Annotated in this window: 48 protein-coding genes, 2 tRNA genes, 3 rRNA genes, 1 pseudogene and 1 riboswitch (2 of these 55 only partly in view); of the genes and pseudogenes, 32 read left to right on the top strand and 22 right to left on the bottom strand. The window is 61.1% G+C overall.

The genetic code is table 11. From position 1 onward, the window contains the following. The 9 genes from D3870_RS01700 to D3870_RS01740 all read left to right on the top strand — a co-directional run. Positions 1 to 59 carry the final stretch of a PulJ/GspJ family protein gene (locus D3870_RS01700; protein WP_119736152.1) on the top strand. It extends 610 nt beyond the left edge of the window, so only the last 59 of its 669 coding nucleotides appear in the window; its start codon lies beyond the left edge, outside the window; it ends in the stop codon at positions 57 to 59. Beyond that, positions 56 to 1015, top strand: coding sequence for a type II secretion system minor pseudopilin GspK (gene gspK / locus D3870_RS01705; RefSeq protein WP_119736154.1), 960 nt, complete (start codon positions 56 to 58; stop codon positions 1013 to 1015). The genes D3870_RS01700 and gspK overlap by 4 nt, the downstream gene beginning before the upstream one ends. 17 nt (positions 1016 to 1032) lie before the next feature. Further along, positions 1033 to 2292, top strand: a complete 1260-nt coding sequence (gene gspL / locus D3870_RS01710; protein ID WP_119736156.1) for a type II secretion system protein GspL — start codon at positions 1033 to 1035, stop codon at positions 2290 to 2292. Beyond that, a complete protein-coding gene (gene gspM / locus D3870_RS01715; protein ID WP_119736157.1) occupies positions 2289 to 2810 on the top strand; it encodes a type II secretion system protein GspM in 522 nt (173 codons plus the stop codon). Before gspL ends, gspM begins: the two co-directional genes overlap by 4 nt. A gap of 56 nt (positions 2811 to 2866) precedes the next feature. Next, the gene (locus tag D3870_RS01720; protein WP_119736159.1) at positions 2867 to 3640 is read left to right on the top strand and encodes a type II secretion system protein N; all 774 of its coding nucleotides are present in this window, start codon (positions 2867 to 2869) and stop codon (positions 3638 to 3640) included. Positions 3641 to 3718: 78 nt separating this feature from the next. Further along, the gene (gspD, locus tag D3870_RS01725) at positions 3719 to 5851 is read left to right on the top strand and encodes a type II secretion system secretin GspD (protein ID WP_242489820.1); all 2133 of its coding nucleotides are present in this window, start codon (positions 3719 to 3721) and stop codon (positions 5849 to 5851) included. Continuing rightward, positions 5848 to 7290 carry a type II secretion system ATPase GspE gene (gene gspE, locus D3870_RS01730; RefSeq protein ID WP_199710483.1) on the top strand — a complete coding sequence of 481 codons (1443 nt, stop codon included), beginning with the start codon at positions 5848 to 5850 and terminating at the stop codon, positions 7288 to 7290. Before gspD ends, gspE begins: the two co-directional genes overlap by 4 nt. A 9-nt stretch (positions 7291 to 7299) precedes the next feature. Further along, positions 7300 to 8520, top strand: coding sequence for a type II secretion system inner membrane protein GspF (gspF, locus tag D3870_RS01735; protein WP_119736164.1), 1221 nt, complete (start codon positions 7300 to 7302; stop codon positions 8518 to 8520). 177 nt (positions 8521 to 8697) lie between these two features. Beyond that, the gene (locus D3870_RS01740; RefSeq protein ID WP_119736166.1) at positions 8698 to 9480 is read left to right on the top strand and encodes a type II secretion system protein N; all 783 of its coding nucleotides are present in this window, start codon (positions 8698 to 8700) and stop codon (positions 9478 to 9480) included. A gap of 156 nt (positions 9481 to 9636) precedes the next feature. Here the strand turns inward: D3870_RS01740 and D3870_RS01745 are convergent, their stop codons facing one another. From D3870_RS01745 to D3870_RS01820, 16 genes are all read right to left on the bottom strand, one after another. Beyond that, positions 9637 to 9837: a hypothetical protein gene (locus tag D3870_RS01745; protein WP_119736168.1), complete on the bottom strand. Its 201-nt coding sequence runs from the start codon at positions 9835 to 9837 to the stop codon at positions 9637 to 9639. Between the two features lie 53 nt (positions 9838 to 9890). Further along, positions 9891 to 11240 (bottom strand): ATP-dependent protease ATPase subunit HslU, encoded by a 1350-nt coding sequence (gene hslU, locus D3870_RS01750; protein ID WP_119736170.1) that lies wholly within the window; start codon positions 11238 to 11240, stop codon positions 9891 to 9893. 27 nt (positions 11241 to 11267) lie between these two features. Next, complete coding sequence (gene hslV / locus D3870_RS01755; protein ID WP_119736171.1) at positions 11268 to 11804, bottom strand: ATP-dependent protease subunit HslV; 537 nt, start codon at positions 11802 to 11804, stop codon at positions 11268 to 11270. Positions 11805 to 11963: 159 nt separating this feature from the next. Beyond that, positions 11964 to 13361, bottom strand: a complete 1398-nt coding sequence (locus D3870_RS01760) for an STAS domain-containing protein (RefSeq protein WP_119741527.1) — start codon at positions 13359 to 13361, stop codon at positions 11964 to 11966. Between the two features lie 157 nt (positions 13362 to 13518). Then, the gene (locus tag D3870_RS23145) at positions 13519 to 14070 is read right to left on the bottom strand and encodes a TonB-dependent receptor (protein WP_340638425.1); all 552 of its coding nucleotides are present in this window, start codon (positions 14068 to 14070) and stop codon (positions 13519 to 13521) included. Between the two features lie 35 nt (positions 14071 to 14105). After that, positions 14106 to 14315 (bottom strand): hypothetical protein, encoded by a 210-nt coding sequence (locus D3870_RS23150; protein WP_147375683.1) that lies wholly within the window; start codon positions 14313 to 14315, stop codon positions 14106 to 14108. Then, a complete protein-coding gene (locus D3870_RS23155) occupies positions 14291 to 14785 on the bottom strand; it encodes an ATP-binding cassette domain-containing protein (RefSeq protein WP_147375684.1) in 495 nt (164 codons plus the stop codon). Before D3870_RS23155 ends, D3870_RS23150 begins: the two co-directional genes overlap by 25 nt. Before the next feature lie 138 nt (positions 14786 to 14923). After that, positions 14924 to 15775 carry an RNA polymerase-binding protein DksA gene (dksA, locus tag D3870_RS22625; RefSeq protein ID WP_242489821.1) on the bottom strand — a complete coding sequence of 284 codons (852 nt, stop codon included), beginning with the start codon at positions 15773 to 15775 and terminating at the stop codon, positions 14924 to 14926. A 180-nt stretch (positions 15776 to 15955) separates the two neighbouring features. Next, entirely contained in the window at positions 15956 to 16984 is a 1029-nt protein-coding gene (locus D3870_RS01785) for a CobW family GTP-binding protein (RefSeq protein ID WP_119736177.1), read from the bottom strand. A 37-nt stretch (positions 16985 to 17021) separates the two neighbouring features. Then, positions 17022 to 17534: a Fur family transcriptional regulator gene (locus D3870_RS01790; protein WP_119736179.1), complete on the bottom strand. Its 513-nt coding sequence runs from the start codon at positions 17532 to 17534 to the stop codon at positions 17022 to 17024. 84 nt (positions 17535 to 17618) lie between these two features. Next, complete coding sequence (locus D3870_RS01795; protein ID WP_119736181.1) at positions 17619 to 18821, bottom strand: class I SAM-dependent rRNA methyltransferase; 1203 nt, start codon at positions 18819 to 18821, stop codon at positions 17619 to 17621. 110 nt (positions 18822 to 18931) lie between these two features. Beyond that, positions 18932 to 19888 carry a tyrosine recombinase XerC gene (gene xerC / locus D3870_RS01800; protein WP_119736183.1) on the bottom strand — a complete coding sequence of 319 codons (957 nt, stop codon included), beginning with the start codon at positions 19886 to 19888 and terminating at the stop codon, positions 18932 to 18934. Positions 19889 to 19896: 8 nt separating this feature from the next. Further along, positions 19897 to 20565: a DUF484 family protein gene (locus tag D3870_RS01805; protein ID WP_119736185.1), complete on the bottom strand. Its 669-nt coding sequence runs from the start codon at positions 20563 to 20565 to the stop codon at positions 19897 to 19899. Between the two features lie 156 nt (positions 20566 to 20721). After that, positions 20722 to 21573 carry a diaminopimelate epimerase gene (gene dapF, locus D3870_RS01810; protein ID WP_119736187.1) on the bottom strand — a complete coding sequence of 284 codons (852 nt, stop codon included), beginning with the start codon at positions 21571 to 21573 and terminating at the stop codon, positions 20722 to 20724. Between the two features lie 7 nt (positions 21574 to 21580). Then, positions 21581 to 22492, bottom strand: a complete 912-nt coding sequence (locus D3870_RS01815; RefSeq protein WP_119736189.1) for an LpxL/LpxP family acyltransferase — start codon at positions 22490 to 22492, stop codon at positions 21581 to 21583. Beyond that, positions 22489 to 23346, bottom strand: coding sequence for a lysophospholipid acyltransferase family protein (locus tag D3870_RS01820; RefSeq protein WP_119736191.1), 858 nt, complete (start codon positions 23344 to 23346; stop codon positions 22489 to 22491). Before D3870_RS01820 ends, D3870_RS01815 begins: the two co-directional genes overlap by 4 nt. 175 nt (positions 23347 to 23521) lie before the next feature. Here D3870_RS01820 and metK point away from each other — a divergent pair, with 175 nt between their 5' ends. The 5 genes from metK (at position 23522) to metF (ending at position 28524) form a co-directional block, all read left to right on the top strand. Next, positions 23522 to 24685 (top strand): methionine adenosyltransferase, encoded by a 1164-nt coding sequence (metK, locus tag D3870_RS01825; RefSeq protein WP_119736193.1) that lies wholly within the window; start codon positions 23522 to 23524, stop codon positions 24683 to 24685. Positions 24686 to 24746: 61 nt separating this feature from the next. After that, the gene (locus D3870_RS01830; RefSeq protein ID WP_242489822.1) at positions 24747 to 25649 is read left to right on the top strand and encodes a M14 family zinc carboxypeptidase; all 903 of its coding nucleotides are present in this window, start codon (positions 24747 to 24749) and stop codon (positions 25647 to 25649) included. A 44-nt stretch (positions 25650 to 25693) separates the two neighbouring features. Next, a riboswitch (S-adenosyl-L-homocysteine riboswitch) is annotated at positions 25694 to 25780 on the top strand. Between the two features lie 33 nt (positions 25781 to 25813). Next, the gene (gene ahcY / locus D3870_RS01835) at positions 25814 to 27241 is read left to right on the top strand and encodes an adenosylhomocysteinase (protein ID WP_119736194.1); all 1428 of its coding nucleotides are present in this window, start codon (positions 25814 to 25816) and stop codon (positions 27239 to 27241) included. A gap of 88 nt (positions 27242 to 27329) precedes the next feature. Further along, the gene (locus D3870_RS01840) at positions 27330 to 27671 is read left to right on the top strand and encodes a phage holin family protein (protein WP_119736196.1); all 342 of its coding nucleotides are present in this window, start codon (positions 27330 to 27332) and stop codon (positions 27669 to 27671) included. Position 27672: 1 nt separating this feature from the next. Then, complete coding sequence (gene metF, locus D3870_RS01845; protein ID WP_119736198.1) at positions 27673 to 28524, top strand: methylenetetrahydrofolate reductase [NAD(P)H]; 852 nt, start codon at positions 27673 to 27675, stop codon at positions 28522 to 28524. 9 nt (positions 28525 to 28533) lie between these two features. Here metF and D3870_RS01850 read toward each other — a convergent pair whose 3' ends face one another. Continuing rightward, entirely contained in the window at positions 28534 to 29103 is a 570-nt protein-coding gene (locus D3870_RS01850; protein WP_242489823.1) for a 5-formyltetrahydrofolate cyclo-ligase, read from the bottom strand. Positions 29104 to 29192: 89 nt separating this feature from the next. On the opposite strand from D3870_RS01850, the gene D3870_RS01855 reads away from it, so the two are divergent. The 10 genes from D3870_RS01855 (at position 29193) to D3870_RS01900 (ending at position 45974) form a co-directional block, all read left to right on the top strand. Beyond that, on the top strand, positions 29193 to 31133 hold the full coding sequence (locus tag D3870_RS01855; RefSeq protein WP_119736199.1) for a lytic transglycosylase domain-containing protein: 1941 nt from the start codon (positions 29193 to 29195) through the stop codon (positions 31131 to 31133). 142 nt (positions 31134 to 31275) lie between these two features. Further along, positions 31276 to 32250, top strand: coding sequence for a complex I NDUFA9 subunit family protein (locus tag D3870_RS01860; protein WP_119736201.1), 975 nt, complete (start codon positions 31276 to 31278; stop codon positions 32248 to 32250). Between the two features lie 203 nt (positions 32251 to 32453). Further along, entirely contained in the window at positions 32454 to 33167 is a 714-nt protein-coding gene (locus tag D3870_RS01865) for a glutathione S-transferase family protein (protein WP_119736203.1), read from the top strand. Between the two features lie 43 nt (positions 33168 to 33210). Continuing rightward, positions 33211 to 34443 carry a multifunctional CCA addition/repair protein gene (locus D3870_RS01870; protein WP_119736205.1) on the top strand — a complete coding sequence of 411 codons (1233 nt, stop codon included), beginning with the start codon at positions 33211 to 33213 and terminating at the stop codon, positions 34441 to 34443. 269 nt (positions 34444 to 34712) lie between these two features. After that, positions 34713 to 36560, top strand: coding sequence for a thiamine pyrophosphate-binding protein (locus D3870_RS01875; protein WP_242489824.1), 1848 nt, complete (start codon positions 34713 to 34715; stop codon positions 36558 to 36560). A gap of 63 nt (positions 36561 to 36623) precedes the next feature. Further along, positions 36624 to 37430, top strand: a complete 807-nt coding sequence (locus tag D3870_RS01880; RefSeq protein WP_119736207.1) for a citrate synthase family protein — start codon at positions 36624 to 36626, stop codon at positions 37428 to 37430. Next, complete coding sequence (locus tag D3870_RS01885; protein WP_119736209.1) at positions 37427 to 38260, top strand: citrate synthase family protein; 834 nt, start codon at positions 37427 to 37429, stop codon at positions 38258 to 38260. The genes D3870_RS01880 and D3870_RS01885 overlap by 4 nt, the downstream gene beginning before the upstream one ends. 61 nt (positions 38261 to 38321) lie before the next feature. After that, positions 38322 to 40439, top strand: coding sequence for a TonB-dependent receptor plug domain-containing protein (locus D3870_RS01890; RefSeq protein WP_119736211.1), 2118 nt, complete (start codon positions 38322 to 38324; stop codon positions 40437 to 40439). Positions 40440 to 40468: 29 nt separating this feature from the next. Further along, positions 40469 to 41455: an ABC transporter substrate-binding protein gene (locus D3870_RS01895; protein WP_119736212.1), complete on the top strand. Its 987-nt coding sequence runs from the start codon at positions 40469 to 40471 to the stop codon at positions 41453 to 41455. A gap of 70 nt (positions 41456 to 41525) precedes the next feature. Then, complete coding sequence (locus tag D3870_RS01900) at positions 41526 to 45974, top strand: EAL domain-containing protein (protein ID WP_119741535.1); 4449 nt, start codon at positions 41526 to 41528, stop codon at positions 45972 to 45974. A gap of 43 nt (positions 45975 to 46017) precedes the next feature. Here D3870_RS01900 and D3870_RS01905 read toward each other — a convergent pair whose 3' ends face one another. The 3 genes and pseudogenes from D3870_RS01905 to D3870_RS01915 all read right to left on the bottom strand — a co-directional run bounded on the left by D3870_RS01905 (position 46018) and on the right by D3870_RS01915 (position 48146). Beyond that, a complete protein-coding gene (locus tag D3870_RS01905) occupies positions 46018 to 47151 on the bottom strand; it encodes an ABC transporter substrate-binding protein (RefSeq protein WP_119741537.1) in 1134 nt (377 codons plus the stop codon). A gap of 42 nt (positions 47152 to 47193) precedes the next feature. Continuing rightward, a pseudogene (locus D3870_RS01910) lies at positions 47194 to 47721 on the bottom strand (IS630 family transposase); the annotation flags it as partial. Positions 47722 to 47759: 38 nt separating this feature from the next. Further along, positions 47760 to 48146, bottom strand: a complete 387-nt coding sequence (locus tag D3870_RS01915) for a winged helix-turn-helix domain-containing protein (protein ID WP_119736216.1) — start codon at positions 48144 to 48146, stop codon at positions 47760 to 47762. Positions 48147 to 48429: 283 nt separating this feature from the next. Here D3870_RS01915 and D3870_RS01920 point away from each other — a divergent pair, with 283 nt between their 5' ends. The 6 genes from D3870_RS01920 to rrf all read left to right on the top strand — a co-directional run bounded on the left by D3870_RS01920 (position 48430) and on the right by rrf (position 54714). Continuing rightward, positions 48430 to 49083 carry a GNAT family N-acetyltransferase gene (locus D3870_RS01920; RefSeq protein WP_242489825.1) on the top strand — a complete coding sequence of 218 codons (654 nt, stop codon included), beginning with the start codon at positions 48430 to 48432 and terminating at the stop codon, positions 49081 to 49083. Positions 49084 to 49466: 383 nt separating this feature from the next. Further along, positions 49467 to 50997 (top strand): 16S ribosomal RNA (locus tag D3870_RS01925). 118 nt (positions 50998 to 51115) lie between these two features. Next, a tRNA-Ile gene (locus D3870_RS01930) sits at positions 51116 to 51192 on the top strand. Positions 51193 to 51202: 10 nt separating this feature from the next. Beyond that, positions 51203 to 51278, top strand: a tRNA-Ala gene (locus D3870_RS01935). Positions 51279 to 51571: 293 nt separating this feature from the next. After that, a 23S ribosomal RNA gene (locus D3870_RS01940) occupies positions 51572 to 54445 on the top strand. Positions 54446 to 54601: 156 nt separating this feature from the next. Next, positions 54602 to 54714: ribosomal RNA gene (gene rrf / locus D3870_RS01945) — 5S ribosomal RNA — on the top strand. The 16S, 23S and 5S rRNA genes sit together here with 2 tRNA genes alongside, the layout of an rRNA operon. 80 nt (positions 54715 to 54794) lie before the next feature. Here the strand turns inward: rrf and D3870_RS01950 are convergent. Beyond that, the gene (locus D3870_RS01950) at positions 54795 to 55286 is read right to left on the bottom strand and encodes an Lrp/AsnC family transcriptional regulator (protein WP_119736218.1); all 492 of its coding nucleotides are present in this window, start codon (positions 55284 to 55286) and stop codon (positions 54795 to 54797) included. Positions 55287 to 55422: 136 nt separating this feature from the next. On the opposite strand from D3870_RS01950, the gene hppD reads away from it, so the two are divergent. Both hppD and phhA read left to right on the top strand, forming a co-directional pair. Next, positions 55423 to 56535, top strand: a complete 1113-nt coding sequence (gene hppD / locus D3870_RS01955) for a 4-hydroxyphenylpyruvate dioxygenase (protein WP_119736220.1) — start codon at positions 55423 to 55425, stop codon at positions 56533 to 56535. Between the two features lie 28 nt (positions 56536 to 56563). After that, positions 56564 to 57445, top strand: coding sequence for a phenylalanine 4-monooxygenase (gene phhA, locus D3870_RS01960; protein ID WP_119741541.1), 882 nt, complete (start codon positions 56564 to 56566; stop codon positions 57443 to 57445). A 34-nt stretch (positions 57446 to 57479) separates the two neighbouring features. On the opposite strand, the gene D3870_RS01965 is transcribed toward phhA, so the two are convergent. Continuing rightward, positions 57480 to 57671, bottom strand: partial view of an EF-hand domain-containing protein gene (locus D3870_RS01965; RefSeq protein WP_158590359.1) — the 3' portion only. It continues 105 nt past the right edge of the window; only the last 192 of its 297 coding nucleotides appear in the window; the start codon falls outside the window, past its right edge — the gene reads right to left on this strand; the stop codon is at positions 57480 to 57482.

Raw genomic sequence — 57671 nt, forward strand, 5'->3', positions numbered from 1 at the left:
TGACGCTGCGCGACCGTCCCGGCACGATGGTCAAGATCTTCCTGCTGGGGGCGGTGTGAAGGCCCGGCCGCTCCTCGGACTTCGACGCCAGCGCGGCGTTGCGGTCGTCACCGCGCTGCTGCTGACGACGCTGGCGATCACGATCGTCGCCAGTCTGTTCTGGCAGCAGCAGGTGCAGGTGCGCTCGATCGAGAATCAGCGCCTGCAGTTGCAGAAGCAATGGATTCTGCGCGGCGCGCTCGATTGGAGCCGCCTGATCCTGCGCGAAGATGCGCGCCACTCCAAGGTGGATCATCTCGGCGAGCCATGGGCGGTGACGCTGGCCGAAACCCGGCTCGACCAGTATGTCGAGAATGCCGGCTCCAGCGGCGATGTGCCGGATGCGGCGCTGTCGGGTAGCATCACCGACGCGCAGGCGCGCCTGAACCTGACCAATCTGTGCCAGGGCGGGAAGATCAATCCGACCGAGGTCGAGGCCTTCGCGCGGCTCCTGACGACGCTTAAGCAGAACCCCGCACTGGCGCAGGCGACCGCAAATCTGATGGCGTCCGCGCAAGCCAGGACCGCCACCGGCGACAGCACGGCGACCGCGCCCAGCGCTGTCGGCCAGTCCTCGCCGCAGCCGTTGAATATCCTGCAGGTGGATGATCTGCTGGCAGTGCCGGGCTTCACGCCGGAGGCGCTGGCGCGGATCAGGGATTTCATCGTGGTGCTGCCGAAGGCGACGCCGGTCAATGTGAATACCGCGCCGGCGGAAGTATTGGCCGCGAGAATTGATACACTGTCATTATCCGAGGCGACGGCGCTGGTGGCCGCCAGGAACAAGGCCTGGTTCACCGATCCGAGCGATTTCGCGCAACGCTCGGGCAAAAGCGGGGCCGGCCAGATCGCCGTCACGACCGGCTATTTTCTGGTCAACGGCAATGTGCGCCTGAATCGCGCGGCGATGGACATGCAGTCATTGATTGAACGCAGTGGCACCAGCACCAAGGTCATCTGGATTCGAGAAAACTAGAAAGAGAACGGACTACCGTGAGCACACTCTATATCCGCCTGCCATCCAGGGCTGCCGCCGACAGCATGCAGAACGAGGGCGCGCCCCTGACGTGCCGGTTTGCCTCGGTGTCGAACAGCGGTGCGCTCGAACGCGACGGCGTTGCTGCCTTGTCCGAGTTGGCCGAACCGGTGCGGCGCGCGCAGCGCGTCGTGCTGCTGCTGGCGGCCAGCGACGTCACGCTGCTGCGCGTCAAGGTGCCGCCGATGTCGGCGGCGCGATTGAAAATGGCATTGCCCAATCTCATCGAGGACCAGCTGATGAGCGACCCGGCGGAAAGCGTGGTGGTCGCGGGCGACATGGCCGACGGACTGCGCACCGTCGCGGTGGTCAGCCGCGGCTGGCTGGAACTGCTCAACAAAACCCTGATCGCGCTCGGCGCGCGCAGCCTCGCCGCAGTGCCTGCGCAGCTGTGCCTGCCGCACGAGGACGGCAGGGTGACCGCCGCGATCAGCGAGTACGGCGGCGCGGATGTCGAGGTTGCCGTGCGGCTGTCGGCGCAGGAAGGCATCGGCCTGCCGGTGTATGCCGAGCTGCCGGAGTCCGCGCCGGTCGAGGCGATCCAGGCCTTGTCCGCCATCGTGCCGCAAGCACCGGTCGCGCTCGCGGTGCCGCAGCCGCGCGTGGCAAGCTACCAGGATGCGCTGCGCCTCACGCCCGCGCTGGAAGAACGCATCACCCTGTCCGCCGATTCATGGACGCGCTGGATCGCGGGCGCCGGTCGGGCGTCGATCGACCTGATGCAGGGCCTCGGCGCGGCGGCAGGACCGGCGATCAACTGGCGTCCGTGGCGCTGGTCGCTGGCGCTGGCGGCAGCGCTGCTGGCGGTCAACGCGTTCGGTTTGAACATCGACTGGCTGCGCATGAAGCGCGAAGCCGACGGCTTGAAAGCCAACATGATCCAGACCTACAAGGCCGCCTATCCGAAAGACCCCGTGATCATCGACCCGCTGACCCAAATGCAGCGCAAGGTCGCCGAAGCGCAGCGCGATTCGGGGCAGATCGCGCCCGACGACTTCATCGCGCTGGCAGCCGGCTTCGGTGAGGCGTGGGCCGCCAGCGGTCAGGGGCCGAAGGCGATTGCCGGCCTCGAATACCATGACCGCAGCCTGTCGGTCAAACTCAAGCCCGATGCCAGCGTGCCGCTGGATCAGATCAAGACGGCGCTGGCCACGCACAACCTGACGCTGTCGCAGCCCGGCGGCGCCGGCGTGTGGCAGATACGGAGCGGCAAATGAACGCACGCGCAAAAGCGAACAGCCTGAGCGGCATCAAGCAATCCCTCTCGCAATTCTGGGCCGGGCGCAACCGGCGCGAACGCATCATGCTCATTGCCGCCGGCGTGGCGGTTGCGGTCGGCCTGGTCTACGGCCTGCTGATCGACCCGGCACTGAGCGGCCGCAGCGATCTGGAGAAGCGCCTGCCGGCATTGCGCCAGCAGGCGGCGGAATTGCAGGCCATGGCGAAGGATGCGTCGGCATTGTCCGGCAAGGCATCGACAGCGGTGACGAAGATGACGAAGGAAGGAATCGAGACTTCGCTGGCGAAAAATGGGTTGAAGCCGCAGAACGTCGCCTTCACGGGCGACCTCGCCAAGGTGCAGCTCGCCGGTGTGTCGTTTGCCGGCCTGATCGAATGGCTCGACGAGATGCAGCGCACTGCGCGCATCTCGGTGGTCGATGCCTCGGTCGAGGCGCAGACGCAGCTCGACACGGTGAACGCGACCTTCACCCTGCGTCAGCAGCGCAGCGAGTGAGCGCGGCGGACCGGGCGTTTCAATCTTAATAAAAACACCAGTAAAACGGAGATCAAGTGCGCCGCGTCGTGTTATGGTTGCTTGCAGGAATCATCAGTGTCGGCGTGACCGTCATCGCATTCTGCCCGGCGTCGTGGATGGCGACAGCGGTCGAGGCGCAGACCGGCGGCCGGCTGACACTGGGCGATGCGCAAGGCACCCTGTGGCGCGGTTCGGCCTTCATCGGCGGCGCGCCAGGCGGGACCGATCCGGTGACGCCACTCTTGCCGGGACGTTTTTCCTGGCGCCTGTCGCCGCTGGTGATGCTGGGCCAGGTGGACGCGGAGTTGGAGAATCCCGCGGCCCTGTCGCAGCCGGTCAAGGTGACGGGCAGCTGGTATCAGTGGCAGGTCAGTCCGGCCGAGGTCGTGCTGCCGGCGGAACGGCTGGCGGGATTGGGCGCGCCGCTGAACACGATACAGCCCTCGGGCCGCATGCGCCTGTCGTGGAACCCGCTGCAGGTCGCGCGGGAGGGACGGCAGATTGCGATCACCGGCACGGCGACGCTGCAGATGGATGATATTGCCTCGCGTCTGTCTCCGATCAAGCCGCTCGGCGCTTATCGGTTGATAATGGATTGGCGGGGCCAGCAGGCTCAACTGGCCCTGACGACCGTCAGGGGGCCGATGCTCCTGAGCGGATCCGGCGTGCTGAAGAACGGACGATTGCAGTTTTCGGGGAAAGCGGAGGCGGAGGAAGGGCAGGAAGAAAAGCTGGCAAATCTGTTGAATTTGCTCGGGCAACGCCGCAGGGAAGGCGGCAAGAATGTTATCGCGCTAGAGTTCAAATAAATGAAAAACAAACCATCGGCAGAAACATGCAAAGGGGGGGCGACGGCGTTGCGTCGCTGGAGTGCAACCGCAGCCTTCATGTGCGCCGTCGCCGGCGCGCAACCGGCGTTCGCGCAGGACCCTGCGACCAATCAAGCGACGCTGAATTTCGTCGGCGCCGACATCGAATCGGTCGTCAAGGCGATCGGCCACTACACCAGGACGACCTTCATCATCGATCCGCGCGTCAAGGGCACCATCAACCTGGTGTCGGAAAAGCCGGTCAACAAGGAACAGGCCTTCCAGATGCTGACGTCGGCCTTGCGCCTGCAAGGCTTCGCGGTGGTGCGCTCCGACGGCTACACGAAAGTCGTGCCGGAAGCCGACGCCAAACTGCAGGCCGGTCCGCCGTCCGCCACCGACGTGCGCGGCGACCAGATCGCCACTCAGATCTTCCGCCTGAATTACGAGAACGCGGCCAACCTGGTGCCAGTGCTGCGTCCGCTGATCTCGCCCAACAACACGATCAACGCCAACCCCGGCAACAACAGCATCGTCATCACCGATTACGCCGACAATCTGAAGCGCATGGCGCGCATCATCGCCTCGCTCGATTCGCCGGCCTCGGCCGAACTCGACGTCGTGCCGATCCGCTATGCGGTCGCAAGCGACATCGCCGCCATGGTCAATCGCATGATGGAGTCCGGACCTGCCGCCGCTGGTGCCGCCGCCGATGCCGGCCGCATCAGTCTGCTGGCCGACTCGAGGACCAATTCCGTGCTGGTGCGCGCACCATCGCTGGCGCGCGCGAATCTGGCGAAGTCGCTGGTTGCCAAGCTCGATCAGCCGACCGCGCAGCCCGGCAACGTGCACGTGGTGTATCTGCGCAATGCCGACGCCGTGCGGCTTGCGCAAACGCTGCGCGCCGTGGTCGCGGCGGAGAGCACGTCGACGCAACAGGGCACGACGCCCCAGCCGACGCAGCCGCAATCGGCCCTGCAGCAGAACCAGGGCCAGCAGGGCTCGACACTGGGCGGCGGCACCATGTCGCAGACCTCGACGCAAACCCCGGCCGCACTCCCGGCCGGCGGCGCAGGCGGCTTCATCCAGGCCGACCCGGCCACCAATACCCTGATCATTACCGCCAGCGAAGCGGTCTACCGCAACCTGCGCGCCGTTATCGATCAGCTCGATTCGCGCCGTGCACAGGTGTATGTCGAGTCGCTGATCGTGGAAGTCGCGGCAGCCAAGGCGGCCGAATTCGGCATCCAGTGGCTCGGCCTGTCCGGCAACGATTCCAGTGCGTATCGGGTCGGTGGCGGCCAGGTGTTTTCAACAGGCGGCAACAATCTGATCGCCCAGCTCATTTCCAGAAGATCCAGTACACCTACACTGCTGCCGCCCGGCAACGGCTTGACGCTCGGCATATTCCGCCAGATCAACGGCGATCTGACGCTGGGGGCCTTGGCGCGTGCGCTGGAAACCGATGCCGGCGCCAACATCCTGTCGGTGCCGAACCTGATCACGCTCGATAACGAAGAAGCAAGAATCATTGTCGGCCAGAACGTTCCATTCATTACCGGCCAGTACACCACGGCGGCATCCGCCGGCGCGGCCGGCGTCAATCCATTCCAGACCATCGAACGGCGCGATGTCGGCCTTGCCCTGCGCGTGCGCCCGCAGATTTCCGAAGGCGGCACGATCAAACTCCAGATTTACCAGGAAACTTCGAACGTGACAGACACGTCTAATCCTGCGGGGATCATCACCAGCAAGCGCTCGATCGAATCCAATGTATTGGTCGATGACGGCAATGTGATCGTGCTCGGCGGACTGATTGAAGACCGGCTGACCGATAACGAGGAGAAAGTCCCTGGCCTGGGTGACCTCCCGGTTCTCGGTGGTCTGTTCAAGTATCAGACGCGCAAGCGCGAGAAGACGAACCTGCTGGTGTTCCTGCGACCGACCGTCATCCGTACCGCAGAGCAAAGCGCTGGCGTGGTCGCCGATCGTTACGATTACATTCGCGGCGTCCAGATCAACCAGCAACCGGCGCGCAACGTGATGCTGCCCGACCCGGACGTGCCGGTCATCCCGCCGCTGCTGGATGGCCGCCCGACGGGCGGTCCGATGTTGAACTTGCCCCCGCGCAACCCGGGCGGCGTGCAACCGATACCGCCGGCAACCGTGCCGGCACCAATGCAGATACCTGAACAGAACAGACAGCAATGAGTACCGTAATGACCGATGCCCGGCTTTTGCCTTACGCCTTCGCGCGCGATTTCGCCGTGCTGGCGCGGCGCAGCGAGGCCGTGAACAATGCGGTCGAAGTCTGGGTGTCGGAGGCGACTGCGCCATCGGCCATCGCCGAAGTCAGCCGCCGTTTCGGTCGCGTCAAGCTGCGCTCGCTGCCGCGCGAGGAACTGGACGAAGCGATCGCGAAAGCCTATGCAGGCTCCGGCGGCGACGCCGCGCAGGTGGTCGATGAAGTCGAATCCGACCTCGATCTGCAGAAACTGATGCTCGACATGCCGGCAATCGAGGATTTGCTGGAGTCGGCCGACGACGCGCCAGTGATCCGCATGATCAACGCCTTGCTCACGCAGGCCTTGCGAGAAGAAGCCTCCGATATCCACATCGAACCGTTCGAGCAGATATCGGTCGTGCGTTTTCGCATCGACGGCAACCTGCGCGACATCGTGCGGCCGAAGAAGGCGATTCACGCCTCGCTGATTTCGCGCATCAAGATCATGGCGCAGCTCGACATCGCCGAGAAGCGCCTGCCGCAGGACGGCCGCATTACCTTGCGGGTCGGCGGCAAGCCGGTCGATGTGCGGGTATCGACCTTGCCCACCGGCCACGGCGAGCGCGCGGTGCTGCGTCTCCTGGACAAGGAGGCAGGGCGGCTCGATCTGCAGCATCTGGGCATGAGCCGCGACGTGCTGAAGCAGTTCGACCATCTGATCAATCAGCCGCACGGCATCGTGCTCGTCACCGGTCCGACCGGCTCGGGCAAGACCACCACGCTGTATGCCGCATTGTCGCGGCTCAATGCGCCCACCAGCAACATCCTGACGGTGGAAGATCCGATCGAGTACGAACTGGCCGGTGTGGGACAGACGCAAGTCAATGCGCGCATCGACATGACTTTCGCGAAAGCCCTGCGCGCGATCCTGCGGCAAGACCCCGACATCATCATGATCGGCGAAATCCGCGACCTCGAAACGGCGCAGATCGCGGTGCAGGCATCGCTGACCGGCCACCTCGTGCTTGCCACCCTGCACACCAACGATTCCGCGGCGGCGGTCACGCGCCTGCTCGACATGGGCATCGAGCCGTTCCTGCTGTCGTCCTCCCTGCTCGGCGTGGTGGCGCAGCGCCTCGTCCGCAAGCTGTGCCCGGAGTGCAAGAAATTCGACGGCCACGAATGGCATGCGGTCGGCTGCGAAAAATGCGGTCAGACCGGCTATCACGGCCGGGTCGGCGTGTATGAATTGCTGGAAGTCACCGACGACATCCGTTCGCAAATCCACGATCAGGCATCGGAAGCCGATATCCGTGGCACCGCGCAACGCCATGGCATGAGGACGATGCGCGAAGACGGCGAGCGCTGGCTGGCCGACGGCACCACGACGCAAGCCGAATTGTTGCGTGTCGCCAAGGATCAATAAGGGCAGGACGTGCCAGCATTTCGATACGAAGCCGTCGATGCAGTCGGCAATACCAAAAAGGGCGTGGTCAATGCCGACAGCGCCCGCGCTGCGCGTTCCGACCTGCGCTCGCAGGGCATGGTGCCGATCGTTGTCGATGCGATCACCGCGCAAATCGACGAATTTGGGCAAACCAGACGCCGCGCATTCGGTGACAAGCTTTCCACACAGGAACTTGCGTTGTTCACGCGGCAGCTCGCCAGTCTGCTGGAGGCCAGCCTGCCGCTGGAACAGGCATTTTCCGCGTTGCTGGAACAGGCCGAGCGGCCTTATGTGCGTGACCTCGTCGCCTCGATCCGCGCCGAGGTGATGGCCGGCGCCTCACTGTCGGATGCCTTGTCGCAGCATCCGCGCGACTTCGCCGACATCTATCGCGCGCTGGTGGCGTCGGGCGAGCAGATTGGCCAGTTGTCGCGCGTGCTGTCGCGCCTGGCCGACTACATCGAGCGGCGCAATGCACTGGTGCAGAAGGTCCGGCTCGCCTTCACCTATCCCGCAATCGTGACGGTAGTCGCATTCGCCATCGTGATTTTCCTGCTGGCCTACGTGGTGCCGCAGATCGTGTCGGTATTTGCCAACACCAAGCAGAAGCTGCCGTTGCTGACCGTGATCATGCTGGGCATTTCGGACTTCGTGCGCGCCTATGGCTGGATCGTGGCGGTCATCGCGATCGGCGGATTTTTCGCATGGCGCACCGCGCTCAAGAATCCGGACATCAAATACCGCTGGCACAGCTGGCTGCTGACCGCGCCCCTGTACGGCAAGTTCGAGCGCAGCCTCAACACCTCGCGCTTCGCCAGTACGCTGGCCATCACCACCGGCTCCGGCGTGCCTATCCTGCGCGCATTGCAGACCAGTCGCGATACGCTGTCGAATGTTGCCATGCGCGATCAGGTCGAGGAAGCGACCAACAGCGTGCGCGAAGGCGTGAGCCTGGCGCGCGCATTGTCGGCGCACAAGCATTTCCCGCCCATGCTGATCCACATGATCCGCGCCGGCGAAGTGACCGGCGAATTGCCCGCGATGCTGGAGCGCGCCTCCAACGCGCAGGAGCAGGATCTGGAGCGGCGTGCGATGACGATTGCCGGCTTGCTGGAACCGGCCCTGATTCTCGTGATGGGCGTGGTGGTGCTGCTGATCGTGCTGGCAGTGCTGATGCCGATCATCGAAATCAACCAGTTGGTGCGCTAGTGTCCTGAATTTGAAATTCGCTGCATAAAAGATGATGAGAATCGCACCGATACCGCGTCAAAAATGCTCGCAAGGCCTCGGCCTTGCTGCGCTTTTTTCCTCGTCTCGTCGCGATTTCATCACTTTTATTTGCAACCAATTTTCAACTCAGGACACTAGAAAAATATAAGGACACGAATGAGACGCTGGCCCCTTGTTGTGACTTTCCTGCTGTTCATTGCCTTGTGCGCATCCGCCGCGTACTGGGCGATGCAATTGTTCAAGCCGCCGCTGCGCCCGGTTGCTGCACCGCCGCGTGTCGCGCAGGCCGAGGTCAGGACCGATGCCGCCGCCGGCCTGTTCGGCGGACGCGGCGGCAAGGCGGCCGTTGCCAGCAATTATCAATTGAAAGGCGTGATTTTCTCCGGCCGTCCGCAGGACAGCGTCGCCATCCTCAGCGCAGACGGCAAGCCGCCGCAGGCAATAAGGGTGGATATGGAAGTGTTGCCCGGTGTCACCGTGAAGGAGGTGCATCGCGATTACGTGCTGTTGTCGGACAATGGCGTGACCAAACGCGTCGACTTACCGGAAGATGCCAAGGCGGCGAATGTCGCCACCGCTTCGCCGCTGGGCGTGGTGCCTGCGCCGACTCGGCCGACAAGCATGCCGCCAGCGCCGCAGCCGCAGTCGTCAGCAGCACCCCAATCCACGCCACCGCAACCGGCTCCTCCGGTGGCACAACAGCCTGCGCCGCCGCAACCCGCTCCACCGCAACCGGCCCCGCCGCCCGCGGCGCAAGCCCCGGCCCCGGCTACTCCGGTGCAAACGGCGCCGCCCACGACCGTCGTCAACACTCCCCAGCCGGCGCAACCGGCCGCGCCGGCAGCGGGCGCGCCCGCCAGCCCGTCCGGCAGCGCCGTATTCGGAACGCAATCTCCGCCGCTCTACAGTCCGGGGCGCGCCGGTGGCGCACCGCAATAGCGTGCGTTAAGAAACTTGCCGCAGGTGAGGGACTTCCGCATGGTGGAAGTCGGGTATTCGCCGTGAGGTGTAGTTGGTGGGTGACAAGGCGAAGCCGGTGAAGCCGAATTGCAACGCGAGTGAGAGCCGTGACAACCGCCGGCAACAAACAGCACCTCAGTCTTTGTCATCACCGTCCAGCGCCTTCTTCAGCAGCCGATTCTGTAACTGGCGTTTTGCCGACTCCGTTTTCTCATGCGAGCCCGCGACGCGCTGCCTGACCGGTAGCGCAATCGGATTGCGCGGCTTCAGCGCCCGTTGCGATGGCTCGACGCGGATCACCAGCTTCTGTCGATTGCCGATTGTCTTGTTGGCCATAATGAAGGAGAAAAACGCATCCGCGGACCGGGCGGCCCGCAGACTGCGGTTGGTCACAGCACGTAGCGCGACAGGTCGTCGTTGACCGCGAGTGCCCCCAGTTTTTCATCCACATACTTTGCATCGATCGCGATCGTCCGGCCGGAGGCGTCGCTGGCGGAAAAGGAAATTTCCTCCAGCAGTTTTTCCATCACCGTGTACAAACGGCGCGCGCCGATGTTTTCGGTCTTCTCGTTGACCGAATACGCGATTTCCGCCATGCGCTGGATGCCGTCGGGGGTGAATTCCATCTTCACGTCTTCGGTCGCCAGCAGCGCCTCGTACTGCCTGGTCAGGCATGCGTCGGTGCTGGTCAGGATGCGCTCGAAGTCGGCGATCGACAGCGACTCGAGTTCCACGCGGATCGGGAAGCGGCCCTGCAGTTCCGGGATCAGGTCCGACGGCTTGGCCAGGTGGAATGCGCCAGACGCGATGAACAGGATGTGATCGGTCTTGATCATGCCGTACTTGGTGTTGACGGTGGTGCCTTCCACCAGCGGCAGCAGATCGCGCTGCACGCCGGCGCGCGAGACGTCCGCACCACCGACTTCGGAACGCGACGCGATCTTGTCGATCTCGTCGAGGAACACGATGCCGTTCTGCTCGACATTGGCGATCGCCTTCTGCTTCAGTTCGTCATCGTTGATGAGCTTGGCCGCCTCATCCTCGACCAGCAGCTTCATTGCTTCCCTGATTTTCAGCTTGCGCTTCTTCTTGCGGCTGCCGCCAATACCGGAAAACATCGACTTGATCTGCTCCGTCATTTCCTCCATGCCGGGCGGCGCCATGATCTCCATGTGCGGTCCGCTCTCCGCGATCTCGATCTCGATCTCGCGGTCGTCGAGCGCGCCTTCGCGCAGGCGTTTGCGGAAAGTCTGGCGCGTCGTGTTGCCGCTCTGCGCGTCGCCTTCGACCGGCGTGTTCGGCGTCGCGCTGAAGCCGAAATCGCGCGCCGGCGGCACGAGGATGTCGAGCACGCGGTCTTCCGCCGCATCTTCGGCGCGCGTCCTCACCTTGCGCATTTCGCTTTCGCGCGTCTGCTTGATGCCGATGTCGATCAGGTCGCGCACGATGGTGTCGACGTCGCGGCCCACATAGCCGACTTCGGTGAACTTGGTGGCCTCGATCTTGATGAACGGCGCATCCGCCAGCTTGGCGAGGCGGCGCGCGATCTCGGTCTTGCCGACGCCGGTCGGGCCGATCATCAGGATATTCTTCGGCGTGATTTCATGGCGCAACGGTTCGTCCACCTGCTGGCGGCGCCAACGGTTGCGCAATGCGATGGCGACCGCACGCTTGGCGCGCGCCTGGCCGACGACGTGCTTGTCGAGTTCGGAGACGATTTCTTGGGGTGTCATGTTCATGATGTTTTTCGCGAAGCCTATGCTGCGTTATTCCAGGGTTTCGATGGTGTGCGACAGGTTGGTGTAGATGCACAATTCGCCGGCGATCGTGAGCGCCTTCTTCACGATTTCGGCCGCCGGAAGATCGGTGTTTTCCTGCAAGGCCTTGGCGGCCGATTGCGCATACGCGCCTCCCGAACCGATTGCGCCGACGCCGTCTTCCGGCTCCAGCACATCGCCGTTGCCGGTGATGATCAGCGTCGATTCGCGGTCAGCCACCAGCAGCATCGCTTCCAGCCGCCGCAGGATGCGGTCGGTGCGCCAATCCTTGGCGAGTTCCACCGAGGCGCGCATCAAATGGCCCTGATGCTTTTCCAGCTTGCCCTCGAAGCGTTCGAGCAAGGTGAATGCATCGGCCGTGCCACCGGCGAAGCCGGCCAGTACCTTGCCTTGATACAGCTTGCGCACCTTGCGCGCGGTGCCCTTCATCACGATATTGCCGAGCGTTACCTGACCATCGCCGCCGAGCGCGACAAGATTGCCGCGTCGCACCGACAAAATAGTTGTGCCGTGAAATTGTTCCATGCTTTTCCCACAAAAAAGATGCTGCCGTTTATCCAGAAATCATCAATTGCAAATGGGGACAGCAATACTGATTGCAAGTACGGCAGGGCAGGAAAGCGCAACGGGAACAGATGCCCGCGGAGCAGCAGGAGGGAGTGTCGAACCTTGCTCAGGGCGCGGTCAATGCTTGACTGGAATGACGCGTACCACGTCCTTGAGTCCCATGACATTGAAGAGGGCAGCGACGAGATGGTTTACCTGATGGAATTCCATGAGCTTGCCCTGGTGGCAGGACGGTGCCATGCCCGACAACAGCCGGCCGGCAGCGTTGAAATCGACGCGGGTCAGACGCGAGCAATCGATGATCGCCGCTTCGCGGCTGTCAGAGTACGCGGCAAGTGCGACGATGAGTTGATCGACGTTGCCTTCTATGACCGGCGGCATGACGAAGGTGTCCGACGCGCCGACTGCCTGCGGTTGCGCCGCTGCCGAAGTCGTCACCTTGCCCCTGGGCGCGACGAATGCCGGCGGCGAGACTTCAAACGTGATGCAGTAGTCGATGCTGACTTCCTCGAAGTCCTGTTCGCGATTCAGCAGGCGCAGGATTTCCATCAGCAGCAGCCACGCATCCTCGCTGTCGTCGCGCCGTCCCGCCTGCACGATGTTCCTGATCTTGTCGGCCAGTTCGGGCGCGCCGGCCAGAATCAGGTCATGGCCGGATTTCTCCAGCCGCTTCAGCGCACCCAGCAGCAGGCCGCAGCCCGCCGGCTCCACCTCGGTGATGCGAATGAATTCCAGCCGCAATGCGCGATGGCTTTCGGCGAGCCGTTGCACCCGCTCGAACAGCTTCACGCAGCCGGCGTCGAGCTTGCCGGTGAACGGCACCATTGGCGTCGCTCCACTCGACGTCGTCTGCGCTTGCGGCGCGTCCGCCTGACCGAGCATGCGCCATGTCGGCGGCGATGTCTCGAACTTGCTGGCGTATGCAATCGAGAGACTCTCGAATTCCTGCTGCTTGCCGGTGATTTGATGCAGGTCGAACAGCATCCACCACGCCGTCATGGTGGCATTGCCGAGGTTGTCCTGCGCAATCGCGTCGCACAACATCTGCTCGACCATCTCGGGCTGGTTGTTTGCAAACAGGATCGCGGCCTCTTCGATGACGGCGGCTTCCGATGGTGGCGCTGCAACAGCATTGACCGTTGCGCGGCCTTCCAGCAAAAAATCCGTGGCGGAGTCGAGCGTTGCCGGTGCCGCGGTCGTGAAGTCGAGCGGCGGCAGGATCTTTTTTTCTGTAGTCGCCGATACGGGAACCGGTCTGGGGGGCGTTGCGGATTTGAGGGGCTGGACCGTCGCGGGCTTGACGAATTCCGATGACATTTCGGATTCGATCGCATCGATTTTCAAGGCGGTCGCGCGGGCAGCATGCGCGTCGCGTTTCAGGCCTTGCGCACGTTCGCTGCTCGTTCTGTCGCTTGAACGTGATGACGTGCCGTCGCGTCTGGCGCGCGTGGAGTCGGTGCCGGCCGAAGATGTCTGCCGACGATCCTTCTTGGCAAAAAGTGAAAAGATTCCCACGTTTCCCTTGGTGTGACGCATTCGTCCCGCGTCCGTGCAACATCACGCGGGACAAAATTCATAGTTGAATTAAGGTAACACAATTCCTGATCGGACCGATATTAAAAGGGCGTGCCTATTCTTTGTCAATATTGCAATTCGACTGCGTTCCCCGGCGTTAGAACCGTGTGCGCATCCCGATGATCAGACTCCTTCCTGGTTGCGGCGCAACACTCTTGATAACGGACGTCGCCAGCCGGATGTCCTCGTTCAGCAGATTCTTCGCAATCGCAAACCAGGTCAGCCGCGTCGTGCCTATGCGCTGCGTCCAGGACAGATTGGCATCGAGTTGCGTATATGCGGGCGTGACCGTTGTCTCGAACGTCGCGAGACGGTCCTGTTGCAGCGCACGCAATACGGATACGCCGCTGCGCCACACGCCGCGCTTGTCGCCGGCATCGATGCCGACGCGGTTGGCCGGCTGCAACGGCAGGTCGCCTGCGTTATCGAGCACGCCGCGCGAGGTGTCGGCAAAGCCGCGCAAAGACAGGCCTTCGCCGTGCAGGTTGTAGCTGATTTCGGCTTCGCCGCCGCGTATCGTCGCGTTGGCCTGCGACCAGAGCAGCTGCCGGAATTCGGCCGCCGGATCGATGCTGCCTTCGGCATCGACCATAGCGCCGTCGATGCGGCCAAACATGAAATTCCTGATACGGCTCTTAAAAATATTCATCGCCCAGCGAACCGGACCGTCGGTTTTTTGCAACGTCAATTCGATGTTGCGGGAAGTCCCCGCGCGAGCATGGGGTCCCCGATGTCGAACGTCGCGGTGGATTCGTGCGGGCCGCTGGAATAGAGCTCCTCGGCGGTGGGTGCGCGTTGCGCGACAGCGAAGGTGGCGCCGGCGCCATAGCCTTGCGCGAAAGTCCGCAAGCCGCCGAGCGAATACGAGGTCAGATCGAACGAGCGCTGCGGCACGTTATCCGCTTGCGGCGTGCGCTTGACTGATTCGAGCCGTAATCCCGTTCCTCGACCAGGAAGCCCGCCGTCGATATTGATTTTGTGATGGGCACGGTGTCGGCCTTTCCGGCTTCTGCCGACAGTGCCGAGAACCGGTTCTGCGCCGTCTGCACGCCGAACGAGCCGTGCCATCCCGCCAGCGGTGCGTGCGTCAGTTCCCAGCGCGTTTCGAGCGCCTTGTTGGCGAAGTCGGTGGCCGGCGTGCCGTCTTCGGTTTTCTCCGTGTGCTTGTAGTCGGTCGCGCCGAGCTTGAACCTGAAACTGTCGAACATGGAGAGCGGCCGGTTGACCAGACCATCGATATCGAACCGGGTTTGCGTCAGGTCGATGAAGGATTTCTCGGCGGTCTGTTCATCAGCCAGCAACAGCTGCGGCTTGTTGAAGAGCACGCGTGCAATCGCGACGCGCTGCTGCTGGCCCTGACTCAATTGATGTGGTCCGGCCGTCGTCTTGTCGCCACATCGGCGACGTCAGCGGATTCATGCCCGCAAAAAAACAAGCGTGCGTCCAACAGCAACGCACGCTTGTTTCATATCACTTGTCACGCGGGCCGAGGCCCGGATCGATCAGTCGCCGTACAGCTTCTGCTTGAGTTCGCGGCGCTGCTGCGCTTCCAGCGACAGTGTCGCCGTCGGGCGGGCCAGCAAGCGCGGAATGCCGATCGGTTCGCCGGTTTCTTCGCACCAACCGTATTCGCCGGCATCAATGCTGGCGATGGATTGCTGGACTTTCTTGAGGAGTTTGCGTTCGCGATCGCGTGTGCGCAGTTCGAGCGCGTGTTCTTCCTCGATCGTCGCACGGTCTGCCGGATCCGGCACCAGCACGGTTTCACGCAAGTGCTCGGTGGTCTCCCCGGCATTTTTCAGCAAATCGATCTCGAGTTGCTGCAAACGAGCCTTGAAGAAGGCCAGTTGCGCGCCATTCATGTAGTCCTTGTCGCTCATCTGCAGGATTGCCGCTTCGGTCAACAGCGTACCTTTGGATGGGGCATCGGGAGTTGGTTTAGTTGTTTTGGTGGCCACTTCGCTTACTTTCGAAACTACGGGTTTTTCAATTCTATCTCTTAATCCTGCACTTGCATTGTTGCCGCTCATATACGCGTCGGGTGGAACCTCTTTCGAAACTGCCTTGGACGCCGGTTTCAGTATCGTTTTGGCTTTACCGTTTCCTGTTTCCGTTGCGGGTTTTGTGTTGACTGATGCGCCTGCTTTCCTGGCGACGGCTTCTTTCTCGGAGGATTTGGAAGCTGCCTTTGATTTCGTTGCTGTGGTTGCTGTCTTTCCGGATGTTTCTTTCGACGGCTGGACTGTCTTGGCGGGTGTTTTCGCTGTCGGCGGCACGACGGCTTTGGTTGCCAGCTTGCCGGCTCCCTTGGCGGCGGCGCTTTTTGTTGCGGATCTGGTAACGGTTGCGTTCATCGTATCCTCTTTATAGTGAACTGTCCGACCTGCCAGGATTCGCTGCGCTGTTTCCGCCACAGGCGTGTGCCTGTTGCATCAAAGCGCCGCAGACTCCATCGGACGCCGCGTGCAGCGAGCATGCATTGCCGCCAATCGATCTACCTCCACTGATTGAATCTACATCAAAACCGCGTTAGTTTATACCAAACACTGTTCCAGTCCGCGAATAAAAATATCGCTCGGAAGATTCTTTCCGATAAATACCAGCTTGCTGCCGCGCGTTTCGTTTTCGGCCCATTTCGCGCCGATGTCCGTGCCCATCGTCTGGTGGACTCCCTGAAATATCACCTTGCGGTCGGCATTTTCCATCAACAGCACGCCCTTGTAGCGCAGCATCCGAGGTCCATATACTTGCACCAGTCCGCCGAGAAATTCGTCCAGTCGCGCCACGTGAAACGGACGCTCGCTCTTGAACACGAATGCGGCAATGTCGTCGGCATGATGCGCGTGATGGTGATCGTGACTGCAATCAGCGTCGCAGTCGTGATCGTGATGTTCATGCTCATGTTCCGCCGCCAGAAAATCCGGGTCAATGTCGAGCTTGTCGTTGAGGTTGAAGCCGCGGATATCCAGCACCTCGGAAATCGGCGCGTTGCCGAATTCAACCTTGCCGATCGACGCACGCGGATTGATGCGCTTGAGGCGGTTGGCGAGCGTATTCAGTTCGCTGTTGCCGACCAGATCGATCTTCGACAGCAATATCTTGTCGGCAAAGCCAACTTGCCGTTGCGCTTCTTCATGCTCGTCCAGTTGCTGCATTGCATGTCTGGCATCGACCACGGTAATGACGGCGTCGAGCATGTAATGCGTGGCGACTTCATCATCCATGAAAAATGTTTGCGCGACCGGGCCGGGATTCGCGAGGCCCGTGGTTTCGATCACGACACGATCGAATTGCAATTCGCCGGCATTGCGTTTTTGCGCGAGCGTTGCGAGCGCCACGATCAAATCGCCGCGCACCGTGCAGCAGATGCAGCCGTTGTTCATTTCCACGATCTGTTCGTTGCTGTCCTGCACCAGGATTTCGTTGTCGATGTTTTCCGGCCCGAATTCGTTCTCGATGACGGCGATCTTGTAGCCGTGCGGCTCGCGCAGGATGCGATTGAGCAGCGTCGTTTTACCGGCGCCGAGAAAGCCGGTCAGGATGGTGGTGGGAATCAATGCCATGGTGTGAGGTGCGGAAACAGAAATGAGCAGTGGGATATCAATGCGCGCAATCGGCGCACCAGCCCTTGATCGTGAATTCGATGTCATGGCCCTGGAATCCTTTTCCAAGCGATTCCTGCAGGGCGCTTTGCAGCAGCGCTGCGTCGCCGATGCTGTCGAGGCAGAATACCCTGGAGCAGCGCGTGCATTTGAAATGGCCATGTTGATGCTGCGCACCATGACCGTTCTGCCGGGCGCTGGTGCTCGACTCCGCGCCTGCGCTGTAGCGAAACACGCGGTCGTCGCTGGCGATCTTGTGCGCCAGCCCTGCATCCGTCAGGCAATCCAGCGCGCGGTACAGCGTGACGCGGTCCATGTCGACGAAGGTGTCCTGCAGGTCCTGATGCGAAAGCGCGCGGTCGGCACCGAGCAGTGCGGCCAGCACTTTCACGCGCGCATCGGTGATGCGCACGGATGCGTCGCGCAACTGTTTTTCCGCCAGTGCGAGAATCTGCTGCGAGCTCGGTCGGCGCTGACGCTGCACGCTGGAGACATCTGACTTCGATTTCATCGTGGATCAATACAAAGTGAAGCGGATGAACAGATTATGCCGCATTCACTGCAATTGAGTTGCAAGTACTGTCTTGCGCGCCAATCAGGGTTTTTGCAGCAGCAAGCCCTTGAGATATTCGCCTTCCGGAAAACTGGTCGACATCGGATGATCCACGCCCGCAGACAGCCGCCGCAGAATGCGCGCATCGACTTTCGCATCGTTGGCCGCACCGGCCACGATCTTCTGGAACAGGTCCGCGCTGATTGCACCGGAGCAGGAATAGGTGAACAGCAAGCCGCCTTCGCGCAGCAATTGCAGGCCCAGCAGGTTGATGTCCTTGTAGGCGCGCGCCGCACGATCCACGTGATCGGGCGACGAGGCGAACTTCGGCGGATCCAGCACGATCAGGTCGAACGACTTGCCCTGCTCGCGCAGGCTGCGCAATGTCTTGAACACATCGGCATCCAGCCACTCGGCCTTCGTCGAATCGAAGCCGTTCAGCTGCATGTTGCGCTTCGCCGTTTCCAGCGCCTCGCCGGAGGAGTCGATGGACAGCACGCTCCTTGCGCCGCCTTTGAGCGCCGCCAGCGAAAAACCGCCGGTGTAGCAGAAGCAGTTCAGCACATCGCGCCCGGCTGCGTGCGCCATCACGATCCGGCGGTTGTCGCGCTGGTCGATGTAGAAGCCGGTCTTGTGGCCCGTCTTGATCTCCACCGCATAACGCACGCCGTTTTCCGTTACCGGCGTATGGTCTTGCGGTTCGTTGCCGGCGAGGGTGCCGGTTACCAGCGGCAAGCCTTCGCGTTCGCGGACCGAGGCGTCGGAGCGTTCATACACGTTCGGGCAGCCGGTTTCGGCGATCAAGGCTTGCACGATCGGGGTCTTCCATGCTTCCACGCCGGCCGACTGGAACTGGCAAACGAGGTGGCCGTCCTTGCCGGCATACCAGTCGACCACCAGACCCGGAAAGCCGTCCGCTTCGCCGAAGATCAGGCGAATGGCGTCGGTGTCCTTCACGCTGTCCAGCCGGTAAGCGAGCGCCTTCTTGATGCGGCGCTTGATCAATGCATGGTCAATCGCCTCGTTCTCGTTGAAGCTCCAGACCCGCGCCCGGATCTGCGACTTCGGGCTGAAGGCCGCGCGCGCCAGAAACTGGCCGGATGACGAACGCACCACGGCGGTTGCGCCGGATTTCGCCTTCTCCTCGGGCTTGCCTTCGACATGTTCGATCGCGGTCGGGAAAATCCAGGGATGGCGGCGCAGCAGGCTTTTTTCCTTGCCGGGTTTGAGTGTGATGGTCAGCATGGGGATGAATTCAAGTGGTGGTCACCAGTCCGGTCGCGCAGCGCCTGAATGATCGCAAGTTGCTTGCGTCGGAATGGGTTGCATGGTTTCAGCGATAGGGAAAACGCGTCTCAGCTCTTCTTCCTGGCGCGCGGATGTGCCGCGTCATACACCTGCGCCAGTCGCTGGAAATCGAGCGATGTGTATACCTGCGTCGCGGCGATGGAAGCATGGCCGAGCATCTCCTGCACCGCGCGCAAATCACCGGATGACTGCAGCAGATGCGACGCGAAGGAATGGCGCAGCACGTGCGGATGCACATCGGACGGCACGTTCAATGCCTGCGCATGCGCCTTCAGGCGTCGTTGCACCATGCGCGGCGACATGCGCGTGCCGCGCCCGGTCAGGAACAGCGCATGCGGCTCGCCCTTGACGAGGGATTCGCGCACCGCAAGCCATGCCGCGACCGCCTGCAGCGCAGGCTTGCCGACGGGCACCTTGCGCACCTTGTTGCCCTTGCCGGTGACGTGCACTTCCTGCTCGTCGAAGTCGATCCAGCTCGCCGACACGTGATCGTCTTCCTTGATGTAGCGCACATCGAGCGAGGTCAGTTCCGACACGCGCAGCCCGCTCGAATAGAGCAGCTCGAACATGGCGCGATTGCACAACTGGTCGGGCGCTTGCGCATCCTTGCCGGGCCTGCCTTCGGCCACGACGCGTATCGCATCGTCGGCGGACAGGGCCTTGGGCAGGGGCTTGCTGCGCTTGGGCGGCTTGACGCCGTTGACCGGGTTCGACGCCAGTTCCGCATGTTCCGCCAGCCAGTTGAAAAAGCCGCGCCAGGCGGACAGCTTGCGCGCAATGGAGCGCGCGTTCAAGCCTTTCGCATGCATCTGCGAAGCGAATTTGCGGATATGAAAATGGCTGACCGACGCGAACGCGACGTTGCCGGGCAAGGCTTTCGTGTATTCGCTCAGTTCATTCAGGTCGCGACGATAATTGTCAGTCGTGTGCCTGGACAGCATGCGCTGCGTGCGCAGACCGTCGATATGACGGTCGAGCCAGGTCTGATTGCTGTCCGCGCTCACATTCGCATCTAGACAAGCAGGCAAGTCAGCGCCGCGCCTGCGGTATCCGCGATCTTGGTCAGGAAATCGGTGCCCATGTCGGGCGTGAAGCGGCCTGCCTCGGGAGAGCCAAGCACCAGCAGGCCGAATGCTTCCTGCTCGGCACCGGTGCGCAGCGGCAGCATGGCCAGCGACTGTACCGATGCGCCTTCATCGAACCAGGACGCCGCTTCGAAATCGTTGTTCTGGCCGCAAAAAGGCGCGGTCAAGCCATTGCAGAAAATCCTTGCATCGGCGGACACGTCGGCGGCAAACCAGGTGTGCGAAAACTCTTCGGACACGCCCCAGATACGCAGCGTCACATGCGGCACCGCGAAGATCGTCTGCAAGCCGTTGATCAGCGCATGCGGCAGATCGACATCGTTGCGCGCCAGCAGCAGCGAGCGCGTCCACAGCTGGAACTTCTGCGTGATGTCGTCGTTCTCCTGTCCGATACGCATCAGTTCCATCAGGCGCAGTTCCAGCGCCTTGATCTTGTCGCGCAGAACTTCCATCTGTCTTTCCTGCAAGGACACCGTGCGGCCGGCGAGCGGGCTGGTCAGCTTCACTTTCGCCAGCAACTCGCTGTGCTCTTCAAAAAAATGCGGGTTGTCCGACAGATAATCGGCGATGGCGTTGGAGTCCGGTTGATAGGTCATGGATGCAGGCTCGGAAAGGTTGACGGGACTGGTCGGTGCGTGATTTTAACCGACAAAGGCAGCGTTGATTGAGGGAAAAACGTCGTGTCTGTGCGGCGTTGCGGCAACAAAAAAGGGCCTGCGGAGAGGCCCTTGCGACGTGCCGTGCAGGTTCGATCAGATTTCGATCTCGCCTTCGAAAACCACGACTGCCGGGCCGGTCATCATGACGGATGCGCCGTCGCCACCCCAGCCGATCGACAATTCGCCGCCGCGCGTGTTGACCCGCACCGGGGAGTCGAGCAGCCCGCGCCGGATGCCGGCAACCACGGCCGCGCAGGCGCCCGTGCCGCATGCCAGCGTCTCGCCTGCGCCGCGCTCGAATACGCGCAGATTGATCTGATGACGATCGACGATTTGCATGAAACCGGCGTTGACGCGCTTCGGAAAGCGCGGATGGCGCTCGATGACCGGGCCGTCGATGTGCACCGGCGCGGCCGCCGCATCGTCCACCACTTGCACTGCATGCGGATTGCCCATCGACACGGCGGAAATCCAGCGGGTCGCGCCATTGATGTCCAGCGGCCACAGGGTGTCGCCGCCTTCGGATTTCCCCTGCAAGCCGCTCGCGTCGAACGGCACGCGCGCCGCCTCCAGGATCGGTGCGCCCATGTCGACGGTGATGCGGCCATCCGCTTCCAGCGTCGGCTCGATCACGCCCGACATGGTTTCCACCTTGATCGCACGCTTGCCGGTCAAGCCCTTGTCGGTGACGAACTTGACGAAGGCGCGCGCGCCGTTGCCGCATTGCTCGACTTCGCCGCCGTCGGCGTTGTAAATCCGATAGCGGAAATCGACATGCGCCGACTGCGGCTTCTCGACCACCAACATCTGGTCGGCGCCGATGCCGAAGCGGCGGTCGGCCAGGCGCTGCCACTGTTCCGGGCTGAAGTCGATGCGCTGGTTGATGGCATCGATCACGACGAAGTCGTTGCCGGCGCCGTGCATTTTCGTGAATTTGAGTTTCATGCGGTGATTATAGGCCTTCGTCGGTATCCGGAATCCGCGTCTCCGGGGCGTCCGCGCCATAGAAACCCGGCTCGCCGGCCGGCCTGGTCTTGAATCGCTTGTGCGCCCAGAAATACTCGGCGGGTGCTTCCAGCACGCGCTGCTCGATGAACGCATTCATGCGTCGGGTGGCGGCGAACATGTCCTTGCCGGGATAATCTTCCCACGCGGGATAAACGCTCACTTTCCAGCCGCGATAGTGCGGCAGGTAGGTCGCGATGACCGGGATAACCTGCGCGCCCGTCATCGCGGCGATGCGCGCCGTGGCGGTGAGCGTGGCGGCGGGAATGCCGAAGAAGGGCACGAATTCGGCATCGCGCGAACCGAAGTCCATGTCGGGCAGCATGAAGAACGGCACATGCTCGCGCATCGCGCGGATGATCGGCTTGACTCCTTCGCCGCGCGAAAACAGCCTGGTCGGATGAAAGCGCGAGCGGCCTTTGCGCAGCGCTGCGTCGAAAACCTGGCTCTTTTGCCGCGTGTAGATCGAGCACCCCGGCGTATGCATGGCCATCGCCACGCCGGCGACGTCGAGGCAGACAAAATGCGGGCACAGCAGAATGACCGGCCCCGCCTTGATCGCCTCCAGCGGCACGCCCGGCGCGATCGTGATGAGCCGCTCCAGCCGCGCTCTGGATCCCCACCACAGCACGCCGCGCTCGACGACGCTGCGTGCATACGCCTGGAAATGCTTTTTCGCCAAGGCGTCCCGCTCCTGTTCCGACAGCGTGGGCAGGCAAAGGCGGAGATTGGTCAGCGTAATCGCGCGGCGCGGCCGCATGATGGCAAACAGCAGCGTGCCGATTGCCTCCCCCAGACGCCCCAGAATCGGTAGCGGCAGCCAATGCAACAGCCACATCACGCCAAGCAACAATCTCATGTGCTTTCTTTCTCGCGAGAGGCCGGATTGGTCACGCCGGGCGGCGTTTTGTAGCGGTTGTAGCTCCAGAAATATTGCGCCGGGCAGCGTGCAATCAACTGTTCCATAGCGGCATTGATGGCGCGCGCCTGTTGTTCCGGTGTCTTGCCCATGTCTTGTTCGAATGGCACCAATCGCAACACATAACCTTTACCCCACGGCAATCGCTCGGCATACGCCAGAATGATCGGCGCTCCTGTCATCTGTTGCAGTTTGGCCGGCAGTGTCATCGTATAGGCCGGTTTGCCGAAAAAATCCGCCCATACGCCTTCGCCTTGCTGTGGGACCTGGTCCGGCAGCAGCCCGATGGCTCCGCCTTGTTTCAGCGTCTTGAGCAAGGTGCGCACGCCAGCCAGATTGGCGGGCGCGAGCTGCAGCTTGTTGCGCGTTCTTGCACCCTCGATCAGCGGGCGCAGCGCTTCCTTGCGCGGGGGGCGGTACAGCACGGTCAGCGGCGCTTCGGTCGCTGTGACTTGCGCCAGCATTTCGAAGCAGCCCAGATGCGGCGTCAGAAAGATCACGCCGCGTCTGGCGTCGATGGCGATTTTTGCCACTTCCCAGTTTGCAAATACGCCGGCCCGCTTGATCCTCGCGGTGGATGCGAACCAGACGAAGGGGAGTTCCAGCAGATTCTTGCCTGCTTCCCGAATTGCCTGCGCCAGGAATTCGGAGAATCCCGCGCGCGCGATGTTGCTTTTCAATCTGTTGCGATAGGTGGGTGATGCGAGATACACCAGCCAGCCGAGCGTCGCGCCCGACGCATGCAGCACGGGCAGAGGCAGTTTTGACAACAGGCGGAACAGCGTGATGAGCATCAAGGAACGAGGAGGGTTTGTGAAATTTTTCAAGACGCGTAAAATAGCATAGATGTGGTATCCGCCGAGTTAACAGACAACTTGCGAGGCGGCATAAAAATCTCGCTAAAGCGTCGCAGGCTCAGGCAGTTGGCCGCGACATATGGTCAATAACCAATAAAGACAGGAGCCTGCGATGGCAAATGAATATCTCTTCACCTCGGAATCCGTCTCCGAAGGTCATCCCGACAAAGTCGCCGATCAGATTTCCGATTCGATCCTCGACGCAATCCTCACGCAAGACCGGAAGGCACGCGTTGCCGCGGAAACGCTGTGCAATACCGGTCTGGTCGTGCTGGCCGGTGAAATCACCACGCATGCGAATGTCGATTACATCAGTGTCGCGCGCGACACGATCAAGCGCATCGGTTACGACAATGCCGACTTCGGCATCGACTACAAGAGCTGCGCCGTCATGGTGTGCTACGACAAGCAGTCGCCCGACATCGCGCAAGGTGTCGATGAAGGCAAGGGCCTCGATCTCGACCAGGGCGCGGGCGATCAAGGATTGATGTTCGGCTACGCCTGCGACGAGACTCCTGAACTGATGCCGGCTGCGATCTACTATTCGCACCGCATCGTCGAACGCCAGTCGCAACTGCGCAAGGATGGCCGTCTGCCATGGCTGCGTCCGGATGCGAAGTCGCAAGTGACACTGCGCTACGTCGACGGCAAGCCGGTCGCGATCGATACCATCGTGCTGTCGACGCAGCACGCACCGGAAATGGAACACAAGGCGATCGAGGAAGCAGCGATCGAGGAAATCATCAAGCCGGTCGTGCCGAAGGAGTGGCTGAAGAACACGCGCTATCTGATCAACCCGACCGGCCGTTTCGTTATCGGCGGCCCGCAGGGCGATTGCGGCCTGACCGGACGCAAGATCATCGTCGATACCTACGGCGGTGCGGCACCGCACGGCGGCGGCGCATTCTCCGGCAAGGACCCGTCCAAGGTGGACCGTTCCGCCGCATACGCCGGCCGTTACGTCGCCAAGAATATCGTCGCAGCCGGTCTGGCCAAGCGTTGCCAGATCCAGGTGTCCTACGCGATCGGCATCGCCAAGCCGACTTCGGTCATGGTGACCACCTTCGGCACCGGCAAGGTCAGCGACGAGACGCTGGCGCAACTGGTGCAGGAATTGTTCGACCTGCGTCCGAAAGGCATCGTGCAGATGCTGGATCTGCTGCGTCCGATCTATGCAAAGACCGCCGCCTATGGCCATTTCGGCCGCGAAGAGCCGGAGTTCAGCTGGGAGCGCACCGACAAGGCCGCTGCCCTGCGCGCTACCGCCGGTCTGTAAGCGCGCACGACGCTCATGATTTCCTGTACAGCTTCTCGTTCTGGAAAGGCTTGAGTCGTTCGTGCGTGCGTTCCGTCCTGCTGCTGCGATTCTGAGCGCGCTCTTGTGCGCATCTGCCGTCGCCGGCAATGCGGTGCCGCAGACGGATTGGTGCAAGAGGCTCGTGCCGCGTCTGCCCGGTGTCTCGGCGCAAGAGTGCCAGCGCAGCGCACTGGTCCCGACGGGGGCAGCGTCGCTCAAGGGGTTTCCGATCCTGTTGCGCGACGTCCCTGCAAGGAATGTGAAAGAGCCGCTGCGGATTCTGTTGCTGGGTGGAATACACGGCGACGAATTGACTGCGGCGGCGATCGTGTTCCAGTGGCTGCAATGGACTGGCAACGCGCCGGCGAACAAGTTTCACTGGCATGTTGCACCGGTCGTCAACCCCGATGGATTGCTTGCCTCCAAGCCGCAGCGCGTCAATGCGAACGGTGTCGATCTGAACCGAAATTTTCCGACGCCTGGCTGGAAGCAGGATGCGCCTCACTACTGGGCGCGGAAAACCGGCAGCGATCCGCGCCGCTATCCCGGTGCCACGCCGCTGTCCGAGCCGGAAAGCCGCTGGCTGAACGGCGAAATGGAGCGCTTCCGGCCGCAAGTGATCATCTCGGTGCATGCGCCGTATGGCGTGCTGGATTTCGACGGACCGGCGAAGCCGCCGCAGCGTTTCGGGCGCTTGTGGTTCAGCCGCGTCGGCGTGTTTCCCGGTTCGCTCGGCAATTACCTCGGAGTGCACAAGAACATCCCCGTTATCACGATCGAATTGCCCAATGCGCTGGCGATGCCGTCGGATGCCGAAACGAGGCGCATCTGGAATGACATGTTGAGCTGGATCGAGCGCAATGTACCGCAGAAGGGGGCGGTACCGGCCAAGATGCCGCCTGTGCAGCGGACTGCGGCAGCGCCGCAGACGGCTGTGCGATGAGGCGCGTTTGCATCTTTTGAACCAACGAACTACGGTATAATTTCGGCTCCAAGGAGCGTTGCAGCACGGTACTTTTCACACGACCGTGTCAGGCTTGGAACCGAATCTTTTCGCAACGGCGCTCACGTTACTTTTTTCTATTTTTCACAGGAAAGGAGGGCGTGATGAACGCCGCAGTAATGAATTCCCAAACTTCCGCATCGCAAGACTTCCTCGTTGCCGATCTCGGCCTAGCCGACTGGGGCCGCAAGGAAATCAAGATTGCTGAAACCGAAATGCCGGGCCTGATGGCAATCCGCGAGGAATTTGCCGCATCGCAACCGCTCAAGGGTGCGCTGATCACCGGCTCCCTGCACATGACGATCCAGACCGCCGTGCTGATCCAGACGCTGGAAGCGCTGGGCGCGAAGGTGCGCTGGGCGTCGTGCAACATCTACTCCACGCAAGACCACGCCGCCGCCGCGATCGCTGCCAACGGCACGCCGGTATTCGCGTTCAAGGGCGAGAATCTGGATGAGTACTGGGATTTCACGCACCGCATCTTCGAATGGCCGAATGGCGAATATTCGAACATGATTCTCGATGACGGTGGCGATGCAACCCTGCTGCTGCACCTCGGCACCCGCGCTGAAAAAGACATCAGCGTGCTGAACAACCCGGACTCGGAAGAGGCAGTCTGCCTGTTCAACTCGATCAAGAAGAAGCTCGCGACCGATCCGACCTGGTATTCGACTCGCCTCGCGAAGATCCAGGGCGTGACCGAGGAAACCACCACCGGCGTGCACCGCCTGTACCAGATGCACAAGGAAGGCAAACTTGCGTTCCCGGCCATCAACGTGAACGACTCGGTTACCAAGTCCAAGTTCGACAACCTGTACGGCTGCCGCGAATCGCTGGTCGATGGCATAAAGCGCGCGACCGACGTCATGGTCGCCGGCAAGGTCGCCGTCGTGGCCGGTTACGGTGACGTGGGCAAGGGTTCGGCGCAAGCCTTGCGTGCGCTGTCGGCGCAAGTATGGGTCACGGAAATCGATCCGATCTGCGCATTGCAGGCGGCGATGGAAGGCTATCGCGTCGTCACGATGGATTACGCCGCCGAGCACGGCGACATCTTCGTCACCTGCACCGGCAACTACCATGTGATCACGCACGCGCACATGAAGAAGATGAAGGACCAGGCGATCGTCTGCAACATCGGCCACTTCGACAATGAAATCGAAGTCGCCGCGCTGAAGCAATACACCTGGGAAAACATCAAGCCGCAGGTCGATCATGTGATCTTCCCCGACGGCAAGCGCATCATCCTGCTGGCTGAAGGTCGCCTCGTGAACCTCGGTTGCGGCACCGGCCATCCGTCCTACGTGATGAGCTCCTCGTTCGCCAACCAGACCATCGCGCAGATCGAGCTGTACACCAACACCAAGGCGTATCCGGTCGGCGTCTACACGCTGCCGAAGCATCTCGATGAAAAGGTGGCGCGTCTGCAGCTGAAGAAGCTCAATGCGCAATTGACCGAACTGACCGAAGAGCAGGCTGCCTACATCGGCGTGAAGCAAACCGGACCGTACAAGCCGGATCACTATCGCTACTAAGCGTTCGTCAACATGTGCCGTCATTCCCGCCTTGCCGGAATGACGGCACGGTGCGGCCTTGTTGCAGGTTCAACCAAGCGGAGGAAGTATGCGATTGCTCATCGTCTGGCTTATCAACGCAGTGGCTTTGTTCGTTTTGCCCTATCTGATGAATTCGATCCAGGTGCAGAGTTTCACGGTCGCATTGATTGCGGCATTGGTGCTCGGTCTGGTCAACACGCTGATCCGTCCGATTCTGTTGTTGCTGACGCTGCCGGTCACGGTGCTGACGCTGGGCCTCTTCATCTTCGTCATCAATGCGCTGCTGTTCTGGATGGCGTCGAAATTCGTCGGCGGTTTCCATGTCGCCGGCTTCTGGTCAGCGATGGGTGGCGCGATTCTGTACAGCCTGATCTCCTGGGGGCTGTCCGCTTTAATACTGAATAGATAGCATGTCTCAACAACATTTCAGCATCGAATTCTTCCCGCCCAAGACGCCGGAAGGCGTCGAGAAGCTGCGCGCGACACGCGCGAAGCTGGCGGAACTGCATCCGCACTATTTCTCGGTCACCTTCGGTGCCGGCGGCTCCACGCAGAAAGGCACGCTGGAAACCGTGCTCGACATCAAGCGCGAAGGGCACGATGCCGCGCCGCACCTGTCCTGCATCGGCAGTTCGCGCGACAGCCTGCGCGAGATACTGGCCGAATACAAATCGCACGGTATCAAGCGCCTCGTCGCATTGCGCGGCGACTTGCCGAGCGGGTATGGTTCGGCGGGTTTTTCCGCGGGCGAATTCCGCTATGCAAACGAGCTGGTCGAACTGATCCGCGCCGAAACCGGCGACTGGTTCCACATCGAGGTGGCGGCCTATCCCGAAATGCATCCGCAGGCGAAGTCGCCGCAGGATGATATGCAGAGCTTTGTGCGCAAGGTGAAGGCGGGCGCCGATGCGGCGATCACGCAGTATTTCTACAACGCCGACGCCTACTTCCGTTTCGTCGATGAAGCGCGCAAGGCCGGCACCGACGTGCCGATCGTGGCCGGCATCATGCCGATCACGAACTACTCGCAACTGATGCGCTTTTCCGACATGTGCGGCGCGGAGATTCCGCGCTGGATACGCCTGAAGCTGGCCAGCTTTGGCGACGATGCCGAATCGATCAAGGCGTTCGGGCTGGATGTGGTGACCTCGTTGTGTGAACGCCTCTTGGTGGGCGGCGCGCCGGGTCTACATTTCTACACGCTGAATCAGGCCGTCGCGACGCTGGAAATCTGCCGTCGCCTGCGCGCGCCTGCGCGCTGAACCGCTTCGCTATGCGGTGTCCCGTGCCGCCGGCAATTCCGTGATGATGCGGTCGAGCGGGATGTCGTGCGGTGCGCCCTTGAACTGCGCCATGGCGCAGGAATACGCGATGCCGAGCGTGAACGGGCGCGGCGTGGTGGCGAGCGTGCGATCGTAGAATCCGCCGCCATATCCCAGACGCACATTGTCCGAGTTGTATCCGACGCAGGGAATGAGCAGCGCATCCGGGTGCAAGGTATTGTCGGCGTTGGCGGGTATCGACACCGCCAATGCATCCTTGACCAGCGGCTCGCCCGGCGACCATGCGGCGAAACGCAGGGGCGCATCCTGCGCAATCACCACCGGCAACGCAAGTTGCACACCGCATGTTGCCAGTTCGGCATAAAGCGGACGCAGGTCCGGTTCGCTTCTTATCGGCCAGTAAATTCCCAGTGTCCTGACCGGATGTGTTGCCAGCAATGCAGTTATCTGCGTGGCGATCGAGGCATCCCATTGCCGGCGCACATCGGGTTCGACGGCTTGCCTTTTTTCCAGCAGCGCGCGGCGCAACACCTCTTTATCGGACAGGTTGTGGAGCATGGTTTTTGCAGAAAAGATCGAACGTCACATGCTATCCTAGACGACGCCGATTCAGTGCTCAACAACAAGGTTCCAAATTGAATTTTCCGATGAAATGGATTGCCGGAGTGACATTCGCGCTTGCCTCGGTAAGCGCGTTGCTGCCTGCCGCGCATGCGCAAAAGCGCGTTGAAAATTTCGCCACTGACGATGATGTGTTTCTGGCATTGCGCGCGGCTTCGAATAAGGGCGATGCCGCGAAGGCGGATGAACTCGCGTCGCGGCTGGCGAATTACGCCATTCCTTCCTATGTCGATTACTACCGCTTGCGGCCGCGCATCGGCAGTGCGCCGGAGCAGGAGATTCGCGACTTCCTGACACGCTACGACGGCAGCGCGATCGCCGATCGCTTGCGCAACGACTGGCTGCTGGAGTTGGGCAGGACGCGCAATTGGATACTGTTCGATGAACAGTATCCGCTGTTCGCGCTCAACGACGACACGCAACTCAAATGCTATGCGCTGATGTCGAAGGCGCTCAAGGGCCGGCAGGTCACCGACGAGGCGCGCGCCCTGCTGGTGGCGCCGCAGAATTATGGCGAGGCCTGCCCGTCGCTGATGGCGACGCTGGTGCAGGGCAATCAATTCAGTGCCGACGATGTGTGGGCGCAGATCCGCTTGATGGCCGAGTCCGGCAACGGCGGCGCGATACGGCGCATTGCGGGACTCACCACTGCATCCGAAACCGCCATCATGCAGGCGACCGACAAGCCGCAGGCGGTTGTGGCGCGCGGCGCGGGCAACGGACGCGATGCGCATGAAATCTTCATGCTGGCGCTGGGCCGCGTTGCCAAGGGCAGCCTGACGCAGGCGGTGAGTGCGCTGGTCGCATCGGCCGAGCGTCTCAACGAGCGGGAGCGCGCGATCGCGTGGTCGCAGATCGCGTATCAGGCCTCGCTGCAACTGGCTCCGGACGCGGTGGTGTACTGGCATCGCACGAGCGGCGTGCCGCTGTCGTCCGAGGCGCATCAATGGAAGGTGCGCGCTGCGTTGCGCGCAGGCGACTGGAAATTCGTCAAATCATCCATCGAGGCAATGCCCGCACACGTCCGCAACGACGCGACGTGGATCTACTGGCTGGGGCGCGCGCACAAGGCCGAGGGCAACAATGAGGAGGCGCAGACGCAGTTCCTGTCGCTGGTCGCGCAAACCAGTTTCTACGGCCAGCTCGCGCTCGAAGAACTGGGGCAGAAGATCACGATTCCGCCGCGCGCGCAGCCGGTGACGCAGGACGAGATTGCGCCGATCGCCGAGAATCAGGGCTTCGGCCGGGCCTTCAAGTTCTTCGATCTCAATCTGCGCTTCGAAGGCTACCGCGAGTGGAACTGGGAGCTGCGCAGGATGAACGAACGGCAGCATCTGGCTGCGGCTGAATTCGCACGGCAGAGAAACGTGCTGGATCGCATGGTCAATACCTCCGACCGCACCAAGGCCGAATTCGATTTCACTCAGCGCTTTCCGTCACCTTTTCGCGATGTGATGCATTCCAATACGCAACGGCTCGGCCTCGACATGGCGTGGGTGTACGGATTGATCCGCCAAGAGTCGCGCTTCATCCTGAACGCGCGCTCGCATGTGGGAGCCTCCGGCCTCATGCAGTTGATGCCGGCCACCGCGAAGTGGGTCGCCGGCAAGATCGGTATCGGCGGATTTTCGTTGAGTCAGGTCAACGACATCAACACCAATATCCTGCTTGGCACCAACTACCTGAACATGGTGCTGAACGACCTGGAAGGTTCGCAGGCGATGGCGACCGCCGCCTACAACGCCGGTCCCGGCCGTCCGCGCGCATGGCGTTCCACCTTGGCCGGCCCGGTGGAAGGCGCGATTTTCGCGGAATCGATCCCGTTCAACGAGACACGCGATTACGTGAAGAAAGTGCTGTCGAATGCGACCTACTACGCCGCGTTGTTCGAAAGCAAGCCGCAATCGCTGAAGGCGCGTCTGGGAATGGTCGCGCCGAAAGGATTCGCGCCCAGCGATTTGCCGTAAATCCTGTCTTGCGCAAGTCCTTGCACGTGTTCTTCATTGACACGCGTGCAGCGCCTGCTAACAATGAATCGAGAGTTGCTGTGTTTTCCGCATGAACAGCACGGCATCTCGATTTCATTGAACCTGCGCATGAGGTGCGGTCATGGACTTTCGTTCCGTATTGATCATTGGCGGCTCCGGTTTCATCGGCGGTCATTTGCTGGCCAAGCTGGCGGGTACCGACTGGCGCGTGATCGTGGTCACGCGCCGTTACGAAAAAGCGCGCCACCTTCTCGAATTGCCTTCGGTCGATGATCTGGTGGAAGCCGATATCCATGACGAGGCGACACTGCATCGCCTGATGCAGGGCAACACGGCCGTCATCAATCTGGTCGGCATTCTGCATTCGCATCCCGGTTCGCCTTACGGCCCGGACTTTGCAAAGGTACATGTCGAATTGCCGAGGAAGGTCGCGGCGGCATGCGCGGCCAATGGCGTGCATCGCCTGCTGCACATGAGCGCACTGGGCGCGGCAGCCGACGCGCCGTCGATGTATCTGCGCTCGAAGGCGGACGGCGAGCGCGCGGCGATGTCGCAGCCATCGGTCGGCGTCACGATCTTCCGGCCTTCGGTCGTGTTCGGCGACGGCGATCATTTCCTGAACATGTTCGCAGCGCTGGAAAAATTCCTGCCGGTCATGCTGCTTGCCAGCGCCGATGCGAAATTCCAGCCCGTTTACGTGGAAGACGTCGCGCAGGCATTCGTGCATGCCTTGTCGAACGACAGAACCATCGGCAAGACCTATGAGCTTGCCGGGCCGACCGTCTACACCTTGCGCGAACTGGTGAAACTCGCCGGCGTTTGTTCCGGCCACTCGCGGCCGGTGATCGGCCTGCCGGAACCCTTGGCGCGTCTGCAGGCGATGCTGATGGAACACATGCCGGGCGAGCCCTTGATGACGCGCGACAACCTTGATTCGATGAAGATCGAGAACGTCGCTTCTGTTGCTGCCGAACCCATCGATCCGGAGCTGGGCATCACGCCCACCACGCTGGAATCGGTCGCGCCATACTATCTGACGGGACAGCGGCCGCCGCACACCGGGGTCGATGCGACGCACACGGCGGCGCGGCATTGAAGCGCCGGACGAACTGACTCGTCGAGCCCTCCGCTTGCATCGAGGCGGAACAAAAGTGCATGACGTGTCGTTTGCTTGCATTGCCTGTTTGGAAAAATCTCGCAAACGCTTTATCCTCGAAGGCTTGCTGAACATGTCGTTCTGCAAGCGCTTCGGTGTGCATTGCACCGGGCAAGTCAGTCAACCCATATCGGACGCCACGCATGCAAACCACAGAACTCGATCCCACGCTGTCGCAAACGCTCGATGCCGCCGGCAAGGCCGGCTTGAAGCTGGTCATCGGCAACAAGAACTATTCGTCCTGGTCGATGCGGCCGTGGGTCGCGATGAAGGCGTTCGGCATTCCCTTCGAGGAAGTCCGCATCGGCCTTGATCGGCCGGATACCGGTTCGCGCATCGCGCAGTACTCGCTGGCGGGCCGCGTGCCGGTACTGATCGACGGCGAAACCAGCGTGTGGGATTCGCTGGCGATCTGCGAGTATCTGGCGGAACAGTTTCCCGACAAGGCGTGGTGGCCGCGCGACGTCGCGAGCCGCGCAATGGCGCGCTCGATGTGCGCCGAGATGCATTCCGGCTTCACCGGCCTGCGTTCGGCAATGTGGATGAATATCCGCGCGAACTTTCCGGGCAAGGGCCGTACCACCGAGGCGCAGGCCGACATCGGCCGCATCAGCGAAATCTGGGAAACCTGCCTGACGCGTTCCGGTCCGCATCGATTCCTGTTCGGCGACTTTTCCATCGTTGACGCGTATTTCGCCCCGGTCGTGATGCGTTTCAGGACTTACGGCGTGGCGCTCGCGCCTGCGCTGCAGGCCTACGTCAACCGCGTGATCGCGCATCCGGCGGTGGCGCAGTGGATGCGCGAGGCCGAAGCGGAAGGTGAGCGGTTCGAGAAGTACGACGTCTATCCGGATTGATGCGGATGCATTTTCCCACTGTCGAATGCAGGCTCGGACCGCAATGAAAACCTATGTCGTCGGCGGCGCGGTGCGCGATGAATTGCTCGGCCTGCCGGTGCAGGATCACGATCATGTCGTGGTCGGCGCCACGCCCGAGCAGATGATCGCGCTCGGCTATGCGCCGGTCGGCAAGGACTTCCCCGTGTTCCTGCATCCGTCCACACACGAGGAATACGCGCTGGCTCGCACCGAACGCAAGACTGCGCCGGGTTACAAGGGCTTCGCCTTTCATGCGGATCGCGACGTCACGCTGGAACAGGACCTGGAGCGGCGCGATTTGACGATCAATGCGATTGCGCGGGAAGAGGACGGCGCGTTGATCGATCCGTTCCACGGACAGCGGGACCTCGAGCGGAAACGCTTTCGCCATGTGTCGGACGCATTTGCGGAAGACCCGGTGCGGATTCTGCGGGTGGCGCGCTTTGCGGCGCGCTTCACCGATTTCACGGTTGCGCCGGAAACCAACGTGCTGATGCAGCAGATGGTGCAGCAAGGCGAAGTCGATGCGCTGGTGCCAGAGCGCGTGTGGCAGGAACTGGCGCGCGGGCTGATGGAGGCGAAGCCGTCGCGCATGTTCGAGGTGCTGCGCGCATGCGGTGCGCTGGCGCGCATCCTGCCGGAACTCGATGCGCTGTGGGGCGTGCCGCAGCCTGAAAAGCATCATCCGGAAATCGATACCGGCATCCATGTGATGATGGTGGTGGACTACGCCGCGCAGCGCGGATACAGCCTGCCGATCCGCTTCGCGGCCTTGATGCACGATCTGGGCAAGGGCGCGACGCCGGCGGAAGAATGGCCGCGCCATCACGGCCACGAGGCGCGCAGCGTCGCGCTGGTGGAGCAGGTCTGCCGGCGATTGAAGATTCCCAACGATTGCCGCGATCTGGCGCGCATCACGGCGCGCGAGCATGGCAACGTGAGCCGTGCGCTGGAGCTGCGCGCGAACACGATGGTGGCGCTGTTCGAGCGCTGCGATGCGTTCCGCAAGCCGGAGCGCTTTGGCGACATGCTGCGCGCAGCGGAATGCGACCATCGGGGGCGCACCGGCTTCGCGGACAAACCCTTCCCGCAGGCACCGTATCTGGCGGACGCATTGCAGGCTGCGCGCGGCGTCGATGCGGGCGAGATCGCGCAACGCCACGGCGACAAGCCGGAGCGCATTCCCGATGCGATCCGTGCCGCACGCGTTGCCGCAGTCGGCGCGGCGACCAGCGCCGGCGACGACGGCGCATAAGCGCGCCGCATTCCTTCACACCCAGGTGCCGCTGACAGCCGAGGCGCTTGCGGTTTCTTCCTCTGTTGACTCTGCAACAGAGTCGCTTTTCGACATGTTCCCTGCGATAGCTGACAGTTGTCTTTGCACGGAAAAAGGTTAACTTTTAGTAAATTACGGTAATATTGCCAATCAGCAAATTTTGCTGTGTGCAAAGCTGCAAAATAACGTCGTCATGGTTGTCGAAGGACCACGAGAAGCTGTCCAATCCCAGCGAGAAAACTTCGAAGATGCCAGCAAACACTCCGCTTGTTCAAACCCATCCCTCTGCAAACGACAGACCGCTGGAACGTGTCCCCGATATCGCCGACCTGCTGGTGGCGTATCTGGCACAAATCGGCGTCGAATACGTCTTCGGCATCCCCGGCGGGGCGATCGAACCTCTCTACAACGCGCTTGCCAGAAGCAGCCGCGCGGGCGGCGTGCGTCACATCCTCGCGCGCCATGAATCCGGCGCGGCATTCATGGCGGATGGTTACGCGCGTGAAAGCGGCAAGATCGGCGTCTGCTGTGCCACTTCCGGCCCCGGCGCGACCAACCTGATCACCGGCGTTGCCTGCGCCTACGACAATGATATTCCGCTGCTGGTCATCACGGGTCAGCCGGCGCTGCCCGCGTTCGGCAAACTGCCGCTGCAGGAATCGGCCTGCACGGGCGTCAACGTGCTCGGCATGTTCCAGCATTGCACGCGATACAACTCGCTGGTGTCGCATCCGAAGCAGCTGGAATCCAAGCTCGTCGCCGCCATGCAGTGCGCCACGCGAGCGCCGCGAGGGCCGGTGCATCTGTCGATTCCGGTCGATGTCTTTCGCAGCCCGAGTCAGACGCTTGTGCCCTCGTATGATCTGCGTGCCTTGCTCGCACCATCGTCGCTGGTGGACGATGAGGCGCTGGCAAGCTTGTGCACGATGCTTTCCGAGTCGCGGAAAACGGTACTGATCATCGGCGGCTGGTGCTGCGAGGCGATCGACCCGATCCTCCAGTTTGCCCAGCTCAAGGGGGCGACCTTCGTGACCACGCCGGACGGCAAAGGCCTGGTCAATCCGTATCACCCGTTGTTTCGCGGTGTCTTTGGTTTCGGCGGACATGCCTCGGCCGAAGCCGCGTTGTGCGATGAGGACGTCGATCTCGTGCTTGCCATCGGCGTCAGCATGGGTGAGTGGAACAGTGGCGGCTGGAGCGGCAGTCTGCTGAACGAGCGGCTGGTGCATATCGACGAGTCGGAAGACAACCTGGCGCTCACACCGATGGCGCGCTTCCACATACGCGGACGCATCCTGTCGATTTTCAATCGCCTGATCGAGGGTATGCACGATGGTGGGCCGGGATGCACTCGACCCCTTGAGCGCACCTCGCCCAGGCTGGTGCTGCCGGCATGGCGCCCGGACGCCATGCTGGCCGCGCCGGAGAAATATGAAAGCGATGCAACGCCGATCAAGCCGCAGCGCCTGATGCGGGAACTGGGCAGGCTGTTCCCGCCCGAAACGCGCTTTCTTGCCGACACCGGCAACAGCGTGTCGTGGGCCACGCATTACCTGCACCCGGCAGACCGGCGCATCAGCGAAAGGCGGATCGGCGGCGGAGAGCGCAAGCGCGGCGCCGGGCGGCGCAAGGCAGGCGGCGGCTGGCTGCGGGTCACCATGAATTTCGCGAGCATGGGGTGGGCGATCGGCGGTGCAATCGGCACGGCGGTCGCCAATCCCGATGCGCCGGTGGTCTGCATCACCGGCGACGGCAGCGTGCTGATGAACGGCCAGGAAATCTCTGTCGCCGTCGCCGAAAAGCAGACAGTGATCTTCGTGGTCCTCAATGACCAGGCGCTTGGCATGGTCAAGCATGGCCAGCGCATGGCGAAAGCGGAGCAGATCGGATGCGATATGCCGCCCACGGATTTTGCGGCCCTGGCGCGCGCATTGGGTGCGCCGGCACACACGATCCGTTCGCCGGAGGATTTGGCGGCGCTGGATATCGACGCACTCTGCAAGCGCAAAGGTCCGACCCTGCTCGATGTGCTGATTGATCCGGACGAAGTGCCGCCGATGAACGTCCGCATGCGCGTATTGCTGAACCAACATTGAATCGCGCCCGCTGCCGATGGGAGATGAATCGGCTGCGGTGTGCATATCTGCATCGGAGATGAGATGAGCGAAAAACAGGCGCCTGACACCATCAGCAGCCGCATCTGGCATGAAGAGCCGGAACCGGACAATCCCTTCGCTGCCCGGGCAGCCTATTGCCGCGGATACGACGTCTACGGCGAGATGCTGGGTCAGGCCCGCTGGGTGGAGATGTTGTATCTGCTATTTCGGGAAGACGCGCCGATCGCTGCGCAGACGGATTTGCTGGAGGCACTGGCGCTCGCATTGGCGAACCCAGGCCCGCGGGATGCCTCCGTGCATGCGGCCATGTGCGGCGGTGTCTGCGGTTCGCCCGCCGCAGCCTCGCTGATTGCCGCGCTCTCCGTGGGCGCGGGACAGCTGGCCGGGGGAAGAGAGATTTTCGTCTGCCTGGAGCGCTGGGCTTCGTGCGGTACCGATCTCGATGCCTGGCGTGAGCGGCTCGCCGCGCCGCCCGTCTCGCGTGGCACGATCTGGCCCGCGTCCGAACATCCGCCGGGCTTCGATCCACACGGCGCTACCACTGCCACGCCGGTCCGGCAGACCTTGTCCTGCCTCGCGCGTTACGGCGTCGGGCCGCATCTGACGTGGCTTGAAGAACATCGTGCGGACCTGGAGCGGCTGGCGGGGTGCCCGCTTTCCATGAGCGGCGTCGCTGCCGCGGCCTTTGCCGACCTGGGCTTCACGCCGGAGCAGGCGGAAATGCTTCACCTTCTGCTGCGCCTGCCGGGCGCGGCGGCGCATGCACTGGAGCAGAAATCGCTTGGCTACAAGAAATTCCCTTTCGGTACGGTAGAGCTGGAAAGCGATTTCGCCGAGGAGCAGACATGAGCGGACATGCAAAAGGACCGAGCTTGCTGGCGCAAAACCTCGGTGTGCTGAAAAGCCGCATGGGGACGTTTTTCCCTGGCAGTCATGTGATTTTTCGCGGCAAGGACTTGCATGCCGAGCTGAAGGATATCGACTGGATTGATCTGTATGTGTTCGGCATCACCGGCCGCCGTCTCTCGCAGGAACAACTGCGGTTGATGCATGCATTCTGGACATACACGAGTTATCCGGATGTGCGTTTGTGGAACAACCGGGTCGCGGCGCTGGCGGGCAGCGTGCGCAGCAGCGCGACCCTGAGTCAGGCCGGCGCGACGGCGGTGTCGGAGGCCATGACCTATGGCGGCGGGACGTTCGCGCATGTGATGGATTTTTTCGTCCGCGCCAAAGAGCGCGTGGCGGAAGGGGAAAGTCTGAGCGCCTGTGTGCGCGAAGAATTGAAATCGCATCGCAGCATCGGCGGCTATGGCCGGCCGCTGATCAACGCCGACGAGCGGATTCAACACCTGCTGTCGCTCGCGCGCGCGCTGGGGCTGGACCAGGGACAATATCTGCGTCTGGCGCTCGCGGTGGAAGACGCGATGCTGGGCGAACGGCTGCGCATGAAGATGAACTACGCAGCCCTGGTGGCCGCATTGGGTCTCGATCTCGGCTTGTCGCCGCAGGAGTTGCGTATCGTGATGTTCCCGGCGTTTTTGGCGGGAATGCCGCCTGGTTACGTTGAAGCGCTGGAGCGGCCCGAAGGCGTGCTGTTTGCGCTGCCTTGTGAGAATGTTTTGTATTCCGGGCCGCCGAGGCGCTCCTGGCGCTCCGCCGTGAAAACCAGGGAGTGAAGGCGTGGACCAGACGTTGCAGGGAAATCTGATTTGCAGACAATCAGGAGACAAACAAGCCATGCGAGCGATACGGTCACCGGGACAGAAAGCCTTTGCTGCGTGCTTGATATCGGCCTGCGCCGGTGCCGTCGTTGCGCAGACCTCCGAGGAAGACGATCTCGCACTGGCTTACGGCGGGAAGTCCGCCATCAGCATTGCCACGGGCAGCATGCAATCCGTCGCGCGCGCCCCGGCGGTCGCCACGGTCATTACCGCGCAAGACATTCAAGCCACCGGCGCCACCGATCTGGACCAGGTGCTCGAAAGCGTGCCGGGCCTGCATGTGTCCGTATCGTCGCTCGGCTATCAACCGATTTACAGTTTTCGCGGCATCTTCACCAACTACAATCCGCAAGTCCTGATGCTGGTCAATGGCCTGCCGATCACCAATGTCTATCTGGGGAATCGCAGTCTGGTGTGGGGCGGCATGCCGCTGGAGAATGTGGCGCGCATCGAGATCATCCGCGGACCGGGTTCGGCGCTGTATGGCGCCGATGCCTACGCCGGCGTCATCAATGTCATCACCAAGACTGCCGAGGACATCAACGGCACCGAGGTCGGGGTGCGGGCCGGCAGCTTCAACACGCGCGATGCATGGATGCAGCATGGCGGCAAACTGGGGCCGCTGGACGCCGCCTTTTATCTGCGTGTCGGCAAGACCGATGGTCAGCGCGGCATCATCCAGCGGGACAGTCAATCCGCCATTGACCAGGCCTTCGGCACCAGCGCATCGCTTGCTCCCGGGCCGGTCAGCGTCGGCCGCGATACGCTGGATGCGCGCGCCGATCTCGCCTACGACAACTGGCGTTTTCGCGCCGGTTACCAGGAACGGGAAGTCGGTGTCGGCGCGGGCCTGGCGGAAAGTCTTGATCCCAAGGCGCGTGTCCCCGAAACGCGCTTGTATCTGGATCTGACGTACCGGAATGCCCGTTGGTCCCCCAACTGGGATGTGTCGGGCGTGGTCAATTACTATGATGTGAAGGAAAAGCAGGCGGACCCCGCGTTCTTGCTGTTTCCACCCGGCGCATTCGGCGGTGCTTTTCCGAATGGGGTGATCGGCAATCCCGGGCATTCCGAGCGGCATGCGCATATCGGCTTCTCGGCCCTGTACAGCGGTTTCGACTGGCATCGGATCCGGTTCGGCGCGGGGTTCCGGGAAGACAATCTGTACGCCGCGCCCGAAACCAAGAACTACACCATCGTGACGGTGCCGGGAGTCGGTCCGGTATTCACGCCCCTGGGGACCATTGTGGACGCAACCGGCAATCCGTCTCTGGTCTACCTGCAACCGCACAAGCGGCATCTCGCCTACGCATTTGCACAAGACGAGTGGAGCCTGGCGAAGGACTGGACGCTGACGGCTGGCGTGCGGCACGACAATTATTCGGATTTCGGCGGCACCACCAACCCGCGTCTGGCGCTGGTGTGGGACGCGGCATACAACGTCGTGCTCAAGGCGATGCACGGCCGCGCTTTCCGTGCGCCGTCCTTCGCCGAGCAGTACAACATCAACAATCCAGTATCCATCGGCAATCCGAATCTGACGCCGGAAACGATCGTCACCAACGAACTGGCCGCATCGTGGCAGCCGACGCCGGGACTGCAGACCAATCTCAGCCTGTTCCGTTATCGCATGCAGGACGTCATCCGCTTTATGCCGAATGCGGATCCGTCATCCGGCTCGACCGCGCAGAATACGCCCGGCCAAACCGGACGCGGCGTGGAACTGGAGGCGAGCTGGGATGCGCACCGCAACCTGCGCTTGTCGGGCAATCTTTCGCTGCAACGTTCTACCGACGATGCGACCGGCCAGGATGCCGGTCTCGCACCGCGCCGGCGGCTCTATCTGCACGCCGACTGGCGCCTTGCGCCGATGTGGCAATTCGGCGTGACCGCCAATCATGTGGCGGACCGCAAGCGCCAGCCGGGCGACACGCGTGCGCCGATTGCCGATTACACGACGGTCGATCTGAGCCTGCGCCGGGAGAAGCTCGCAGGCAACTGGGAGGTCCGAGCGATGGTGACGAACCTGTTCAACCGGGATGCGCGCGAGCCCAGTTTCGCACCGGGGAATATTCCGTTCGATCTGCCGCTGCCGGGACGCGCGTTCTATGTGCAGCTGCAGAACCGTTTCTGAATGCCCGTGAACGCCGGACGGACACCACAATGACAATGCGGACCATGCCCTGTCGCGTCGTGCTGAGATGCCTGCTTGGTTTGTGGCTGGCGATCGCGCATGCGACAGTCGGTGCTGAGCAGGCCGGCGCACACGCATCGGCGGCGGGCGCCATCGCGGTCATCCATCCGGACATCGGCGAACCGTACCGCAGCATATTCGCAAAGATCATCGAAGGCATCGAGGAAAACGTCCGGGTGGCGGCGCGCACTTACGCGATCGGCCCGAACACCGATGCGGCCGAGCTGAACGGGCAGTTGAAGCGCGCCGGCGTCAGGGGCGTGATTGCGCTCGGGCGGCAGGGACTGAAGGCGGCGTCGGGGCTGGACCGCGACATCGCCGTGGTGGCCGGCGGCGTGCTCTCGGTTCCCGAGTCGGACGCGCGCAATCTGATCGCCTACAGCCTCACGCCCGATCCGGCGCTGCTGTTCTCGCGACTGAAGACCCTGTTCCCCGCCGCGAAACGCGTCATCGTCATTTTCAATCCGCAGAGCAATGACTGGCTGATCAAGCTGGCGCGCGATGCGGCCAGGTCGCAGGGGTTGGAATTGGTCGCGCAGGAGGCGCGCGACCTGGCCTCGGCAGCGCGCTTGTACGACGCGGCATTCGCGAACGCCGACAGCCGGCGCGACGCGATCTGGCTGCCGCAGGATGCGACCACGGTCGACGAGACAACGATCCTGCCGCTGGTCCTGAAGGAATCATGGAACCGCAACGTGCCGGTCTTTTCCAGCAGCTTCCTGCATGTGAAGAAAGGCGCGCTGTTTGCGCTGTATCCGAACAATCTGGAACTCGGCCGCACGCTCGCCAACGCGGCTCTGGCAGCGACGGGCTCGTCCGGCGAAGCGCGCAAGCGCGGCGTGGTGCCGCTGCGCGAAGTGCACACCGCAATCAATCTGAGAACCGCAAGCCACCTCGGCCTGAACCTCGGCTATCAACAACAACGCAGTTTCGATTTCATCTTCCCGGAGCCATGATGAGCAAAATCACCAAGCACCCCGAGCGGCATGCAACGACTGTAGTTTCATTCCTGTGACGGAGGCCGGCATGCTGCACGACTACCTGCGCCGTACCCGCTTTCGCCGGCAGCTGACGGTCACCGTCACCGCCGCCATTCTCGGCCTCGCGTTGTTCTCCTCGCTGATCACGTCATGGGAAGCGAGTCGGCGCATGGAAGGCTACGTCATCCAGCAAGGTCAGCGCATTGCGGAGAATCTGGCGCGGCAGAGCGTGCTTGCGCTGCTGTACCACTCTGCCGACAACGCGCGCGAAGGCATCGCCACCACGCTCGCCTTCCCGGATGTGCTGCAGGTGCAGATCACGGATACGGCGCATCGTATCCTGCTGTCGCAAACGAGGCAGGGCGAAGCCGAGCCGGCGGGTGATGCGTGGCCGCCAAAGAGCGCGATCGCGCAACCGATGCTGGAACACGAGTCCTCCGACCATTGGCGCTTCGGCGCGCCGGTCTATGGCGGCCAGGGCGAATCCTCGCCGTTCGACGTGCAGGAGCGGAAGCCGCAACTGATCGGCTATGTGTATGTGACGATCGGCAAAGGCACGCTGGAACGTCTTGTCGGCTCCCTGCTGCTCGGCAATCTCGCCATCACCCTGTCGTTCGCGGTGCTGCTGCTGATCGTCATGCGGCAGCTGGCGCAGCGCATGATCCGTCCGTTGAACGCCTTGTACAACCTGATGGGGCGCGCCGAGTCGGGCGAGTCCGGCATGCGCGCCACGCCCGACGGACCGCGCGACATCGTCGAGATGGCGCATGCGTTCAACAAGATGATGGCCGTGCTGGAGGAGCGCGAGGCCGAGCTGAAGCAGTCGCGCGACGACGCGCTGCACACCGCGCTGATGAAGGCGCAGTTCGCCGCGACGGTCAGTCACGAAGTGCGCACGCCGCTCAACGGCGTGGTAGGCATGCTCGACATGCTGAAGGAAATGCGCCTGACGCCGCAACAACAGGAATGCGTCGATGTGGCATGGAAGTCGTCGCATGCGCTGATGGAGCTGATCAACGACATTCTCGATTTCTCCAGGATGGAGGCCGGCAAGCTGAAGCTGGAAGAGACCGATTTCGATCTGCGCAAGCTGCTGGAAGATGTCATCGAATTGCTCGCCATGCAGGCGCAGAAAAAGAGAATCGAGATCGGCTATCTGGTGGAGTCCGGCGTGCCCGAGCGGATCAAGGGCGATGCGCTGCGCCTGCGGCAGATCCTGCTGAACCTCGCCGGCAACGCGGTGAAATTCACCGAGCAGGGCGAGGTCGCATTGCGCATCTCCGGCGGCGTTGTCGGCGGCGACAGTCTTGCACTGCGCTTCGAAGTCAGCGACAGCGGCATCGGTATCGCGGAAGATGCCATCAAGAACGTGTTCCAGTCGTACTCGCAGGCCGATCTGACCACTGCGCGCAGATTCGGTGGCACCGGACTGGGACTTGCGATCTGCAAGCAGCTGGTGGATTTGATGGGCGGCGACATCGGCGTGATGAGCGAGGCAGGCAAGGGCAGCACGTTCTGGTTCACGATCACCTGTCGCGCGGGCGAGCCGTTGCCGCTTTTGCCGGAAGACAAGGCCATGCGCGGCTTGCGCGTGCTGGTGGTGGACGACAGCGTGATCGTGCGCGGCTTCCTCGAAGAAATTCTGGAACGGCACGGCATGCATTGCCATTGCGTGCGCAATGGCGCGCAGGCCATGGTGGAGCTGGTGCGCGCCGAACAGGCGAACATGCCGTACGGGATGGTCATCGCCGACGCGGATGCCAGCGATGAGCGGGGCGGCGATCTGGCGCGCCGGATACGCGCCGATGCCGTCTCGGGTGCGCCGCATCTGCTGGTGCTGGACCGCTACGCCTCGCAGTTCGAGGCGGGCACCCCGGACGGCGATGCCTGTCTCGGCAAGCCGCTGCGGCAGGATCGCGTGCTGGCGGCGATCCGCCGCTTGCTGCCGGGTGACAGTGTGGCTGGCACGGGAGTGGTCACGTCGCTCGATGCAGGCGGTGCTTCGTCCAGCAAGGAGTTCCGCGTCCTGGTGGCGGAAGACAACCGCACCAATCAGATGGTCGCGGCCGGCATGCTCTCCTTGAACAACTGCCATTGCGAATTCGCGGCAAACGGCCGCGAGGCGATGGAGGCAGCCCGCCGCAGCCGTTTCGACCTGATCCTGATGGATTGCAGCATGCCGGAAATGGATGGTTACGAAGCCACCGCGCATATCCGCAATTTCGAAGAGCCGCTGGGAATGCGCACGCCGATCGTGGCAATGACTGCGAACGCACAGCAGGGCGATGCGGAGAAGTGTCTGGCTGCCGGCATGGACGATTACCTCGCCAAGCCGATCACGCTGGTCGAGCTGCGGCACAAGCTGGACCGCTGGCTCGCAGGGCGCGGCGAGGAGCGCCGCATCGCACCGTCGCCGGCGCCAGTCATGCAGATGGAGCCGACGGATGGCCGCGCACTGGATCAGGAAACGTTCGACAAGCTGCGCGAAATCCTCGGGCCCGCGTTGCAGCAATCGATCGCGCCTTTCCTTGAGGATACGTCGACCTATCTGAACCAGCTCGAGCAGGCGGTCAGGGACGGCGACGCCGAGATCGCGCGCGCAACCGCGCATGCGATCAAGGGCAGCAGTGGCAATCTGGGTGCCACCATGCTCGCGCAAATTGCAAAGGAGGCCGAGGAACTCGCGATCGAGCGGCGCGCCCCGGAGATTCAACCGCTGCTGCAGCGCCTGCGCCACGCCTATGACGCGGTGGCGGCAGCGCTGCATTCGCAGATCCGCATCGAAGGCCGGCTTGGCGCGCGCCAGAATGACGACAGTCCGCTGGTGCTGGTGGTGGATGACGACCGCAGCACGCGTAACTCGCTGCGCGTGACACTGCAGCGCGACGGCTTCCGGGTCGAAGAGGCTGCCGACGGCGCGATGGCGCTGGCGATGCTCAAGCGCATGCAGCCCGAGGTGATCCTGATGGATGCGGTGATGCCGGTGATGGACGGCTTTGCCGCCTGCGCGCGCGTGCAGGGACTGCCGAACGGTCGCGCGATTCCGATACTGATGATTACCGCACTGGAAGACACCGCATCGGTGGAGCGTGCATTCGCCGCCGGCGCGAGCGACTACATTCCCAAGCCGATTCATTTCGCGGTGCTCTCCCAGCGCGTACGCCGCATCATCGAGATCAACCAGGCGGAGAAACGCATCCGCCACCTCGCCTACAACGACGTCCTGACCGGCCTGCCGAACCGCGCGATGTTTTTCGCGCAGCTCGGGCAGCACATCGAGCAGGCGAGAGGCGCGGGAGAGTCGGTGGCCGTGCTGTTCCTCGATCTCGACCGCTTCAAGAACGTCAACGACAGCCTCGGTCACGATGTCGGCGATCGCCTGCTGGTGGCGGTCGCACAGCGCCTGCGCCGCAGCGTGCGCAACGCCGATTGCGTGGCGCGTCTGGGCGGCGACGAATTCACCGTGGTGCTGGCGGACGTGATCGGACCCAACGCCGCCCTCGCCGCCGCGCAGAACATCGGCCGCGCGCTGTCCACGCCGTTCCAGATCGACGGACACGACATTTTCGTCGCCACCAGCGTCGGCATCTCGATCTATCCGTATGACGGCACCGATGTCGGCACGCTGCTCAAGCACGCCGATACGGCCATGTACCGGGCGAAGAAGAACAACAGCGGCTTCGAGTTTTTCGAACCGTCGATGGAGCATTCGATCTCGGAACACGTGCGCATGGAAAACGACCTGCGGCGCGCGCTCGAACGCAAGGAGCTGGAAGTGTTCTACCAGCCGCAGGCGGGTGTCGGCGATGGCCGGATTCTCGGCATGGAGGCGCTGGTGCGCTGGCGTCATCCGGAGCGCGGCATGGTTTCCCCGACCGACTTCATCCCGCTGGCCGAAGAGAACGGCTTGATCAATCCGATCGGCGAATGGGTGCTGCGCACCGCCTGCGCGCAGCTTCAGGAATGGCGCGAGTCCGGCATGCCCGACATGCGGCTGGCGGTCAACTTGTCCGTCCGGCAGTTGATGCAGGCCGGCTTTGCCGGCATCGTGGAACAGGCGCTGGACGAGACCGGATTGCCGCCGCATCTGCTCGAACTGGAAATCACCGAAAGCACCCTGATGGAAAACGCGCAGGACACGCTGCAGGCGGTCAACCGCCTGCGCAATCTCGGCGTGCGGCTGGCGATCGACGACTTCGGCACCGGCTATTCGTCGCTGTCCTATCTCAAGCGCTTCCCGGTCGACATCATCAAGATCGACCGTTCATTCGTGCGCGACGTGACGAGCGATGCGGACGACGCCGCCATCGTCACCGGCATCATCGCGCTCGCGCACAGCCTGCGTCTGGAAGTGGTTGCCGAAGGCGTGGAAACCGAGGAACAGCTGCAGTTCCTGAAGGAGAGGCGCTGCGACATCCTGCAAGGCTATTACCTGAGCCAGCCGATGCCGGCGAAGGAGTTCTTGCGCTATGTGACGGCGCAGCTGGAGGCGTAGGGCCGCTGCCGGCGCGCCGGAGATTCCTCACTGCGCCCGGCCGTCATCTGACGATCCGGCCGTCCTTGCCGATCATGGTCAGCTCCACGAACTCGCTGCCAGAATGGTCGCCCGGTCCATATGTGACCATCAGCCCGCCGAAATCGACGCGCTGCATCGACTCCATCGCGCGGATGAAACCTTCGCGGGTCAGATTCCTGCCGGCGCGGCGCAGACCTTCGACCAGCACCTTGGCATTGACGAAACCCTCCATCGCCGCATACGACATCGTCGCACCGCTTTCCTTCGCCGCCAGCTTGAATTCCTGCCCGAGCGTGGTCGTCAGCAAGTGCGGCGCAGGTGTCACCTGCGACACAACAACGCCCGCCCCCGCCGGACCGAGATCCTTCACGAAGGAATCGGACGAATTGTTCGACAGCGTCATGATCTGCATCTGCCCGCCCTGCGCGCGAATCGCCTTGATCACTTCGACCGTGTTCTTCGCCGAGCTGACAATGACCAGCGCGCCGGGATTCGATTTGATCACAATGGCCGCCGTCGCCGCGTAATCCGGCTTCACGCGCGCGAATTTCGTGATGGACACCGGCGTCAGCTTGTGCGCCGCCATCACCTTGTTGAAGCCCTCAAGTCCGTCCTGCCCGAACGCATCGTCGACGTGCAACAGGCTGATGTTCTTGATGCCGATGGTGGAGAAATGCTCGACTGCCTTGATCACCTCGTCCTGGTATTTCGCCCGGATGTTGAACACCTGGCGAATCGCCGGCGCGTGAAACACCTTCGCGCCGGTGCTGGGCGCAACCAGCGGCACATTACCGGCCGCCAGCAGAGGCAGAATGCCCTGCGTATGCGGCGTGCCGCGACCGAGGAACAGGGCAAACACGCGCTCCTTCTTGATCAGGGTCTCGGCATTGGCAAGCGTCAGCGCCGGGTCGAACTTGTCGTCCAGCACGCGCATCTCGATCTTGCGTCCGTATATCCCGCCGTGCTTGTTGACCTGATGGAAATACGCATTGGCACCTTCGTTGACTTCCTTGACCGGGCCGGCGACGGTGCCGGTCAAACCGACAGTCTGGCCGATCAGGATCGTGCTGTCGGTCACGCCATCCTCCGCCCGCGCGGAAAATGCCGTGGCAGCCAACAACAGGGCAAGAAACGACTGGCGCCAACTGGATCTCATGGTGATTTCCTTGAAAAGAGAGTCGCTCATTCTAGAGCGGTTTCAGCCTGACTTGCCATAGCCAGAATGGCAAATGTATCGTTCACATTCGGCGGCATTGAATTGATCGAGCAGGGCGCCGAAGGCACACCAGAGGGTATCCATCGTGCGAGCTGCAGTTTTTCTGAGGAGCGTTTTGAACTTGGCAAAGACTTGTTCGATGGGGTTGTAGTCGGGGCTGTAAGGCGGCAGATAACGCACTTGTGCACCAGCGGTCTCGATGGCAGCAGCAATGCCGACGACCTTGTGCGAGCCGAGATTGTCCATCACCACGATATCGCCCGGTTGCAGCACAGGGGCCAGTACCTGTTGTACCCAGGTGCGAAAGGCATTGCCATTGATCGGGCCATCGAACACGCAAGGCGCCACCAGGCCGCCGGTACGCAAGGCGCAGACGAAGGTGGTCGTATGCCAGTGGCCGCAAGGCGCTTGCCCGAGACAGCGAGTGCCTTTCACGGAGCGTCCTCGGGCCGGCGTCATGCTGGTGCCGGCCCAGGTCTCATCCAGAAATACCAGGTGGCGCACGTCAAAGCAGCCCTGCTCGGCGGCCCAGTCACAACGCGCCTGCGCTACGTCCGGGCGCTCCTGCTCGGCGGCATGGAGCGTCTTTTTTTAAGGCTCAGCCCAAGCCGGGCCAGCGTCTTCCACATGGTAGTCACGCTCACCTGAACGCCATGCTCGGCATGCAGCCATTGGCACAACTGTTCCAGCGTTTGATCATTGATGGCTTGTACGCGCGCGGCCAGCACGTCTTCCAGTCCGCTCAGTTTCAACGGCACATGGTTGTGCTGGACACCCGCCGTATCATCCCCGAGTCGGTGCCGCCGCGAACGGGCCCTTGCCACGTACGATTTGCTTACCCTGAAGCGGGTCGCCACCTCGGCTATGGAACCGCTCGCGTTTAGCACGCGATCCCGTAAATCTTGCCCGTAGGCTTGTCCTGGATGCCACGCCATGACCGTGTCTCCTGCCGCTGCCAATCCCATTCGATCCTGCACCGATCCCGTAGTTCAACAGCTTTGTGACGCAGGTCAGGACAAAACTGCTCTAGGGTTGGAATATTTCTGTACGGGAAATAATTGTAGGATTCCCTCCCGGAAATCGACGAGTGTTAATTGCCTGTTATTGATTTGTCTCAAAAGGCCGACACTTGCCTGCCGGGCGCAGTGCCATGGACGGTCATCGTTTACAATGCGATTGTGCGGCGCACAAAATGCGATGCGACGAGGAGAGAATGCAATGAATGCTGATGAACTGCATCCCGCGGAAAAGCCGTCAGTGCGCGTCAAGGAGCTGTCGGAACGCGACCGTCGTCGCTTGCTGAAACATTTCCTCGCGCTGGACGACGGCGACCGATTGCTGCGATTTGGATCGGTGCTGCCGGATGATCTGATCACAGGCTATGTGCAGCGTCTCGACTTTTCCCGTGACACGGTATTCGGCGTCTACAACAGCAAGCTCGCGCTGGTCGGCGTCGGCCATCTTGCCTTCCTGCCGCGCGAAGACGTGCCGGCAGTCAGTGACGCCACGGTCAAGTCACGCGCCGCCGAATTCGGCGTCTCGGTGTCCGCGTCGGCGCGCGGCCTGGGAATCGGCTCCAGGTTGTTCGAGCGCGCCGCGATCCATTGCCGCAATGAAGATGTCGATACGCTATACATGCATTGCCTGTCGTCGAACCAGACCATGATGCATATCGCGCGCAAGGCAGGAATGGAAATCCATCGCGAATACGGCGAGGCCGATGCGTTCCTGAAACTGCCGCCGGCCGATCCGCGCAGTGTGCTGCGCGAGGCGGTGGAGGAGCAGGTGGCGGCGTTTGATTATCGGTTGAAGGCGAATGCGAAAGCCGCGGTCAAATGGTGGAAAAGGCTGCCCAGGTTCAGGGGGAAGTAGTTGCGGCACAACGCAATGCGCGTGCTGATGAGTAGAGGCGCGAGATGGTCACGCCAGATATGTCCGTAAAATTTTCTCACTGGGAGTTGACGGGTTGGTGAAACCCCTGCATAATCTCGTTTCTCTGCTGCTGCCGAACAAGACGATTCGGTGGGGTGTCGCAGGAATGCGGTGCGGGCGGGGTGGTTCTTTAACAATTAACAGCCGATAAGTGTGGGTGCTTGATGGGAGTGCGGCAGCGGGGTTTTGCCTTGCTGTGTAACTTTACAAATATCAAGTGCTCGCAAAGAAATATAGGTAAGTTCGCAAGAAGTTACCTGTCAGTATTTTGAGTGAGCGACCAGTCGGAAACGACTGTGCCCGAGAGGGCAGAAACAGAGATTGAACTGAAGAGTTTGATCCTGGCTCAGATTGAACGCTGGCGGCATGCCTTACACATGCAAGTCGAACGGCAGCGCGGGAGCAATCCTGGCGGCGAGTGGCGAACGGGTGAGTAACATATCGGAACGTGCCCTGGAGTGGGGGATAACCAGTCGAAAGACTGGCTAATACCGCATACGATCTACGGATGAAAGTGGGGGATCGCAAGACCTCATGCTCGTGGAGCGGCCGATATCTGATTAGCTAGTTGGCGGGGTAAGAGCCCACCAAGGCGACGATCAGTAGCTGGTCTGAGAGGACGACCAGCCACACTGGGACTGAGACACGGCCCAGACTCCTACGGGAGGCAGCAGTGGGGAATTTTGGACAATGGGGGCAACCCTGATCCAGCAATGCCGCGTGTGTGAAGAAGGCCTTCGGGTTGTAAAGCACTTTTGTCCGGAAAGAAATCCCCTGGGATAATACCTCGGGGGGATGACGGTACCGGAAGAATAAGCACCGGCTAACTACGTGCCAGCAGCCGCGGTAATACGTAGGGTGCAAGCGTTAATCGGAATTACTGGGCGTAAAGCGTGCGCAGGCGGTTGTGCAAGACCGATGTGAAATCCCCGGGCTTAACCTGGGAACTGCATTGGTGACTGCACGGCTAGAGTGTGTCAGAGGGGGGTAGAATTCCACGTGTAGCAGTGAAATGCGTAGATATGTGGAGGAATACCGATGGCGAAGGCAGCCCCCTGGGATAACACTGACGCTCATGCACGAAAGCGTGGGGAGCAAACAGGATTAGATACCCTGGTAGTCCACGCCCTAAACGATGTCAACTAGTTGTCGGGTCTTAATTGACTTGGTAACGCAGCTAACGCGTGAAGTTGACCGCCTGGGGAGTACGGTCGCAAGATTAAAACTCAAAGGAATTGACGGGGACCCGCACAAGCGGTGGATGATGTGGATTAATTCGATGCAACGCGAAAAACCTTACCTACCCTTGACATGGTCGGAATCCTGCTGAGAGGCGGGAGTGCTCGAAAGAGAACCGGCGCACAGGTGCTGCATGGCTGTCGTCAGCTCGTGTCGTGAGATGTTGGGTTAAGTCCCGCAACGAGCGCAACCCTTGTCATTAGTTGCTACGAAAGGGCACTCTAATGAGACTGCCGGTGACAAACCGGAGGAAGGTGGGGATGACGTCAAGTCCTCATGGCCCTTATGGGTAGGGCTTCACACGTCATACAATGGTACATACAGAGGGCCGCCAACCCGCGAGGGGGAGCTAATCCCAGAAAGTGTATCGTAGTCCGGATTGGAGTCTGCAACTCGACTCCATGAAGTTGGAATCGCTAGTAATCGCGGATCAGCATGTCGCGGTGAATACGTTCCCGGGTCTTGTACACACCGCCCGTCACACCATGGGAGCGGGTTTTACCAGAAGTGGGTAGCCTAACCGCAAGGAGGGCGCTCACCACGGTAGGATTCGTGACTGGGGTGAAGTCGTAACAAGGTAGCCGTATCGGAAGGTGCGGCTGGATCACCTCCTTTCTAGAGTTTGCACGAGCGTCAAGTGCTCACACTTATCGGTGTGTTAATAAGAAGAGACAGAAAACAGTGGGCAATCGGTGCGGCTGGCCGGTTGAAGGTGACTGAGATCTGATCAAGCGGGTCTGTAGCTCAGCTGGTTAGAGCACCGTGTTGATAACGCGGGGGTCGTTGGTTCGAGCCCAACCAGACCCACCAGGAAAGATTCGGGGGTTTAGCTCAGCTGGGAGAGCACCTGCTTTGCAAGCAGGGGGTCGTCGGTTCGATCCCGTCAACCTCCACCATCATTCGCGGAAATGTCAAACCCAAGTCGGCGGCGCAGTGCGTCGTGGGATTTGGGTTTGATCTTTCAGGATCAATGGCTGTTTTTGTTCTTTAACAATCTGGAAGAAGTAGTAAAGATTTATCAGTGCAGACTGATGTGTTTGTGATGAATGCGTCGGGATGTGCTGGTGGGTTGTGATTGTATCAATCATATGTATGAAAGAGTTCTCGTCGCAAGATGAGTAGTCTGGATTACGGCATATTCAAACTCAAACTCTGTAACCGTTTCTGGCAACAGAAGCTAACGTTATAGGGACAAGCGAATAAGTGCACATGGTGGATGCCTTGGCGATATCAGGCGATGAAGGACGTAGTAGCTTGCGATAAGCCGCGGGGAGCCAGCAAACAGGCTTTGATCCGCGGATTTCCGAATGGGGAAACCCGGCCGTAAGGTCATCGTTATCTGAATACATAGGGTAACGAAGCGAACGTGGCGAACTGAAACATCTAAGTAGCTGCAGGAAAAGAAATCAACCGAGATTCCCAAAGTAGTGGCGAGCGAAATGGGACCAGCCTGCAAGATTTAGCATTAGGGATAGTGGAACGGAATGGAAAGTCCGGCCATAGCGGGTGATAGCCCCGTACGCGAAATCCGTAGTGTGGAACTAGGCTTGCGACAAGTAGGGCGGGACACGAGAAATCCTGTCTGAAGATGGGGGGACCATCCTCCAAGGCTAAATACTCGATATCGACCGATAGTGAACCAGTACCGTGAGGGAAAGGCGAAAAGAACCCCGGAAGGGGAGTGAAATAGATCCTGAAACCGTGTGCATACAAACAGTAGGAGCCTCGCAAGGGGTGACTGCGTACCTTTTGTATAATGGGTCAGCGACTTACATTCAGTGGCAAGCTTAACCGTGTAGGGAAGGCGTAGCGAAAGCGAGTCCGAACAGGGCGTTCAGTCGCTGGGTGTAGACCCGAAACCAAGTGATCTACTCATGGCCAGGATGAAGGTGCGGTAACACGCACTGGAGGTCCGAACCCACTAACGTTGAAAAGTTAGGGGATGAGCTGTGGGTAGGGGTGAAAGGCTAAACAAACTTGGAAATAGCTGGTTCTCTCCGAAAACTATTTAGGTAGTGCCTCAAGTATCACCACCGGGGGTAGAGCACTGTTATGGCTAGGGGGTCATCGCGACTTACCAAACCATTGCAAACTCCGAATACCGGTGAGTGCGAGCTTGGGAGACAGACGTCGGGTGCTAACGTCCGGCGTCAAGAGGGAAACAACCCAGACCGCCAGCTAAGGTCCCAAAGATTGGCTAAGTGGAAAACGAAGTGGGAAGGCTAAAACAGTCAGGAGGTTGGCTTAGAAGCAGCCATCCTTTAAAGAAAGCGTAATAGCTCACTGATCGAGTCGTCCTGCGCGGAAGATGTAACGGGGCTAAGCCAGTCACCGAAGCTGCGGATCTGCAGCAATGCAGATGGTAGGAGAGCGTTCTGTAAGCCTGCGAAGGTGTCTTGTAAAGGATGCTGGAGGTATCAGAAGTGCGAATGCTGACATGAGTAGCGATAATGCGGGTGAAAGGCCCGCACGCCGTAAGCCCAAGGTTTCCTGTTCAACGTTCATCGGAGCAGGGTGAGTCGGCCCCTAAGGCGAGGCAGAGATGCGTAGCTGATGGGAAGCAGGTTAATATTCCTGCACCGTCGTATGATGCGATGGGGGGACGGATCGCGGAAGGTTGTCCGGGTGTTGGATGTCCCGGTTCCTGTATCAAAGAAGGCTGTTAGGCAAATCCGGCAGCGTAATTCAAGGGTATGGGACGAGCGAACTTGTTCGCGAAGCAATCGGAAGTGGTTCCAAGAAAAGCCTCTAAGCTTCAGTCATACGAGACCGTACCGCAAACCGACACAGGTGGGCGAGATGAGTATTCTAAGGCGCTTGAGAGAACTCGGGAGAAGGAACTCGGCAAATTGGTACCGTAACTTCGGGATAAGGTACGCCCTGGTAGTTTGACTGGCCTGCGCCAGAAGGACGAAGGGGTTGCAATAAACTGGTGGCTGCGACTGTTTAATAAAAACACAGCACTCTGCAAACACGAAAGTGGACGTATAGGGTGTGACGCCTGCCCGGTGCTGGAAGATTAAATGATGGGGTGCAAGCTCTTGATTGAAGTCCCAGTAAACGGCGGCCGTAACTATAACGGTCCTAAGGTAGCGAAATTCCTTGTCGGGTAAGTTCCGACCTGCACGAATGGCGTAACGATGGCCACACTGTCTCCTCCCGAGACTCAGCGAAGTTGAAATGTTTGTGATGATGCAATCTACCCGCGGCTAGACGGAAAGACCCCATGAACCTTTACTGTAGCTTTGCATTGGACTTTGAACCAATCTGTGTAGGATAGGTGGGAGGCTTTGAAGCGGTGACGCCAGTTGCCGTGGAGCCAACCTTGAAATACCACCCTGGTTTGTTTGAGGTTCTAACCTTGGCCCGTCATCCGGGTCGGGGACAGTGCATGGTAGGCAGTTTGACTGGGGCGGTCTCCTCCCAAAGTGTAACGGAGGAGTTCGAAGGTACGCTAGGTACGGTCGGACATCGTGCTAATAGTGCAATGGCATAAGCGTGCTTAACTGCGAGACTGACAAGTCGAGCAGGTACGAAAGTAGGACATAGTGATCCGGTGGTTCTGTATGGAAGGGCCATCGCTCAACGGATAAAAGGTACTCTGGGGATAACAGGCTGATTCCTCCCAAGAGTTCATATCGACGGGGGAGTTTGGCACCTCGATGTCGGCTCATCACATCCTGGGGCTGTAGCCGGTCCCAAGGGTATGGCTGTTCGCCATTTAAAGTGGTACGTGAGCTGGGTTTAAAACGTCGTGAGACAGTTTGGTCCCTATCTGCCGTGGGCGTTGGAAGTTTGAGGGGGGCTGCTCCTAGTACGAGAGGACCGGAGTGGACGAACCTCTGGTGTACCGGTTGTCACGCCAGTGGCATTGCCGGGTAGCTAAGTTCGGAAGAGATAACCGCTGAAAGCATCTAAGCGGGAAACTTGCCTCAAGATGAGACTTCCCGGGAACTTGATTCCCCTGAAGGGTCGTTCGAGACCAGGACGTTGATAGGTCAGGTGTGGAAGCGCAGTAATGCGTTAAGCTAACTGATACTAATTGCCCGTGCGGCTTGTCCCTATAACCTTGGCAGGTTACAGGCAAGTGTTTGCGTATGCCGATTGTGCATCACGCCCGCCAAAATACGCGCAGACCCCTGCGCAAATTACTGCTTCTTCCCGGATTGCGTTGTTTGACCCGCCAGCTCACCGGCACCAAACGACACTACAAGTTATGCCTGATGACCATAGCGCGTCGGTCCCACCCCTTCCCATCCCGAACAGGACCGTGAAACGACGTCGCGCCGATGATAGTGCTGCAACCAGTGTGAAAGTAGGTAATCGTCAGGCTTGTCTCCAGAAACGCCCCCGCCAGCAATGCCGGGGGCGTTTCGCTTTGCAGAAACGCCGCGACAATCACCGCCGCCCGCTCATACCAGCGGCAGCGCCGTCGTGTCCTTCACCCTCTGCAACGCAAAACTCGACTTCACGTCCAGCACCGCCGGATGCCGCAGCAGCGTCTCCATCATGAAGCGCGAAAAATGCCCCATGTCTCCCACATGGACCCGCAGCAGATAATCCATCTCCCCAGTCATCGCATAGCACGCAACAACTTCAGGCCAGCTCTCGACGGAAATGGCAAAGTCGGCGCGTGGTGAGCGTGTGCTGCCGGCAGGCGAATCGCTGTGCTTCTCCAGCCGTACGTTGACATACGCGAGCAAGCCGAGGCCGATCTTGTCCGGATCGAGCAGTGCCACGTACTGCCGGATCACACCGGTTTCTTCCAGATTCTTGATACGACGCAGGCATGGTGAAGGCGAAAGGTTGACGCGCTCGGCTATCTCCTGATTGGTCAGCTTGCCATCTGATTGAAGGATGGAAAGAATCTTTCGGTCGATTTTGTCGAGTTTAATTCGGGCCATAAATCACCAATTATAAAAGTCTATGCGCAATATTATTGTGCAATCTGCAAATTCATGAGCGATGTTCGCAATTTTATGCCGCTTTGTCTTGTCTATACTGTAATCAGATTTGATACCTTTCAAACGAGGAGACATTATGGAATTTACGCCTTGGGAAAACCCGATGGGGACTGCCGGTTTCGAGTTTATCGAGTATGCGGCACCCGATCCCAAAGCGCTGGGCGTGCTGTTCGAGCAACTGGGCTTTGCCGCTGTTGCGCGCCACCGTCACAAGGATGTGACGCTGTATCGTCAGGGCGGGGTCAATTTCATCATTAATGCGGAGAAGGATTCATTTGCACAGCGCTTCGCGCGCAAGCACGGTTCGTCGATCTGCGCGATTGCGTTTCGCGTGAACGATGCCGCTTATGCATATAAGCGTGCGCTGGAACTCGGCGCATGGGGATTCGACAACAAGACCGGTCCGATGGAATTGAACATCCCGGCGATCAAGGGAATCGGCGATTCGCTGATCTATTTCGTCGATCGCTGGCATGGCAAGGAAGGCGCACAAGGCGGCATCGGCGACATCAGCATCTATGACGTCGATTTCGTGGCGATTCCCGGCGCAGACCAGAATCCGAAAGGCAATGGCCTGACCTACATCGACCATCTGACGCATAACGTGCACCGCGGTCGGATGAAGGAATGGGCGGATTTCTATGAGACCCTGTTCAATTTCCGCGAGATTCGCTACTTCGATATCGAAGGCAAGTTGACTGGATTGAAGTCGAAGGCGATGACCTCGCCTTGCGGCAATATCCGTATTCCCATCAATGAGTCGTCCGACGACAAATCTCAGATTGCGGAATATCTCGACCAGTATCACGGTGAGGGCATCCAGCATATCGCGCTGGGCACGGATGACATCTATGAAACCGTGCAGGGCATGCAAGACAGGAAGGTGGCATTCCAGGACACCATCGAGACTTACTATGACCTCGTCGACAAGAGACTGCCTGCCCATGGCGAAAATCTTGAAGAGTTGAAACGATTGCGCATCCTGATCGATGGCAACAGCAACGCGACCAAGCGCGAGTTGCTGCTGCAAATCTTCACGCAAACCGTGATCGGTCCGATCTTCTTCGAAATCATTCAGCGCAAGGGCGACCAGGGTTTCGGTGAGGGAAATTTCCGCGCGCTGTTCGAATCGATCGAGCTCGATCAGATTCGGCGTGGCGTGCTGAAAGACGAAGGCATTTCTGCTTGAGTTGCCACTTGATGCAGAGGCATTCACCATGAACACCACAGTTGATCAGGCCGATTTCTTCAAGACACTCGCGGAGAAGTCCGATGGCGGTACGTTGCGTGGCGATTACTCGCTGGCCGACGAGAACTACGTCGTTGCGCAGAATTGGCAGCACTATACCGAGGCGCAGCATGAACTGTGGCGCAAATTGTATCGGCGGCAGGCGCAGTTGCTGCCGGGGCGCGCTTGCGATGTATTCATCGACAGCCTGGAAAGACTCGACGCCGCCGACGCAATCCCGCATTTCGATCGCACAACGGAGGCATTGCAAAAAGCCACCGGCTGGCAGTTGGTGGCGGTGCCGGGACTGGTGCCGGACCTGACGTTCTTCGAGCATCTGGCGAACCGGCGCTTTCCTGTGACGGTGTGGCTGCGCGAGCCTCACGAGTTCGACTACATCGTCGAGCCGGATGTGTTCCACGATTTCTTCGGCCACGTGCCGCTGCTGTTCAATCCGGTCTTCGCCGACCATTTGCAGCAATACGGCAAGGGTGGTTTGAAGGCGCTGAAGACCGATGGCTTGAAATACCTCGCGCGCCTGTATTGGTACACGGTGGAGTTCGGCTTGATCGAAAGCCCGCAGGGCTTGCGCGTGTACGGTGCCGGCATTCTTTCATCCGGCGGCGAGATCGAACACTGCCTGACCAATCCGACGCCGCGCCGCATTCCGTTCGATGTGGAGCGTGTGATGCGCACGCTGTACAAGATCGACTCGTATCAGGAAACCTATTTCGTGATACGCGACCTCGAGCAATTGTTCAACGAGACCGCGCCCGATTTCACGCCGATCTACGAGAGCTTGAAAGCGCAGGAGGCCTTGCCCGCCAACACGCTGCTGGCGGGAGAAATGAACCTGCCGCCGAACGGCTGACCACCGGGATGAAGGATGTCCGCTGAACGGGTTATCACATGGACATCTTGTTGCGGACCAGTGTGCGCATCTCTTCGCGAGTCAGCTTGCCATCCTTGTTGATGTCGAGCCTGTCGAAGTTTTCAAGAATCGTGTTGATGTTGCCGCGTGCCGCTTCTTCCCTGGTCAATGCGCCATCGCGGTCCTGGTCTGCAGCGTTGAGTCGTTCATCGAACTTTCCAGGAAG

This window comes from Noviherbaspirillum cavernae (assembly GCF_003590875.1).
Lineage (GTDB): Bacteria > Pseudomonadota > Gammaproteobacteria > Burkholderiales > Burkholderiaceae_D > Noviherbaspirillum > Noviherbaspirillum cavernae.

Bases quoted from the DNA above. Each gene is read 5' to 3' on its own strand.
- gspM (WP_119736157.1), top strand. From the start codon at position 2,289: ATGAACGCACGCGCAAAAGCGAACAGCCTGAGCGGCATCAAGCAATCC.
- gspD (WP_242489820.1), top strand. From the start codon at position 3,719: ATGTGCGCCGTCGCCGGCGCGCAACCGGCGTTCGCGCAGGACCCTGCG.
- gspE (WP_199710483.1), top strand. From the start codon at position 5,848: ATGAGTACCGTAATGACCGATGCCCGGCTTTTGCCTTACGCCTTCGCG.
- D3870_RS01740 (WP_119736166.1), top strand. From the start codon at position 8,698: ATGAGACGCTGGCCCCTTGTTGTGACTTTCCTGCTGTTCATTGCCTTG.
- D3870_RS01745 (WP_119736168.1), bottom strand. From the start codon at position 9,837: ATGGCCAACAAGACAATCGGCAATCGACAGAAGCTGGTGATCCGCGTC.
- hslU (WP_119736170.1), bottom strand. From the start codon at position 11,240: ATGAACATGACACCCCAAGAAATCGTCTCCGAACTCGACAAGCACGTC.
- hslV (WP_119736171.1), bottom strand. From the start codon at position 11,804: ATGGAACAATTTCACGGCACAACTATTTTGTCGGTGCGACGCGGCAAT.
- D3870_RS23145 (WP_340638425.1), bottom strand. From the start codon at position 14,070: ATGAATATTTTTAAGAGCCGTATCAGGAATTTCATGTTTGGCCGCATC.
- dksA (WP_242489821.1), bottom strand. From the start codon at position 15,775: ATGAACGCAACCGTTACCAGATCCGCAACAAAAAGCGCCGCCGCCAAG.
- D3870_RS01785 (WP_119736177.1), bottom strand. From the start codon at position 16,984: ATGGCATTGATTCCCACCACCATCCTGACCGGCTTTCTCGGCGCCGGT.
- D3870_RS01790 (WP_119736179.1), bottom strand. From the start codon at position 17,534: ATGAAATCGAAGTCAGATGTCTCCAGCGTGCAGCGTCAGCGCCGACCG.
- D3870_RS01795 (WP_119736181.1), bottom strand. From the start codon at position 18,821: ATGCTGACCATCACACTCAAACCCGGCAAGGAAAAAAGCCTGCTGCGC.
- D3870_RS01805 (WP_119736185.1), bottom strand. From the start codon at position 20,565: ATGACCTATCAACCGGACTCCAACGCCATCGCCGATTATCTGTCGGAC.
- dapF (WP_119736187.1), bottom strand. From the start codon at position 21,573: ATGAAACTCAAATTCACGAAAATGCACGGCGCCGGCAACGACTTCGTC.
- D3870_RS01815 (WP_119736189.1), bottom strand. From the start codon at position 22,492: ATGAGATTGTTGCTTGGCGTGATGTGGCTGTTGCATTGGCTGCCGCTA.
- D3870_RS01820 (WP_119736191.1), bottom strand. From the start codon at position 23,346: ATGCTCATCACGCTGTTCCGCCTGTTGTCAAAACTGCCTCTGCCCGTG.
- metK (WP_119736193.1), top strand. From the start codon at position 23,522: ATGGCAAATGAATATCTCTTCACCTCGGAATCCGTCTCCGAAGGTCAT.
- ahcY (WP_119736194.1), top strand. From the start codon at position 25,814: ATGAACGCCGCAGTAATGAATTCCCAAACTTCCGCATCGCAAGACTTC.
- D3870_RS01840 (WP_119736196.1), top strand. From the start codon at position 27,330: ATGCGATTGCTCATCGTCTGGCTTATCAACGCAGTGGCTTTGTTCGTT.
- metF (WP_119736198.1), top strand. From the start codon at position 27,673: ATGTCTCAACAACATTTCAGCATCGAATTCTTCCCGCCCAAGACGCCG.
- D3870_RS01850 (WP_242489823.1), bottom strand. From the start codon at position 29,103: ATGCTCCACAACCTGTCCGATAAAGAGGTGTTGCGCCGCGCGCTGCTG.
- D3870_RS01855 (WP_119736199.1), top strand. From the start codon at position 29,193: ATGAAATGGATTGCCGGAGTGACATTCGCGCTTGCCTCGGTAAGCGCG.
- D3870_RS01860 (WP_119736201.1), top strand. From the start codon at position 31,276: ATGGACTTTCGTTCCGTATTGATCATTGGCGGCTCCGGTTTCATCGGC.
- D3870_RS01865 (WP_119736203.1), top strand. From the start codon at position 32,454: ATGCAAACCACAGAACTCGATCCCACGCTGTCGCAAACGCTCGATGCC.
- D3870_RS01870 (WP_119736205.1), top strand. From the start codon at position 33,211: ATGAAAACCTATGTCGTCGGCGGCGCGGTGCGCGATGAATTGCTCGGC.
- D3870_RS01875 (WP_242489824.1), top strand. From the start codon at position 34,713: ATGCCAGCAAACACTCCGCTTGTTCAAACCCATCCCTCTGCAAACGAC.
- D3870_RS01880 (WP_119736207.1), top strand. From the start codon at position 36,624: ATGAGCGAAAAACAGGCGCCTGACACCATCAGCAGCCGCATCTGGCAT.
- D3870_RS01885 (WP_119736209.1), top strand. From the start codon at position 37,427: ATGAGCGGACATGCAAAAGGACCGAGCTTGCTGGCGCAAAACCTCGGT.
- D3870_RS01890 (WP_119736211.1), top strand. From the start codon at position 38,322: ATGCGAGCGATACGGTCACCGGGACAGAAAGCCTTTGCTGCGTGCTTG.
- D3870_RS01895 (WP_119736212.1), top strand. From the start codon at position 40,469: ATGACAATGCGGACCATGCCCTGTCGCGTCGTGCTGAGATGCCTGCTT.
- D3870_RS01900 (WP_119741535.1), top strand. From the start codon at position 41,526: ATGCTGCACGACTACCTGCGCCGTACCCGCTTTCGCCGGCAGCTGACG.
- D3870_RS01905 (WP_119741537.1), bottom strand. From the start codon at position 47,151: ATGAGATCCAGTTGGCGCCAGTCGTTTCTTGCCCTGTTGTTGGCTGCC.
- D3870_RS01915 (WP_119736216.1), bottom strand. From the start codon at position 48,146: ATGGCGTGGCATCCAGGACAAGCCTACGGGCAAGATTTACGGGATCGC.
- D3870_RS01920 (WP_242489825.1), top strand. From the start codon at position 48,430: ATGAATGCTGATGAACTGCATCCCGCGGAAAAGCCGTCAGTGCGCGTC.
- D3870_RS01950 (WP_119736218.1), bottom strand. From the start codon at position 55,286: ATGGCCCGAATTAAACTCGACAAAATCGACCGAAAGATTCTTTCCATC.
- hppD (WP_119736220.1), top strand. From the start codon at position 55,423: ATGGAATTTACGCCTTGGGAAAACCCGATGGGGACTGCCGGTTTCGAG.
- phhA (WP_119741541.1), top strand. From the start codon at position 56,564: ATGAACACCACAGTTGATCAGGCCGATTTCTTCAAGACACTCGCGGAG.